This is a genomic window from Pseudoalteromonas phenolica (assembly GCF_005876835.1).
Taxonomy (GTDB): Bacteria; Pseudomonadota; Gammaproteobacteria; order Enterobacterales; family Alteromonadaceae; genus Pseudoalteromonas; species Pseudoalteromonas phenolica_B.
Genome location: NZ_PPSW01000025.1, coordinates 115343 through 165376 on the forward strand (window position 1 = coordinate 115343; position 50034 = coordinate 165376).

Annotated in this window: 51 protein-coding genes (1 of these 51 running past the window's edge); 15 read left to right on the forward strand and 36 right to left on the reverse strand. The window is 40.0% G+C overall.

Going from position 1 to position 50034, the window contains the following annotated elements; all coding sequences use genetic code 11:
• On the forward strand, window positions 1-1385 hold the end of the coding sequence (locus tag C1E24_RS15415) for a hypothetical protein (RefSeq protein ID WP_138482955.1). It extends 2914 nt beyond the left edge of the window; 1385 of the gene's 4299 nt are visible here — the last part of the coding sequence; the start codon falls outside the window, past its left edge; it ends in the stop codon at window positions 1383-1385.
• Between the two features lie 237 nt (window positions 1386-1622).
• On the forward strand, window positions 1623-4268 hold the full coding sequence (topA, locus tag C1E24_RS15420) for a type I DNA topoisomerase (protein ID WP_138482957.1): 2646 nt from the start codon (window positions 1623-1625) through the stop codon (window positions 4266-4268).
• A gap of 442 nt (window positions 4269-4710) precedes the next feature.
• On the opposite strand, the gene C1E24_RS15425 is transcribed toward topA, so the two are convergent.
• Genes C1E24_RS15425 through C1E24_RS15435 form a run of 3 tightly spaced genes read right to left on the reverse strand, consistent with a single transcriptional unit; the run spans window position 4711 to window position 7189 of the window.
• Entirely contained in the window at window positions 4711-5976 is a 1266-nt protein-coding gene (locus C1E24_RS15425; RefSeq protein WP_138482959.1) for a hypothetical protein, read from the reverse strand.
• Entirely contained in the window at window positions 5973-6812 is an 840-nt protein-coding gene (locus C1E24_RS15430; RefSeq protein ID WP_138482961.1) for an ABC transporter ATP-binding protein, read from the reverse strand. The genes C1E24_RS15425 and C1E24_RS15430 overlap by 4 nt, the downstream gene beginning before the upstream one ends.
• A 2-nt stretch (window positions 6813-6814) precedes the next feature.
• The gene (locus C1E24_RS15435) at window positions 6815-7189 is read right to left on the reverse strand and encodes a GntR family transcriptional regulator (RefSeq protein WP_138482962.1); all 375 of its coding nucleotides are present in this window, start codon (window positions 7187-7189) and stop codon (window positions 6815-6817) included.
• A gap of 92 nt (window positions 7190-7281) precedes the next feature.
• Between C1E24_RS15435 and C1E24_RS15440 the strand changes: the two genes are divergently transcribed.
• From C1E24_RS15440 to C1E24_RS15455, 4 genes are all read left to right on the forward strand, one after another.
• Entirely contained in the window at window positions 7282-8802 is a 1521-nt protein-coding gene (locus C1E24_RS15440) for an alpha/beta fold hydrolase (protein WP_431188332.1), read from the forward strand.
• A 3-nt stretch (window positions 8803-8805) separates the two neighbouring features.
• Window positions 8806-9540, forward strand: a complete 735-nt coding sequence (locus C1E24_RS15445; RefSeq protein ID WP_138482964.1) for an ABC transporter ATP-binding protein — start codon at window positions 8806-8808, stop codon at window positions 9538-9540.
• A complete protein-coding gene (locus C1E24_RS15450; RefSeq protein WP_138482965.1) occupies window positions 9537-10673 on the forward strand; it encodes an ABC transporter permease in 1137 nt (378 codons plus the stop codon). The genes C1E24_RS15445 and C1E24_RS15450 overlap by 4 nt, the downstream gene beginning before the upstream one ends.
• Before the next feature lie 156 nt (window positions 10674-10829).
• Window positions 10830-11594 (forward strand): class II glutamine amidotransferase, encoded by a 765-nt coding sequence (locus C1E24_RS15455; protein ID WP_138482967.1) that lies wholly within the window; start codon window positions 10830-10832, stop codon window positions 11592-11594.
• 69 nt (window positions 11595-11663) lie between these two features.
• On the opposite strand, the gene C1E24_RS15460 is transcribed toward C1E24_RS15455, so the two are convergent.
• From C1E24_RS15460 to cmoA, 5 genes are all read right to left on the reverse strand, one after another.
• Window positions 11664-12416, reverse strand: coding sequence for a DUF3108 domain-containing protein (locus C1E24_RS15460; protein WP_138482969.1), 753 nt, complete (start codon window positions 12414-12416; stop codon window positions 11664-11666).
• Entirely contained in the window at window positions 12361-13008 is a 648-nt protein-coding gene (purN, locus tag C1E24_RS15465) for a phosphoribosylglycinamide formyltransferase (RefSeq protein ID WP_138482970.1), read from the reverse strand. Before purN ends, C1E24_RS15460 begins: the two co-directional genes overlap by 56 nt.
• Window positions 13008-14060: a phosphoribosylformylglycinamidine cyclo-ligase gene (gene purM, locus C1E24_RS15470; RefSeq protein ID WP_138482972.1), complete on the reverse strand. Its 1053-nt coding sequence runs from the start codon at window positions 14058-14060 to the stop codon at window positions 13008-13010. The genes purN and purM overlap by 1 nt, the downstream gene beginning before the upstream one ends.
• Window positions 14061-14233: 173 nt before the next feature.
• Complete coding sequence (gene cmoB, locus C1E24_RS15475; protein WP_138482974.1) at window positions 14234-15202, reverse strand: tRNA 5-methoxyuridine(34)/uridine 5-oxyacetic acid(34) synthase CmoB; 969 nt, start codon at window positions 15200-15202, stop codon at window positions 14234-14236.
• A gap of 10 nt (window positions 15203-15212) precedes the next feature.
• A complete protein-coding gene (gene cmoA / locus C1E24_RS15480; protein ID WP_138482976.1) occupies window positions 15213-15938 on the reverse strand; it encodes a carboxy-S-adenosyl-L-methionine synthase CmoA in 726 nt (241 codons plus the stop codon).
• A 589-nt stretch (window positions 15939-16527) separates the two neighbouring features.
• Between cmoA and C1E24_RS15485 the strand changes: the two genes are divergently transcribed.
• A complete protein-coding gene (locus tag C1E24_RS15485; RefSeq protein WP_138482978.1) occupies window positions 16528-17241 on the forward strand; it encodes a DUF3334 family protein in 714 nt (237 codons plus the stop codon).
• A 49-nt stretch (window positions 17242-17290) separates the two neighbouring features.
• Here the strand turns inward: C1E24_RS15485 and C1E24_RS15490 are convergent, their stop codons facing one another.
• Window positions 17291-17800: a M48 metallopeptidase family protein gene (locus C1E24_RS15490; RefSeq protein WP_138482980.1), complete on the reverse strand. Its 510-nt coding sequence runs from the start codon at window positions 17798-17800 to the stop codon at window positions 17291-17293.
• Between the two features lie 31 nt (window positions 17801-17831).
• Window positions 17832-18680 (reverse strand): DUF72 domain-containing protein, encoded by an 849-nt coding sequence (locus C1E24_RS15495; RefSeq protein WP_138483048.1) that lies wholly within the window; start codon window positions 18678-18680, stop codon window positions 17832-17834.
• Between the two features lie 188 nt (window positions 18681-18868).
• Here C1E24_RS15495 and aspS point away from each other — a divergent pair, with 188 nt between their 5' ends.
• Window positions 18869-20650, forward strand: a complete 1782-nt coding sequence (aspS, locus tag C1E24_RS15500; protein WP_138482982.1) for an aspartate--tRNA ligase — start codon at window positions 18869-18871, stop codon at window positions 20648-20650.
• 213 nt (window positions 20651-20863) lie between these two features.
• Here aspS and ttcA read toward each other — a convergent pair whose 3' ends face one another.
• The 11 genes from ttcA to ccoN form a co-directional block, all read right to left on the reverse strand.
• Window positions 20864-21775, reverse strand: a complete 912-nt coding sequence (ttcA, locus tag C1E24_RS15505) for a tRNA 2-thiocytidine(32) synthetase TtcA (protein ID WP_138482984.1) — start codon at window positions 21773-21775, stop codon at window positions 20864-20866.
• A 92-nt stretch (window positions 21776-21867) separates the two neighbouring features.
• Window positions 21868-22791 carry a universal stress protein UspE gene (gene uspE, locus C1E24_RS15510; protein WP_138482986.1) on the reverse strand — a complete coding sequence of 308 codons (924 nt, stop codon included), beginning with the start codon at window positions 22789-22791 and terminating at the stop codon, window positions 21868-21870.
• A gap of 90 nt (window positions 22792-22881) precedes the next feature.
• The gene (locus C1E24_RS15515; RefSeq protein WP_138482988.1) at window positions 22882-23616 is read right to left on the reverse strand and encodes an FNR family transcription factor; all 735 of its coding nucleotides are present in this window, start codon (window positions 23614-23616) and stop codon (window positions 22882-22884) included.
• 34 nt (window positions 23617-23650) lie between these two features.
• A complete protein-coding gene (locus tag C1E24_RS15520) occupies window positions 23651-24322 on the reverse strand; it encodes a sulfite exporter TauE/SafE family protein (RefSeq protein ID WP_138482990.1) in 672 nt (223 codons plus the stop codon).
• The gene (ccoS, locus tag C1E24_RS15525; RefSeq protein ID WP_138482992.1) at window positions 24309-24485 is read right to left on the reverse strand and encodes a cbb3-type cytochrome oxidase assembly protein CcoS; all 177 of its coding nucleotides are present in this window, start codon (window positions 24483-24485) and stop codon (window positions 24309-24311) included. The genes C1E24_RS15520 and ccoS overlap by 14 nt, the downstream gene beginning before the upstream one ends.
• Window positions 24482-26857: a heavy metal translocating P-type ATPase gene (locus C1E24_RS15530; RefSeq protein ID WP_138482994.1), complete on the reverse strand. Its 2376-nt coding sequence runs from the start codon at window positions 26855-26857 to the stop codon at window positions 24482-24484. The genes ccoS and C1E24_RS15530 overlap by 4 nt, the downstream gene beginning before the upstream one ends.
• Window positions 26858-26863: 6 nt before the next feature.
• Window positions 26864-27367 (reverse strand): FixH family protein, encoded by a 504-nt coding sequence (locus tag C1E24_RS15535; protein ID WP_058029589.1) that lies wholly within the window; start codon window positions 27365-27367, stop codon window positions 26864-26866.
• Between the two features lie 115 nt (window positions 27368-27482).
• Window positions 27483-28448: a cytochrome-c oxidase, cbb3-type subunit III gene (gene ccoP / locus C1E24_RS15540; protein WP_138482996.1), complete on the reverse strand. Its 966-nt coding sequence runs from the start codon at window positions 28446-28448 to the stop codon at window positions 27483-27485.
• Window positions 28445-28630, reverse strand: a complete 186-nt coding sequence (locus C1E24_RS15545) for a cbb3-type cytochrome oxidase subunit 3 (protein WP_058029591.1) — start codon at window positions 28628-28630, stop codon at window positions 28445-28447. The genes ccoP and C1E24_RS15545 overlap by 4 nt, the downstream gene beginning before the upstream one ends.
• Before the next feature lie 6 nt (window positions 28631-28636).
• The gene (gene ccoO / locus C1E24_RS15550) at window positions 28637-29257 is read right to left on the reverse strand and encodes a cytochrome-c oxidase, cbb3-type subunit II (protein WP_058029592.1); all 621 of its coding nucleotides are present in this window, start codon (window positions 29255-29257) and stop codon (window positions 28637-28639) included.
• A gap of 14 nt (window positions 29258-29271) precedes the next feature.
• Window positions 29272-30705 (reverse strand): cytochrome-c oxidase, cbb3-type subunit I, encoded by a 1434-nt coding sequence (gene ccoN, locus C1E24_RS15555; protein ID WP_058029593.1) that lies wholly within the window; start codon window positions 30703-30705, stop codon window positions 29272-29274.
• A gap of 305 nt (window positions 30706-31010) precedes the next feature.
• On the opposite strand from ccoN, the gene C1E24_RS15560 reads away from it, so the two are divergent.
• The 3 genes from C1E24_RS15560 to C1E24_RS15570 all read left to right on the forward strand — a co-directional run bounded on the left by C1E24_RS15560 (window position 31011) and on the right by C1E24_RS15570 (window position 32344).
• Window positions 31011-31463 (forward strand): hypothetical protein, encoded by a 453-nt coding sequence (locus C1E24_RS15560; RefSeq protein WP_138482998.1) that lies wholly within the window; start codon window positions 31011-31013, stop codon window positions 31461-31463.
• 21 nt (window positions 31464-31484) lie between these two features.
• A complete protein-coding gene (locus C1E24_RS15565; protein WP_138483000.1) occupies window positions 31485-31961 on the forward strand; it encodes a GreA/GreB family elongation factor in 477 nt (158 codons plus the stop codon).
• 68 nt (window positions 31962-32029) lie between these two features.
• Window positions 32030-32344 carry a hypothetical protein gene (locus C1E24_RS15570; protein WP_138483002.1) on the forward strand — a complete coding sequence of 105 codons (315 nt, stop codon included), beginning with the start codon at window positions 32030-32032 and terminating at the stop codon, window positions 32342-32344.
• 2 nt (window positions 32345-32346) lie between these two features.
• Here C1E24_RS15570 and C1E24_RS15575 read toward each other — a convergent pair whose 3' ends face one another.
• The 7 genes from C1E24_RS15575 to C1E24_RS15605 form a co-directional block, all read right to left on the reverse strand.
• Window positions 32347-33027, reverse strand: coding sequence for a M15 family metallopeptidase (locus C1E24_RS15575; protein WP_138483004.1), 681 nt, complete (start codon window positions 33025-33027; stop codon window positions 32347-32349).
• On the reverse strand, window positions 33027-34181 hold the full coding sequence (dapE, locus tag C1E24_RS15580; protein WP_138483006.1) for a succinyl-diaminopimelate desuccinylase: 1155 nt from the start codon (window positions 34179-34181) through the stop codon (window positions 33027-33029). The genes C1E24_RS15575 and dapE overlap by 1 nt, the downstream gene beginning before the upstream one ends.
• A complete protein-coding gene (locus tag C1E24_RS15585; RefSeq protein ID WP_138483008.1) occupies window positions 34181-34525 on the reverse strand; it encodes an ArsC family reductase in 345 nt (114 codons plus the stop codon). The genes dapE and C1E24_RS15585 overlap by 1 nt, the downstream gene beginning before the upstream one ends.
• Window positions 34526-34534: 9 nt before the next feature.
• The gene (locus tag C1E24_RS15590; protein ID WP_138483010.1) at window positions 34535-35044 is read right to left on the reverse strand and encodes a PTS glucose transporter subunit IIA; all 510 of its coding nucleotides are present in this window, start codon (window positions 35042-35044) and stop codon (window positions 34535-34537) included.
• The gene (locus C1E24_RS15595) at window positions 35044-35424 is read right to left on the reverse strand and encodes an ACT domain-containing protein (RefSeq protein WP_138483012.1); all 381 of its coding nucleotides are present in this window, start codon (window positions 35422-35424) and stop codon (window positions 35044-35046) included. Before C1E24_RS15595 ends, C1E24_RS15590 begins: the two co-directional genes overlap by 1 nt.
• Window positions 35425-35533: 109 nt before the next feature.
• Complete coding sequence (gene pta, locus C1E24_RS15600; protein WP_138483014.1) at window positions 35534-37681, reverse strand: phosphate acetyltransferase; 2148 nt, start codon at window positions 37679-37681, stop codon at window positions 35534-35536.
• Entirely contained in the window at window positions 37681-38880 is a 1200-nt protein-coding gene (locus C1E24_RS15605; RefSeq protein ID WP_138483016.1) for an acetate kinase, read from the reverse strand. Before C1E24_RS15605 ends, pta begins: the two co-directional genes overlap by 1 nt.
• Window positions 38881-39037: 157 nt before the next feature.
• Here C1E24_RS15605 and yfbV point away from each other — a divergent pair, with 157 nt between their 5' ends.
• The gene (yfbV, locus tag C1E24_RS15610; protein ID WP_138483018.1) at window positions 39038-39490 is read left to right on the forward strand and encodes a terminus macrodomain insulation protein YfbV; all 453 of its coding nucleotides are present in this window, start codon (window positions 39038-39040) and stop codon (window positions 39488-39490) included.
• Window positions 39491-39563: 73 nt separating this feature from the next.
• Here yfbV and rlmA read toward each other — a convergent pair whose 3' ends face one another.
• Genes rlmA through xthA form a run of 3 tightly spaced genes read right to left on the reverse strand, consistent with a single transcriptional unit; the run spans window position 39564 to window position 41814 of the window.
• On the reverse strand, window positions 39564-40364 hold the full coding sequence (gene rlmA, locus C1E24_RS15615) for a 23S rRNA (guanine(745)-N(1))-methyltransferase (RefSeq protein ID WP_138483019.1): 801 nt from the start codon (window positions 40362-40364) through the stop codon (window positions 39564-39566).
• Window positions 40361-40990, reverse strand: coding sequence for an energy-coupling factor ABC transporter permease (locus C1E24_RS15620; RefSeq protein WP_138483021.1), 630 nt, complete (start codon window positions 40988-40990; stop codon window positions 40361-40363). Before C1E24_RS15620 ends, rlmA begins: the two co-directional genes overlap by 4 nt.
• A gap of 14 nt (window positions 40991-41004) precedes the next feature.
• The gene (gene xthA / locus C1E24_RS15625; protein WP_138483023.1) at window positions 41005-41814 is read right to left on the reverse strand and encodes an exodeoxyribonuclease III; all 810 of its coding nucleotides are present in this window, start codon (window positions 41812-41814) and stop codon (window positions 41005-41007) included.
• Between the two features lie 357 nt (window positions 41815-42171).
• Here xthA and C1E24_RS15630 point away from each other — a divergent pair, with 357 nt between their 5' ends.
• Window positions 42172-42837 carry a DUF1707 SHOCT-like domain-containing protein gene (locus C1E24_RS15630; RefSeq protein WP_138483025.1) on the forward strand — a complete coding sequence of 222 codons (666 nt, stop codon included), beginning with the start codon at window positions 42172-42174 and terminating at the stop codon, window positions 42835-42837.
• Window positions 42838-42877: 40 nt separating this feature from the next.
• Here the strand turns inward: C1E24_RS15630 and C1E24_RS21130 are convergent, their stop codons facing one another.
• Both C1E24_RS21130 and C1E24_RS21190 read right to left on the reverse strand, forming a co-directional pair.
• Window positions 42878-43108, reverse strand: a complete 231-nt coding sequence (locus C1E24_RS21130; protein WP_276609850.1) for a DUF417 family protein — start codon at window positions 43106-43108, stop codon at window positions 42878-42880.
• A gap of 1 nt (window position 43109) precedes the next feature.
• Window positions 43110-43706, reverse strand: a complete 597-nt coding sequence (locus C1E24_RS21190) for a DUF417 family protein (RefSeq protein WP_276609851.1) — start codon at window positions 43704-43706, stop codon at window positions 43110-43112.
• A 156-nt stretch (window positions 43707-43862) separates the two neighbouring features.
• Here C1E24_RS21190 and C1E24_RS15640 point away from each other — a divergent pair, with 156 nt between their 5' ends.
• A complete protein-coding gene (locus tag C1E24_RS15640; protein WP_138483027.1) occupies window positions 43863-45050 on the forward strand; it encodes an alkaline phosphatase family protein in 1188 nt (395 codons plus the stop codon).
• Between the two features lie 53 nt (window positions 45051-45103).
• Here C1E24_RS15640 and C1E24_RS20985 read toward each other — a convergent pair whose 3' ends face one another.
• Window positions 45104-45274 carry a hypothetical protein gene (locus C1E24_RS20985; protein WP_171037246.1) on the reverse strand — a complete coding sequence of 57 codons (171 nt, stop codon included), beginning with the start codon at window positions 45272-45274 and terminating at the stop codon, window positions 45104-45106.
• Window positions 45275-45414: 140 nt separating this feature from the next.
• A complete protein-coding gene (locus C1E24_RS15645; RefSeq protein WP_138483029.1) occupies window positions 45415-47589 on the reverse strand; it encodes a S9 family peptidase in 2175 nt (724 codons plus the stop codon).
• A 268-nt stretch (window positions 47590-47857) separates the two neighbouring features.
• On the opposite strand from C1E24_RS15645, the gene C1E24_RS15650 reads away from it, so the two are divergent.
• Window positions 47858-48283 (forward strand): exonuclease III, encoded by a 426-nt coding sequence (locus tag C1E24_RS15650; RefSeq protein ID WP_138483030.1) that lies wholly within the window; start codon window positions 47858-47860, stop codon window positions 48281-48283.
• A gap of 67 nt (window positions 48284-48350) precedes the next feature.
• Here the strand turns inward: C1E24_RS15650 and C1E24_RS15655 are convergent, their stop codons facing one another.
• On the reverse strand, window positions 48351-49769 hold the full coding sequence (locus C1E24_RS15655) for an alanine/glycine:cation symporter family protein (protein ID WP_138483032.1): 1419 nt from the start codon (window positions 49767-49769) through the stop codon (window positions 48351-48353).
• Window positions 49770-50034 lie beyond the last annotated feature (265 nt).

The following is a 50034-nucleotide window of genomic DNA, read 5'->3' on the forward strand; positions in this document are numbered from 1 at the left end:
TTTTATTAAGCTCAGGAGTGACTGATCAAGACAGCTTTGATGCTGCTTTAGTAACTAGGAATATAAACGGTCTCGATTATCTTGGTGCAACAGTTGATATAAACATTTATTTTGGCGATCAATTTAATCAACTTAGTGGAGATGGTGTTACGGCCACTGTTGTTACAAACTCAGGTGTTGTCGGCACACTCGATGGTGAAGATCTCACGCCACTGTATAACTGCTCAAGTGTTGATGCTACATGTACTTTAACATGGAGAAGACAAGGGGATATTCCTTTCTCAGAAAGCAGTTGGGGCAACCAGATCGGAGACGTTTGCGATACGTATTTTGGAGAGCCAGCTCCTTGCATTGGCTCATACCCTACGGTAGGTAGTACTGATAGTGACGGCAATGTTACTAGTCATATTGTTCAGGGGGGACGTGTTAACTTTTTAGTTGTTGCCAAAGGCCAAGAAACCTTTATAGATAGGCCTAGCGACGTGAATAATGATGGGGATGTTACACTAGAGAGACGTAATGGTCGTTTTGATGAAGGCGAATTTTATCAAAGTTATGACAGACCTGAACCATTTATCGATCTGAATGCTAATGGCACGTATGATGGTGACGTAATTTGCTCTGATGAATCAGGGGATGATGTGTGCACTCCTAAAAATTCAGACGGTGGTGTATTTGAAACTTTCCGAGATTCAAATAATGATGGCCTCTACACTCAAGGTAATGGTATCTACGATGGTTTACTTTGTGGTGAAACAGCTCAAGCGTCTGGCAAATGCAACAAAGGGCTCATTGAAGTAAGACGCAACCTAGAGCTCGTGCTTTCAGATGACGACCCATTTGTACGTTTCGCAGTAAATAAAGACGATGTTGATCTGACTATAGACAACAACCTAGATGGTCAGCCTGATGAGTTACAAGAAAATACAGCTTGTGCGAATGTTACACTTCCGGCACTTGATGCTGATGGTAACGTGATCAGAGATTCTGAAGGCGAAGTTGTTTATGCAATTATACAAGAGTTGGAACCAATTACAGGCCATGATGACTTGTGTGATATAAAACAAGTAACGCTTGGTGATAGAGGTGTTGAAGGATTAAATGTTTATATTTATTTTTCAGACAGAAATGGTAACCCTCTTCCTGCGGGTACTGAAGTAGAAATATCAAGTACCAATGGTAAATTGGATGTTAGCGGGCTAAATTCAGTCATTCCAAATACAGGTAGAACTGAATCAGATTATGCGATAGCAACACTTTCTCGAGAAGTAGAATCAAACGGTCAAGAAACAGGACAATTAACGATTCAGTTTACATTTACTAAACCGGATGGTGAAAATAAAGTGGTATCTCACTCAATCACGGTGAATGACGCCAACCCATAACTCTACTTGAAAAAATGCCAACCTAACGGTTGGCATTTTTGTATTGTTTCCATTATATTGCGCAGCTTAGTTATTGCTTGATACATTTTTGCTTAAAATTGCAACAAAAACTGTGTAATTAATCATTAATCAGCTAAAACTTTGTATTAAAAGCTTGTAACAATAGGTGTTTGTAGATATACCTATAAATATTCACGCCCGATGGGCATACACCAAGATGAGTCAGAATAGGCAGCTATGGGCAAATCGTTAGTAATTGTAGAGTCACCTGCAAAGGCGAAAACAATTAATAAATACTTAGGCAAAGACTACATTGTTAAATCAAGTGTAGGTCATGTGCGCGACCTTCCGACCTCAGGTGCAGGCAAAACAAAAGGGGTTGCGACCAAGTCTCCGGCAGAAGTAAGAAAAATGTCGCCGGAAGAAAAAGCCATATATAAAAAGAACAAAGATTACGCAAATCTAGTCGCTCGTATGGGTATCGACCCTGAAAAAGGGTGGGAGCCACATTACGAAGTACTTCCAGGCAAAGAAAAAGTCGTACAAGAACTTAAAAAACTCGCTGAAAATGCTGAACACATCTATCTCGCAACCGATTTGGATAGAGAGGGAGAGGCAATTGCTTGGCACCTTGAAGAAATCATCGGTGGTGAGCCAGAGAAGTATAAGCGCGTTGTTTTCAACGAAATCACCAAAAATGCGATTCAGCAAGCATTCGAAGCGCCAGGTCAATTAAATACTGATATGGTTTACGCGCAACAGGCGCGCCGTTTCTTGGACCGTGTTGTTGGTTTCATGGTTTCACCTTTATTATGGCAGAAAGTCGCTCGTGGTTTGTCTGCGGGCCGAGTACAGTCAGTTGCAGTAAGACTTCTGGTAGAACGTGAACGTGAAATCAAAGCGTTTATTCCAGAAGAGTATTGGGATATTCACGCTGATACAAAAACCAAAGCTGAAGATGTGCGCTTTGCAGTGACTAAGTTCCAAGGCCAAGCGTTTAAGCCAGTAAACGAAGCTCAAGCTATGGCGGCCGTTAATACCATCGAGTCTTCTTCATTAAGCGTTGTTAAAGTAGAAGAAAAGCCAAGCAAGAGTAAACCAAGCGCGCCATTCATCACATCGACGATGCAGCAGGCTGCGAGTACGCGTTTAGGTTATGGTGTTAAGAAGACCATGATGTTGGCTCAGCGTCTTTATGAAGCGGGTTACATTACGTATATGCGTACTGACTCAACCAACCTTTCGAATGATGCGGTTGCAATGTGTCGTGACTATATTACTGACAACTTTGGTAATAAGTACTTACCAGAGAACCCGATTAAATACAGTGCAAAAGGCAATGCGCAGGAAGCGCACGAAGCAATTCGCCCATCTGATGTAAATGTATTGTCAGGTCATGTAGAAGGCGTTGATGCTGATGCTAAAAAGCTATACGAGCTTATTTGGCGTCAATTCGTAGCGTGTCAAATGACGCCAGCAGAATATGACTTAACAACCATTACGGTAGGTGCGGGTGATTACACGCTAAAAGCCCGTGGTCGAGTACTACGCTTTGATGGTTGGACTAAAGTACAGCCTTCAGTTCGTAAGAAAAACGAAGAAGATCAATCACTACCAGCGGTAGCGGTGGGCGATAATGTTGACCTAGTGGCTTTAGACCCTAAGCAGCACTTTACTAAGCCACCTGCACGTTTCTCAGAAGCAAGTTTAGTAAAAGAGCTTGAAAAGCGTGGTATCGGTCGTCCTTCAACATACGCAGCAATTATTTCAACCATTCAAGATCGTGGTTATGTACGCGTTGAAAACCGTCGTTTCTTCGCTGAAAAAATGGGTGAAATCGTTACTGATAGACTAGTTGAGAACTTCGATGACTTAATGAACTTCGACTTCACTGCGAAGATGGAAGGACGTTTAGATGACATCGCTGAAGGCGAGCGTATCTGGACTCAGGTACTTGATAAATTCTACGCTGATTTCAAAGAGCAGTTAGAAGTTGCTGGTGGTGACGAAGAAAATGGCGGTATGCGTCAGAACGTCATGGTTGAGACGGATATTGATTGTCCGACCTGTAATCGCAAAATGGGTATTCGCACGGCTTCTACAGGGGTTTTCTTAGGCTGTACAGGTTATAATTTACCGCCGAAAGAGCGTTGTACGACAACGATGAACCTAGTTTCTGGTGATGAAGCGGTTGCTGCCGATGTTGAAGATGTAGAAACCGAAACATTGATGCAGATGAAACGTTGCCCGATTTGTGAAACAGCGATGGATTCATACCTAATTGATGAAACCCGTAAGCTTCACGTCTGTGGTAATAACCCAGGTTGTAGCGGTTATATCGTTGAACAAGGCACGTTTAAGATCAAAGGCTATGACGGTCCTGTTATTGACTGTGATAAATGTGGTTCAGAGATGCAGCTTAAATCTGGTCGATTTGGCAAGTATTTCGGTTGTACCAACGAAGACTGTAAAAACACGCGTAAACTTCTTAAAAGCGGTGAGCCAGCGCCACCGAAAGAAGATCCCGTTCATTTACCAGAACTACCTTGTGAAAAGTCTGAAGCGTATTTTGTATTACGTGATGGTGCCTCGGGTATCTTCTTAGCGGCACACACATTCCCTAAATCTAGGGAGACACGTGCGCCTAAAGTTGCAGAGCTAAAACAGTTCAGAGATAGAATTTCACCTAAGTTCTATTACCTTGCTGATGCACCTGAAAAAGATTCAGAAGGCAATTTAGCCGTTGTTCGCTACTCGCGTAAAACCAAGACTCAGTATGTAATGACAGAAGTGGAAGGCAAAGCGACAGGCTGGAAAGCAACGTATGAAAACGGTAAATGGGTTGAAGAAGATAAGCCAAAAAAGAAAAAGGCTGCTAAATAATATTCTTTAGCTTTTAATCGTAAAAACCCGAGCTCAGCTCGGGTTTTTTTATATTCATTGTTACGTCATCTTATAGTAATCCATTTAATTAATTGATCTATTTTGAGGAAAGGAAAACATGTCGATAATGCAGCTCTCTCATCCAGCTATCCCTGCGGCACCTAATGCCATGCAGGCAAGGAAGGTTGGTTATTCTAAATAAGAAATTTGCAACGAAACTAGCATCTGTTTAAGTCCTTCAAAGTGATTGAGTATTAATATTAAGTGGTAACAAGAAAATTTATATGTAGTGTTAGAGTCGAAGATTTGAGTAAGGAATGATAGTTTAACTTCTATATCAACACTCTAAAATTGGATGGGTTTAAATAGCTTCTAGATATGAATCTTGCTCCGAACCGTTGAGTAAGCGGTTATATAAACCGCTTACTCATAAAAATATAGACTAGAGGTTGGTATATAGCTGTTTAGATGAATTTCGATTTGCAAAACAGGCAACGATAAAATAGCAGCAAGCTAAACCAAGACTCCCTGTTGAGACCTCTTCTGTTTCAACTACAACACCAGTAATTGCCAGCACAAAACCCAATGTAAAGACCAGAGCAATACTAAAGAAAGCGGTCTTTTTACAATAGTTACCCACTGAAAAACATAAGAGTACGCCAGCTGTATTGACCAATGCATAAGCAGCAGTTAATCTGAAATTCGGTTCATCGAATCTGAGAAACTCTATGGTTCCAGCCAGTGACAAAGAGCAAGCAAGTATACAAAGCGCATATTTTTCACATGCTTTTGCATAGGCTGTTTTCGCTTCATTGACACTGCTATAAATCGGTAAAGTGATCAATGTTCCCCATGCTTGTTGCCTCTGTATTCTTGTCCATAAGATCATAAAAGCAAGAATGCACACAAGATTAGAAAATATAAACAAGCTAGGTCTGCCCGCTACATAAAAGTAATTTAAGGTAAGTAAGGCAACAAATATTATTAGCACGAGTACCGTGTATTGTATGAGCGAGCGGCCCATAAAATAGCTCAATGGGAAAAAGAATTTATTTAATCCTTGTCCATATCCCTTTAAAAAACCTTTAGGGATAGGAGACCAACCAGACTGAAGTGCGTGTTTATAATCAACGAGCGCTTGAGCTTGCCATTTGAACGCTGTACCAAAGTGTTTTCTAAACAGCACTAAACTAATGTTTAAGATCACAGCTAAAGCGGCCAGCCAAGTAGGTACTTCTTTGAAAACAATAGTAAACCCGATAATTGCAAAGAAAAAATAGGCACTTGAGTTAAACATTTTGCTAGTAACTCGGCACTTTAAATAAAACAAAGTGCCTATCAAAACTGAGACACTTAGCAATTTAAGTACGTCATATTGTTCAAAAATAATGGCACTTGTGATCAAAATCACATGTGGTGCAACAATAATGATGTTGCCTTGTTTGACTATGTGCTCAGTGTAACCTGGTACCAAACTATGCCACTCTGTGGCTTGCAGGCGAATGCTTTGCCAAGAGACTGAAGCGAAAGCACAAATACTGGTAAAACAGATTGTAAATGGCAGCGCCTCGGTTACCCCTTTCGCCATAACAAGAACACTGATAATGACAAAAATAAACATGGGTAGCAGGTAGTTTAAGCTGCCGCACTCTTTGAACCAATAGGCATAAAATCCTTTATGCCAAGTGCGGTTTAGCGTATTACTCATGCGTGTAACTCCACAAATAATTGCTCAAGAGATAATGATGAAACGTGATTTACACCAGCAATATCTTGCTGCTTGTAGCCAGAGATAATTGCTGCGTTATTCTGTGTGTTAAGAATGTCAAAGTCACTTAAATTAACCGCCGTTTCGTTGGAGAAACTGACTTTTCGCACAGAGGTTTTAAGTTCATCTAACTCGTTAAAAAGTTTGATTTCACCGTCTTTAACAAGTGCAACATGGGTCGCGACTCGTTCAATATCTGAAGTGATATGTGTTGAGAAGATCACACCAGAGCCTGACTCTAGGGATAGATCAAAAAGGTCCAGCATAAACTCTCGACGGGCGATGGGATCTAAGCTGGCCACAGGTTCATCTAAAATAAGAAGTTTTGGTCGGTATGCCATAGCCATGATTAAAGCAAGTGCTTGGCGTTGGCCAATTGATAGGTTTTCAACCATATCATCAGGATTTAATTCAAAACGTTTTAGCCAATCTAGCTCGAGTGTATTATCCCACTCGCTATAAAAACTTGAGTGTAAATCTAACGCTTCTCTAATCGAAAAACCTTCATATCCAAAAGCTTGTTGGGGCACATAACCAACTTGTGACTTTAATTCTGTATTTAATTGAGTCGGGTTTTCCCCGAGTGTAAATACTTCGCCCGTATCTACCTCAATGAGGCCAAGGGCACTGCGCAAAAGGGTTGTTTTACCGGCGCCATTTTTGCCAAGCAAACCCACAACCATACCAGGCTCTATGGTTAAATCGATGTTTTTTAACACCATGTTTTGATTAAATATCTTATGAACGTTTTTATATTCTAAAAGGGCGGTTGTCATTATTATTGCTCCCATCTTTGTGAGATTATCTCATTTAGTTCGTTCACGGTTACACCAAGCTGTTTTGCTTGCTGTATTAGTTGATCTACCCCTTCATAAAGAAGCGTTTGACCTTGTTCTGATGATTGAGGTTGCTGCTCTGCAACTCGTGTAGGTTGGCCTCTTCGCCTTTCTAACCAACCTTGATCTACAAGCATGCCAATAGCCCGTGACACTGTCATCGGGTTCACGGTGAAATATTCTGCAATTTTTCTAACGGATGGCAACTCTTCTCCAGCTTGTATTTGGCCACCAACAATTAAACGAACGATTTGCTCGTGTAACTGCTTATAAATTGGATCACCACTACTGGGGTTGACATTAATAAATTCTAGCATTAATCTGAACTCACTGTATTAATACAATAATACACCAATACACTAAGTTAAAAGTATCATAGTGTGTGTAAAAAGCAACAAGGAACTCAATGATGAGCAGAAGTAACATGACAAAAACAGGTCTTTTTAAATTAGCGGCTCTGCCGTTAATGATGGGGCTTTCATCTTCAGCTATTGCAGAGCAAGATAACAAAGTAAAACCAGAACTTACTCCATGTTATGCAAAGGGTTTAGATGACAGATTATTATGCGGCAGCATTAAGCAGCCAGTTTCAGATAATCCAGCGGATGGTGAAATAGATATTCATTTTACAATCATTCCTGCAATCAAGCCAAGTAAACCTGATGAAGCCGTACTTGGTTTTGCTGGTGGTCCAGGTCAATCAGCCACAGAGTTAGCGGCTATTTTTGATAGAAATCTTCGCTTTGCACGTGAATCTAGAGATATATTATTAGTTGATCAACGTGGCACAGGTAAATCCAATAAGCTTCAATGTGAAGGTGTAGATTTAATCTCACAATTTGAGTTAAATGATTTAACCGAAGACATGGATACCTTCGCAAAAGAAGAAACACTAAAGTGTAAAGACGATCTTAATACCGACCTAACACATTATTCTACTGTAGCAGCGGCAAAAGACTTTGATGCAGTAAGAGAAGCGTTAGGATATAAAGGCCTTCATCTATACGGCGTGTCATATGGTACGCGTATAGCGCAAGAATATACTCGTCAATTCCCGGGTTCTGTGATCACCAGCACACTCGATGGGGTTGTGCCTATGCAGCAAAGTTTAACAGCAATAGGTAAAGCGATTGATGACTCAATGAATGCTTTATTTGATAGATGTGAAGCAGATGCAAATTGCTCAAAAAATTACCCAAATCTGAAAGAGAACTTTTATAAGTTACTTGAACAATTAGATGAACAAGCGATTGAAACAACTGTTCGTCATCCAAGAACCCACAAAAAGATAAACTTAGTACTGACTAAAATGAAGGTATTTAGCACAGTCCGTATGGCCTTATACAGTCACACCACGCGTGCATTAGTACCTGTAGCAATTAGTGAAGCCTTGAATGGTGATTATTCACCGATTGTAGGTCTACTTTCTTCGACAGATATGATGGATAGTATGGCGATGGGTATGCACAGTGCAGTAGTCTGCTCTGAAGATTGGCCGAGTTTAACCGATGCATCTCGTTCAGATCATGGCGAATCTTATCTGGGACGAATGATGATTGAAGGCTTTGATATCGCATGTCCTATTTGGGATGCTAAACCGGTAGATAAATCTTTCTATGAACCAGTTAAAACAGATATTCCTACGCTTTTATTATCAGGTGGTTTAGATCCTGCTACGCCTGCAAGTTGGGCTGAAATGGCAATGGTAGAAATGAGTAACGCAAAACACTTGATTGCTGAGAGTGCAACGCATGGTGTGGTATCACAAACCTGTGCTGCGAGTATTGTAGGTAAATTTATTGATTCGAATGGGACTGAAGAATTAGACGCGACTTGTTTAGAAAAAGACAATCGCAAACAGTTTTTTATGAACTTAAATGGTGTTGCATTGCAAGCAGACAATGATTCTGAATCGAATGAAAAGGAGTAAAAAATGATTTCTGTAAATAACTTAGAAAAGAAAATCGGTTCAGTAAAAGCCATGAATAACCTGAGCTTTACTGCGAAAAATGGCAAAATCACAGGTTTGTTGGGACCAAATGGTGCAGGTAAAACCACCTGTTTACGTACTGTATTTGGTTTATTAAAAGCTGATAGTGGCAATGCAGAGATTGATGGCATTGATGTCGCAAAAGAGCCAATGGCTGCAAAACAAAAACTGGGTTTGTTTCCAGATCCATGTGGTTTATACGAGCGTTTGACACCGCGCGAGTACATTCAATTCTATGCTGAACTTAGTGGCATGGAGACGGGTGCTGCAAAAGCTGCAACCCAAGATGTTTTAAGTAAATTAAAAATGGACGACATTGCTGACAGACGTTGCCAAGGCTTTTCACAAGGTCAGCATATGAAAACGGCGCTGGCGCAAGCAATCGTGCATAAGCCGACAAACATTATACTTGATGAGCCTACTCGAGGTCTTGATGTAATGAGCACGCGTATTCTTCGCGAGTTACTATTGATGCTGAAAGAGCAGGGACACTGCGTGCTGTTCTCAAGCCATGTAATGCAAGAAGTGGCAGCACTGTGTGATCATGTTGTGGTGATGGCAAAAGGGCAAGTTGTGGCAGAAGGCTCGCCAGCTGAATTATGCGAGCGAACTGGCAAAGAAAGCCTAGAAGAAGCGTTTATTGAATTAATCGGTAGTGATGAAGGAATTGCAGCATGATGAAGTTACTGTCAGTTTTATTTAAAAAAGAAGTATTGGATGCAAGCCGTGACAAGCGTTCGGTAATGGCAGGTTTGTATTATGCCATTGGTACACCAATCCTTATGTGTTTACTATTTTCAGTGATGTTAAAGCAATTAGCCTCACCAGAAGATTTAAAAATTACCATTAAAAACGCAGAACAAGCTCCTAATCTAGTTCAATATCTTGAAAGTAAAGAAATTGTGCATGGTACTGGCGACGATGTTAAAGATATCGTGTTAGAGGTTAGCGATGATTTTGCTGTAAAGATGTCTGAAGGCCGACCTGCAACGGTTACTGTGATAGCCGATAAGTCTAATGAGAAGTTACGCAATTCAATCTCTCGTTTAGAACGCTCACTCGCACGCTATAACTCTGAGGTTGCGAGTTTACGTTTATTGGCAAGAGGTGTTGATCCAACTCTTATGAGAGCCGTTGATGTACAAGTGCATGATCAAGCAACACCTGATTCTAAAGGCGGTATGTTCTTAGGTATCGCGACGCTATCTATCGTACTGACTCTGTTTTATGCAGCAATGAACCTAGCCATTGATACCAGTGCTGGTGAGCGTGAGCGCAATTCAATTGCATTATTACTAAGCCACCCAATTAGCACATTACAAATCGTCTTGGCGAAGTCAGGTGCAATAGCAACATTCTCAATGTTAGGTTTGGCTCTTATCTTAGTGGTATCAAAGTTTGCCTATGGCATGGTGCCTTGGGAACAGCTTGGCTTTAGTGTTAACTTAAGCATTGAATTTATGTTGTTCTGTTTTGTGATTGGTTTACCAATTGCGTTGATGTCAGCAAGTTTACAAGTATTTGTGTCTTTCATGGCTAAGTCGTTCAAAGAAGCGCAAACCTATGTAACCATGGTTTTATTTGTACCTATGGGTCTTAGCATGGTAACTACCTATGATATCGCGACAGACGTTGTACAGTGGCTACCAATCGCGGCACAACAATACGCCATGATTGAATTTATCAAAGGTAATGATATTCCTGTCGCACAACTGGCTTTATCAACATTGGTCACTTTAGGGCTATTCGGTGTGTTTAGTTACCTAAGCAGCCGCATGCTGAAAAGTGAAAAAGTGGTATTCGGTTTATAGTCAATTAAAAATTCTCCCAACCAGCCCCGTGTTTTACGGGGCTTTTTTATAAGCTCGATTAATTGGTTATATAAAGCTTAATTTTCCTAGTGTTAACCCTTTTCGAATACTGTCATAATATGATTGGTTTCAATTTTGTTTTTATGGATTTTGTGAATGTGTGAACTTCTTGGCATGTCAGCCAATGTGCCTACGGACATTTGTTTTAGTTTTTCTGGCCTTTTAGAGCGCGGTGGTAATACCGGACCTCACAAAGACGGTTGGGGTATTACATTTTACGAGGGTAAAGGTTGCCGTACATTTAAAGATCCAGAGCCAAGTTGTACATCTGAAATTGCGAAACTAGTCAAAGCTTACCCAATTAAAAGTGTTTCGGTAATTAGCCATATTCGTCAGGGCAATCGTGGTCGCACGTGTTTAGAGAATACACATCCGTTCACGCGAGAGCTTTGGGGTCGCGAAATCACCTATGCACACAATGGCCAACTTTCAAATTACCAAGATTTAAAATCAGAATTTTATAAGCCTGTTGGTAATACCGATAGTGAGCTGGCGTTTTGTTGGATCTTAGACAAAATCCGTGAAAAGTATCCAAAGCGACCTTCTAATATGGCTTCTGTGTTTCGCTATGCTGCAAAGCTTGCTAACGAATTAAGAGAGAAGGGCGTCTTCAACATGCTACTGACAGATGGTGTGTTTGTTTTGGCATTCTGTACAAATAATTTGCATTGGATCACCCGAAGAGCACCATTTGGTAAAGCGACTTTAATTGATGCAGATATGGTTGTTGATTTTCAACAAGAGACGACACCAAACGATGTGGTTACTGTGATTGCAACTCGGCCACTGACTAATGATGAACAATGGCAAAAGATGGAGCCTGGCGAATTTGCGTTGTTTAAGTTAGGTGAAATAATCTAGCATTTTACAGTGCCAAAAAAGCAAAAAGCCAAGCGACTGCTTGGCTTTTTGTTATCTCTGCGAGTAATTCTATTTGTCATACTGTTTTAGCTGGACTTGGAATTGTTCGATTCCTTCTTTACCCTTATACATTTTTACAAGTAAGTAATCATATTCTGGGGCAAACCAAGCTGTTGCTTGTCTTTTGTTATTATCATATAGACGCTTAACTCTGATTGTTTCAACATTACCAATAGGCAGTGTGATGGTTTCTTTTCCATCAACTTCAAAATCATAATTACGCTGATTGCCATTTTTATCTATGATCGGATAACTAAATGAAGTTTTTCCGGCTTTTAAATCTTGTCGCAATTGAAATTGATAAGTGAGTAAATCTTTTTGATCTGCTTTCCAATCAACTTTTAGCGGATGTTTCTTTTTGCTTGAAAAGATTTGCTTCTTATTCTGATCAAATACAAGATTGTACTGCTTGTCTGGACCAGTACCTGTTCGTGACATTGCATATTCAAGAGGAATAGCTTGATTGTTGCTTATTTTGAATTTCGCGCGTTCATTTCTCTCATCAGAGAAAATCATCCACTCAATATCACTCTGATAAGTCAGTATATAAGTATTGTCAGCGCTTTTTGTTAATTCACGAAGTGCGCTGCCTTGAACTGAACCTTTACGGCTAACTTCATATTCTGCGCGATAGGGAGTAATCGTATCGGCAAAAACCGATGTTGAGAAAATAGCGCTTAGTGCAATAAACCAAGCGCTAATATTTTTATTCTGTGAAGTGCGCGCCTTGCGGTGGAAGGGGTTGATTGTCAAAAACGGCATAGTCTGCTTCCATTGTTAGTCTCTGTTCGCTGAACCATTGGACCGCCAAAGGATAGATTATATGTTCTTGTTCGTGAACCCGCTGGGCAAGTGACTCTGCCGTATCATCTGCTAAAATTGGTACTTTAGCTTGTAAAACAACAGGTCCACCGTCTAATTCTTCTGTTACAAAGTGGACACTTACGCCATGCACGTCGTCTTTTGCATCTATTGCTCTTTGGTGGGTATTCAGCCCTTGATACTTAGGCAACAAAGAAGGATGAATGTTCAACATTTTTCCTTTAAATTTTTGCACTAAGCTAGGAGTAAGAATACGCATAAATCCAGCTAATACAACTAGATCTGGGTTAAAAGAGTCAATTAATTGTGCAAGTTGTGCATCATAGTCTTCGCGTGATGCGAAATCTTTGTGGCTAAGAACACAGGTTTCAATGCCTGCGTTCTCTGCGCGTGTTAGGCCGAAAACTTCGGCCTTATTGCTGATAACAGACACAACATCACCACTGATTTGCTTACTTTGGCAAGCATCCATAATGGCTTGTAGGTTTGACCCACTGCCTGAAATCAATACAACAATACGCGATGCTGACATTACTCAGCACCACCAATGATTTCTACTTGTTCTTCACCTGCTGCTGCAGTTTGAATTTCACCAATGTGCCACGCGTCTTCACCTTGTGCTTTTAAGATCTCAAGGCTCTGCTCAAGTTTGTCTGCAGGAACCACTAAAACCATACCAACACCACAGTTGAATGTGCGGTACATTTCGTGTGTTTCAATGTTACCGTTCTCTTGTAGCCAGTTGAACACTGCAGGCCATTGCCAGCTATCACCTTTAACAACTGCTTTTGCAGATTCAGGTAATACGCGAGGAATGTTTTCCCAGAAACCACCACCAGTGATATGAGAAAGCGCATGTACATCAACGTCTTTTAATAGCTCTAGGATAGACTTAACGTAGATACGCGTAGGTTCCATTAGGTGCTCGCCTAATGTTTTGCCTTCGAATTCTGAATTAGTATCTGCGCCTGATACTTCTAGCACTTTACGAATAAGCGAGTAACCGTTTGAGTGAGGGCCGCTTGAAGCAAGTGCGATAAGTTGGTCGCCAGCTGCTACTTTAGTACCGTCGATGATTTTTGATTTCTCTACAACACCAGTACAGAAGCCTGCCATGTCATAATCATCACCTTCGTACATACCTGGCATTTCAGCAGTTTCACCACCGATAAGCGCACAGCCAGAAAGCTCACAACCTTTACCAATGCCAGTTACTACGTCAGCAGCAACGTCAACGTCTAGTTTGCCTGTTGCATAGTAGTCAAGGAAAAATAGTGGTTCAGCACCTTGAACGATAAGGTCATTTACACACATTGCAACTAGGTCGATACCTACTGTGTCGTGCTTTTTAAGATCGATAGCAAGGCGAAGTTTTGTACCAACACCATCTGTGCCAGCAACTAATACAGGCTCTTTATAACCAGTTGGAAGTTCGCATAGTGCACCAAAACCACCGATGCCACCCATTACTTCTGGGCGACGCGTTTTTTTCACTACGCCTTTAATGCGCTCAACTAGTGCGTTACCCGCATCAATATCAACGCCAGCGTCTTTGTAGCTAAGAGACTGTTTATTCTCGCTCACAGGTTTTCCTCAAATTTGCTAATAGGGGTTGCTTAGAAACGCGCGTATTTTACAACAATTGCTTAGGAGGGGCTAGTTGAATCTAAGTGGTAAGGACAGATATCCTTCATAAATGAAATACGCAGCTAATTATGCTGCGTATTTTTAAAACAATATGTACTTAATATTGAATACTAAGCTTCGGCGATAATTATTGCGCGAAGTGGGGCAGGGTAGCCTTCGATGGTTTTAGTTGGGTCGTTGGGGTCAAGGAAATCAGCCAAAGATTCTGTCTCCATCCACTCAGTACGTCTTTGCTCATCTAATGATGTTATGTCTTCATTCACAACTCGAATATTTTTAAAACCGACGCGCTCAAGCCATAAAGTTAATGCTGCTGTGCTTGGAATAAACCAAACGTTACGCATTTTCGCATAGCGATCTGTAGGTACTAGTACAGTATGCACATCGCCTTCAACTACCAGTGTTTCTAATACGAGTTCGCCGCCTTTGCGTAATTGGGCTTTCAGCTGCGCCAAAAAATCAATCGGAGAGCGTCTGTGGTATAAAACACCCATGGAAAAAACCGTATCAAAGGCCTTTAGTTCAGGTAGTTGCTCAACTCCCAGCGGTAAAAGGTGTACGTTTTCATCTTGATTGAAATGTTTGATTGCTTGGAATTGCGATAAAAATAAGTCTGATGGGTCAATGCCAACAACAAATTCAGCTCCCGCACCTTTCATTCGCCATAAATGATAACCTGAGCCACAGCCGATATCTAAGACAGTACGTCCGTGAAGTGGACTGATGTGCTCAACTAAACGTTCCCATTTCCAATCACTGCGCCACTCAGTATCAATGTGAATGCCATGGATATGAAAAGGGCCTTTGCGCCACGGCATCATGCGCTTTAGTAAGTGTGTCAGTTGTTTTGTGTGGCCTTCAGATAGCTCTGTTTCTAAACCAAACTCCACTTTATCTGTGATATTAATATGCTGCGTGTTTGATTCTGGTAGGTTCTTAAGGACCTTTTCCCACTTTGGCCAATCACCATGTTGGGCTTCTTTTTGCCAATGTGTTAATTGCGCCGGAAGTGTATCTAACCAGTGACTAAGTGGCCCTTTAGCAATGGCCGCATAAAAATCTGTAAACCAAGTATTCATTTTAATTCCGTTATTTAATCGCAACCATTGAGCAGAAGTTGAAGCATTGATACCAAACCTGAGTTTGACTGAAGCCAATATCAGATAAGCGCGTCAAATGAGTGCTCAATAAATCTGTGCGCATCACATTTTCGATAGCTGTACGTTTTTGACTTATTTCTAATTCTGAATAGCCGTTATGACGCTTAAAGTCGTGGTGCAAGTCAATGAGTAAATTATCAGCCTGTTCATTTTCTCCACGAAATTTCTCGCTGAGAAGAAGCACACCACCAGGCTTAAGGCTGTTGTATATCTTCTCTAGTAATGCTCTGCGCTGCTCAGGTGGAATAAACTGTAAGGTAAAGTTCATAGCAACAACGCTGGCATTTTCAAGGTTAACATCATTGATATCGGCTAAGTTTACTTCAACAGGCACGTCAGATTTAAAGCCTTTTAGATGAAGTTTGCAGCGCTCGACCATAGGTTCAGAGTTATCAATGGCGATAATAGTACAATTTTCTTTTTCGATATTGCGACGCATGCTCAAAGTAACGGCACCCAAAGAGCAACCTAAATCGTATAAATTAGAATTACTTTGTGCAAACTGACCTGCAAGTTTGCCCATGGTGCTGACGATTGTTGCATAACCTGGCACGGAGCGTTGGATCATGTCAGGAAAAACTTCGACGACATTGGCATCGAAAGTAAAGTCTTTCACTTCAATTTGATTGGCGTAAATGCTGTCTTTGCCAGTCACTGTGTATCTCTCTTTAAAAATAATATGGGTATTTTAGCATTTTTGAAAAATTAGTCAGGGGTTAATTGTGTTAGAGGAAACAGGTTAAAAAATTGAAATATTTTATTAAAAATTTGCTTAAAATGTCGATGTGATCAATTATTAATCCACAGTAGTGGACTATTCTCTAGTCATGTAATTCGATGCAAGGAACTCAGCATGTGGTTTTTAAAACTATGCGATTTTTTTCATAAATTTCGATCTATTTACATAGCTCTTTGGCTTTTAATTATAATTACAATTGTAGGCAGTACTTATTATTCAATCGCATTAGATAAAACTGAAAGTATTGGTGTTATGGTGGTTTGTTTGTTGATGACGTGGCCACTTGCGAAAATCTCACGACTAAACAAGACAAGATATAAATAAACGCTAACGGAATTTCAGATATGGTGGGTTCAGTCACTGTTTAATAGTTTCAGAGCCAAAGCTAGCTTAATAATTGTTCTATTAGTGTAACGAATGGCTTTATTCGCTACATTTCTGTTGTAAGTTATTAACTTGTCACATATCTTATCTGTAAGTTCGGTTAGGTAAGAAAGAGAAAAAAATGGCGAGAAACAAAGTGATTAGCACAGAAGATATTTTATCAACCCTGTGCCACTCGGTGACCGAAGTTTTATCCTCAGCAAGTGGCAATCAAATTTCATATTCAGCAATGGTACAAAAAATAACGCGTACTTGTATGCGGCCTGATATTGGTTGTTTTGTATTGTTTGACGGTGGTTTCACAGGACTGGTTGTGATGAATTTCACGCAACAATCTGCGATGGAAATTTATCAAGATTACATGCGAAATATGGGTATGCCGGAAGATGAAATAGCGCAGAGTCATTTGTCGGATGACGTATCAAACGTATTAGGTGAGTTAATGAACCAAATGGTTGGTGATTTCACTGGCAAGGTTCGTGAACAGCTGCACACATCTATAACGCAGAATCAGCCGAAGATGATGGCGATTAACAAGCAGGTGCAAATTTCTGTTGATACAACGATGGACCGCCCTCAGGCGCGTCGTGTAACATTTACGACGCAAAATCAAAATATCTTCTATCTTGAACTAGCGATGGATAAGACTGAGTTTATTAAACTGCATGATTTCGACATTGCTGAATCTGTTGACCCCGATTCAATTATTGAAAATCAAGCCAAAGCTAATAAAGCTAATAAAGCTAAGCAAGATGCTTCAAAAGCAAAAGCTGCAGCAAATAATGATGTAAGCGATGATGCTGACGATGATTTCATGGCTGAGTTAGGTTTGTAAGAAGTTAAAGTTTAAACAGAAAAGCAGGCGCGGCCTGCTTTTTTTGTGCTTAGTAAAAACTGAGTTGCTCTTGCTGCAGTACTAAAAATAACCTCAACTCTAGTTCAAGCTGATGATATTCAGGTTCCATATGGCAACAGAGGTTATAAAAACTTTTATTGTGCTCTTTTTCTTTGAAGTGCGCTAATTCATGTACAACTAAAGCTTTTAAGAGTGGTTCAGGTGCTAAACGAAGTTGCTCAGCAATGGCGATTTCATGTTTGGCTTTTAATTTACCACCATGCTGTTGTCGCTTAAAGGTATGTGTGCCCAGTGCATTTTTTACTAAATCTTTCTGCTTCTTATACTGTACCTGTTGCAACTTAGGGGCATTCTTTAAATATCGTTGCTTGAGTTCATTGGTGAATTCAAAAAGTAATTTATCGTTTTTCATAGCATGACCGACAGGATATTTGTTTTTGAAAAACGAAAGTAGCTTATTATTACTGATAAGCATATTAACTTGCGTTTGAATATTTTCTGGGTAATGACTGAAATAGTGTGTATAAGGGTGAGACACTGGTTGCTCTCTATTCTAATTTGATTCAATTCTAAAACAATGAGTTTTGCTTTGCTTCTTTTTCAGCAGGAAATGGCAAACTGACATTATGCCCTAAACCTAAATCAGCAATAAACTGTCTTGCTAAAAGTGGTGCGTCATAGTTATCGGCAGTATGGAAAAACACATAGGGGGTTTTGCCTTCTTCAAGCCATAAACGAATTTTATTTAACCAAGGTTTATAAAAAGCTCTATTGTCTTCAAGGTTTGATGTGCCGACATACCTAACTATCGGTGCATTGCTGGTGGCTATGACATGAAGAGGTACTTTAGGCTTTTTAGCTTGAGCATCAATGATGGCTTCTGTGTTTGGTATTTCACTAAAAAGAGGGCGTGTATCCATCATGATGCGGTTGTAATTATGTTTCATTAAGAATTGGTTATAATTGCGTTCATTATCGCCTTTGTCAAAAAAGCCTAAATGTCTTACTTCAACGCCAAGATTAAGCTGCTCTGGTAATAAAGCACAGAATTTTTCAATACGGTGCAAATATTCGGGGGAACATGATTTGGGAAGCTGTAGCATTACTTGCCCGATTTTAGGAAAAAGTGGGCTAAACAAATCAAGCCAAACTTTTAAGTCATCTTGGCAGTATTGTAACGCCATGTCATGGCTAAAGCGTCTCGGTATCTTAAAGGTAAATTTAAAATCCTCGGGCACTGCCTGATACCATTTATTTATGGTGTCAGGTTTGGGGTCTGCATAAAAACTGGTGTTACCTTCAACTGTGTTAAAAATTTGGGCATATTCTGAGAGCATATTACTTGGCGCACAGTTAGACGAAAAAAAACGACCTTTCCAGTGAGAGCTACTCCATTGTGGACAACCTAAATAAAGCATATTTTTAAATAAATGACTTAATATGAGCACAAGAGTGTAGCAAATAGGTGCATTAGTTGGAAAATTTACAAACTATTGCGAAAGCTCGGCACTTCAAGGATGACATTAACGGCGATTTTTATATAATTGGAGCAATTTTTTCATTAAACGAAGTTCAGCACTAAGCTTGCTGAACAAACAGGAATGCTATGCGCTCTATATACTGCGGAAATTTAAACAGCAGCCATGTTGGTCAAGAAGTAGAACTATGTGGTTGGATCAACAAACGTCGTGACTTAGGTGGTCTAATTTTCATCGACTTACGTGACCGTGAAGGGTTAGTTCAGGTGGTGTTTGATCCTGAAGTTGAAGGTCTGATGGATGTGGCGAATACGTTACGTCAAGAGTTCTGTGTAAAAGTAACGGGTACTGTACGTGCGCGTCCTGAAAGCCAAATTAACAAAGATATGGCAACAGGTGAAGTTGAAATTTTAGGCACTGGTTTAACGGTAATTAACCGCTCTGAGCCATTACCATTAGACTTTAACCAGCAAAACTCTGAAGAGCGTCGTTTAAAGTATCGCTATTTAGATCTTCGTCGCCTTGAAATGTCTGACAGAATTAAGCTTCGTGCCAAAGCAAGCAGTTTTGTGCGTCGTTTCTTAGACACAAATGACTTCTTAGACATCGAAACGCCAGTGCTTACTAAAGCAACGCCAGAAGGGGCGCGTGACTATTTAGTACCGAGTCGTGTGCATAAAGGTAGTTTTTATGCGTTACCTCAGTCTCCTCAGCTGTTCAAACAATTATTGATGATGTCTGGTTTCGACCGATACTACCAAATCGTAAAGTGTTTCCGTGATGAAGATTTACGTGCTGACCGCCAGCCTGAATTTACACAAATTGATTTAGAAACGTCATTCATGACGTCTGATCAAGTTCGAGAAGTAACAGAGCGTTTAATTCGTGAAATGTGGCTAGAGCTTCTTGAGGTAGATTTAGGTACTTTCCCAACAATGCCTTACAGCGAAGCGATGAGCCGTTTTGGTTCAGACAAGCCAGACCTACGTAACCCGTTAGAGCTTGTTGATGTGGCTGACATTGTTAAAGATGTAGAGTTCAAAGTATTAGCTGCACCTGCAAACGATGAAAAAGGTCGTGTAGCAGTATTAACTGTACCAGGCGGTGCAAAACTATCTCGTAAGCAAATTGATGAATACACAAAGTTTGTAGGTATCTACGGTGCGAAAGGTCTAGCTTGGATGAAAGTTAATGACCGTGATGCAGGTGTTGAAGGCGTTCAATCTCCAATTGCTAAATTCTTAAATGAAGAAGTCATTAATTCACTGCTTGAGCGCACAAATGCACAAACGGGTGACATCATCCTATTTGGTGCTGATAAGCGCAATGTTGTAAACGAAGCGATGGGCGCGTTACGTCTGAAAGTGGGTTTAGACCTTGAACTTACAGACCTAAATAAATGGGCACCATTATGGGTTGTAGACTTCCCGATGTTCGAAGAAGACGATGAAGGCAACCTACATGCAGTACACCACCCATTTACTGCGCCAAAAGATATCTCTGCAGCAGAACTTGAAGCTAACCCAGCGGCGGCTATCAGCGATGCATACGACATGGTACTGAATGGCTATGAAGTAGGTGGCGGTTCTGTTCGTATTCACAATAACGATATGCAACAAGCTGCATTCCGCATTCTAGGTATTGAAGAGCAAGAACAAGAAGATAAGTTTGGCTTCTTACTTGACGCACTTAAGTACGGTACACCACCACATGCAGGTCTTGCATTCGGTCTTGACCGTTTAGTTATGTTGCTTTGCGGAACAGATAACATTCGTGACGTGATTGCATTCCCGAAAACAACGCAGGCATCTTGTTTAATGACAAATGCACCAAGTGTTGCAAACCCAGATGCATTAACTGAACTTGCAATTTCAGTTGAAAAGGCACAAGAAGAACAAAACGACGCTTAATCGTTGTTTTAAGTCAAGAGAGCGGCCAATTGGTCGCTTTTTTTGTACCTGAGATTTTTGAACAGGCTTAAAACTCAATTTAGACTAATTCGTCTAACAAATTCTTTAAGTTATGAGTTTAGATGAGAAGTAATTACGTGAAGAGTTGTAGCTGTGATTTATGATTTGTGACGTATAAAGCCGCTAAGTGAATTAGCGGCTTTACTAAAAAGCTTAAACCAACTCGATTGGTTGGATTTTTACTGAGTTTTCTTCTTCTTCCTGTTCCATTGCTGGCTCTTTAAACTCAGGTTTATCAAGGGCAATATCACCGCCGTCAATCACTTCACCTGTTTGGAGGTTTTTAAAATCAAACAACTCACCATCTGCTAAATGCGAGGGGACGACGTTTTGCATTGAAGTGAAGATACTTTCAATACGACCTGGGTTTGATTTATTCCACTCATGTAACATGGCTTTAACGTGTTTGCGCTGAAGGTTTTCTTGAGAGCCACACAAGTTACAAGGAATAATCGGGAACGCTTGTGCTGTCGCGTACTGCTCAATATCAGCTTCTTTACAGTAAGCTAGAGGGCGGATCACCATATGCTGGCCGTCATCACTCATGAGCTTAGCTGGCATGCCTTTTAACTTACCGCCGTAGAACATGTTTAAAAACATGGTTTCGATCATGTCATCGCGGTGATGACCAAGAGCAATTTTAGTCGCGCCCATTTCTTTTGCTGTACGGTACAAAATACCGCGGCGAAGACGTGAGCACAGTGAGCAAGTTGTTTTACCCTCAGGGATCTTATCTTTTACTATGCTATAAGTGTCTTCTTCAACGATCTTATATTCAATGCCTAGACCATCTAAATACTCAGGCAGTATGTGTTCTGGAAAGCCGGGCTGCTTTTGATCAAGGTTGATCGCAAACACGTCAAATTTAATAGGGGCAACGCGTTGAAGGTGCTGAAGAACATCTAATAGGGTGTAGCTATCTTTACCGCCAGAAAGGCAAACCATGATACGATCGCCTTCTTCGATCATGTTGAAATCACCAATAGCTTGACCAGCTAATCGACGCAGACGCTTTTGAAGTTTATTCAGGTTATAAGCGGTTTTGGCTTCTTTTGAGTGAGACACTCGGCCCCCTATTTAAATGACGGAAAAAATAAGGGCGCATTATACCCAAACCACCTTAAAATGCACGTCTAAGCTGGTTTGGTGAAGTATAATTAATCTTCTAAGGGGCTTTTATATCCATCAGGTTTGAGTGCTAAAACATCACAATCTAAACTATCGATTACATGTTCTGCAGTATTCCCGACTAAAGCTGCACTTAGACCAGTTCTGCCAACAGTACCAATCACAACTAGTTCTGATTTAAACTCTTTCGCGACATATGGAATTACATCTTCAGGCAAACCTTCTTTGATAACGCATTGACCGCGTTCTAAAGAAAACTTTTCAGCCAAAGCATAAGTTTCATCTTCATGATGTTTTTTTACAGCCTCATTATATTGTGATGGATTAAATTCGGGGATCTCAATAGCAATATTCACAGGTGTAGCAGGGTACGTGTTTACAATACTTAGCTTCGCATCAGCAATATTACAAATGAACTTAGCATCACTAATAATTCGATCGTTAAGCGCTTGATGCTGTTCATTATCAGAAGCGGCATTCACGGCAGCCAGTACATGCCCTTGTTCTGGCCAAGCATGATCTTTAACAAGTAAAACTGGAGTGGGGCATTTACGAATAAGATGCCAGTCTGTGGGCGTAAAAATAACAGACTTTAAGGTGTCATGCTGGTGGGTACTTTTTACGACTAAGTCGAAATCACTGTTAATAACAGTTTTTATAATGGCCTCGAAAGGACGGTTATGCCAAACGACTTTTTTGCTTATATCTATATCTAAAAATGAAGCGGTTAGTTCATCTAGCCATGCTTCTCTGTCTTTGATCACAGCATCACGCATGGCATCACGCTCTTCTTTTGAAAGCATGGTAGTCATTTCATAGGAAAAGTCATAAATAGAAAGAAAAGCGGTGATCTTGGCGCCAGTTTTTTGGGCTAAACTGACAGAGCGTTGTAAACTATGTTGTTGTTCTTTGGTTGGGTCTACAACCGCTAATATATGCTTAATTTGGTCCATGGAGTTCACCTTTTTGGCTAAATTGTACACGTTTAGTGTAACGCATCTAGCCAAAGGTGAAAGTATAAACGTTGTAAATGTTGTAGTAGATCAACAACTAATTGCAGCAGTTCTAGCTAAACCTGGTATATCTAAAATGGTAATAAACTTACCTTCAACTTTAATGATCTCAGCCTTTTGGAAACGGCTTAGAAGGCGGCTGATGGTTTCAACCGTTAAGCCTAAGTAATTACCAATTTCACCACGAGTCATGGTGAATCTGAACTCTTTGCGTGAAAAACCTCGCTCACCGAAACGATTTGATAAGTTATAAATGAATGTCGCTAAGCGTTCTTCGGCAGTCTTTTTATTTAAAAGTAATAGCATTTCTTGATCATAATTGATCTCATTACTCATCAGACGCATGATTTGTTGACGCAGTTTTGGTAATTTTCCTGCTAATTCGTCAAGTGTATCGAAAGGAATTTCACAGACCATTGATGTTTCAAGTGCCTGTGCAAAGCTCTGGTGCTGCATTTTATTAATTGCATCAAAGCCTACTAAATCACCCGCTAAATGAAAGCCAGTAATTTGCTCATCACCTTGCTCAGAAAGCGTATAGGATTTAAACGAACCAGATCTTACTGCAAAAATTGAGTTTAACGCATTACCTGACTCAAAAAGAAAATCGCCTTTGTGAAGCGGTTTTTTACGCTCAATGATTTCATCTAGTTTGTCCATTTCGCTACCATTTAAAGAGAACGGTAAGCATAACTGACTGATACTGCAGTTGTTGCAACTGATAGTACAGTTACCTTTAGAACGGTTTTGATTGCTTAAATCCATAATAAATCCATTAAAATTAGACGCATGACATAGATTAATGTACTAATTTATCAGTTGCAATGATTAGTAGATAGAATCCATACCATACAAAAATACTGCCTAGCGCTAATCTTACCAGATTGTGATTTAAAAAGCGGCTAAGATGTTGGGCTGATTGCCCAATGGTTAACATAGCTGGTAAAGTACCCAAGGCGAACGCCATCATAATACTTGCGCCATGTAATGCTGACTTTGCTTGTAAAGTCCAAATTAAAGCTGAATACACCAAGCCACAGGGTAACCACCCCCATAACATGCCATAGCCAAATGCTTTTTTTAAACTATCCACGGGCAAGAAAAGTTTATTGAATTTGACGATATGTTGCCAGAGTAGGGTTTTACCCATGCTTTCAACAAATTTGAGTGTGTTAGCAAGGCGCATCACATAAAGCGCAAGCAAGATCATAAAGATCCCACTAAAAATTTTAACGCCTAGGGCGAAGTGGGTGTTTTGTTTAGCAAAACTCGCACCTAAGGTCGCGACTAGCATGCCGCCAATACAGTAACTTGTTAGACGACCAAAATTATAAGCTAAACTGACTTTGATAGCCGACAGGTTTTTACTTGCAAGCTGCAGACTTGAAGCAACTCCACCGCACATGACAATGCAGTGACCGCTACCAACTAGGCCCATAATAAATGCACTGAATAAACTAATCTCGTTCATTACTGCTTTTAGAATGCTTGTCTCTGTCGTCTTCGAATAAAATACTGTGACCTTGCTTATTAAGATCTGAAAACTGTTCGCTTCGTACAGCCCAGAAGAAAATGCCAATTGCGATGATCACAAACAGAATCGCAATTGGGATTAATATATAAATGATACTCATAGTTTTAATAACCTTAGAGAGTTACAAATCACTACAATCGAACTTGTTGTCATGCCTATTACAGCAATCCAAGGTGGAATTAATCCAAATGCAGCAAGCGGTAAGATTGAACCGTTATAACACAGTGAAATAGCGAGGTTTTGCTTAATTATACGACGAGTGGTAATTGCGACTTCTCTCAATGTGTTTATTGAGTTTAAATCACTTTTGAGTAACACGACATCAGCGGTACTTTTTGATATGTCAGCGCCTGTTTCCATAGCAACTGATAAATGCGCACTATTAAACACCGGACTGTCATTAACTCCATCGCCGATCATGGCCACTACTTCATTGTTTTTTGACCAAGACTCAACGGCTTTTTGTTTTTCTTCTGGAGAGCAGTTTGATTGGAAACTATCTAAATTCAGCAGTTTTGATAAGGTTTCACCGGCATTTGAGCTATCGCCGGTTAACATATGACAAGTTAAACTTGAGGCTTTAAGATCCTCGATAACACTAGATGCATTACTTCTGACTTTATCAGTGAGATAAAAATCAGCAATTGGTTGTTGATTGATAAATAAGGTAGCCTGAGCTTGGCTGTCTCTTACTCCAAACCAACCAGTTTTGCCGAGTGAAAGCTCGTCTGTACCAAGTTTAGCACTGATCCCTATACCAGGATGAACAGTCACGTCGTTAAGCTCGTGATATTCAGAAGCATGTTCTAAAAAGGCAGCGGCAATAGGGTGCTCAGAATATTTTTCTAAGCTAGCACTTAGGGCGAGCACTTTTTCTTCTGTGAATTCAGACGAAAACAGTGCTGTTTTTGCGATTGAAAACTTACCTTCGGTCAAAGTGCCTGTTTTATCGAATGCGACACGAGTTAATTTTGTCAGCGTTTCGAGCACATGGGCTTCTTTGATTAATATGCCTTTTTTGGTCAAGGTAGCAACAGCACAAGTTAAAGCGGTAGGAATAGCCAAACTAAGCGCGCAAGGACAAGTGGCAACAAGCACGGCGATTGTCACCCAGAAAGCTTGTTCAGGATCAATCTGATACCAGCCAATCGCAGTCATTGAAGCAAATACAAGCAAACACGCAACAAACCATTGGGCAACTTTATCAGTTACCTCAACCAATTTTGGTCTTTTGCTTAACGCATTATGCTGCAGGCGAATGATTTGGTTCAGCAGCGTATTTTGGCCAATTTTATTGATTTCGATTGTCATTAGACCATCGTGATTGACTGTACCCGCAAATACTTGGCTGTTTGCTTGTTTTTTAACAGGTAGATGCTCACCGGTCATCATAGACTCATCAACTGTACTGCTACCATCAATGACAATACCATCTGCAGCAATGGTCTCACCGGCCTTAATGAGTACTCTGTCATTTAATTTTAGATTACGAGCAGCGACAACGTCTTCAGTGCCATCGTCCAACAGTTTTCTGGCTGTTAAAGGTAATAGTTTTTGCAGGTTTGCAGTGAATTCAGAGGCTTTGAGCCTGGCTCTAAACTCAAGGTATTTGCCCAATAAGAGTAAAAAGGTAAACATACAAATGGATTCGAAGTAAACTTCTCCCACTTCCATGACTGTGGCGTAAGCACTGGCACCATAAGCACCAAATATAGCCAGTGAGACAGGTAGATCCATGTTTAACTGTTTAGCTCTTAGACCATTGACGGCATTGGTTAAAAAGGGGAGTGCAGAATAGAGGATCACAGGCGTCGCGAGAACAAGGCTGATCCATCTGAAATATTGCTCGAAATCCTCTTCCATGCCAGAAAACATGCCAAAGTACATCGCAAAAGCGAACATCATGACCTGCATTGTCATTAGGCCAGCAACACCTAGCCTTCTAATGTACGCTTTTGCAGTGGCTTGTTTTTGCGCGGCTTCATCATCAGCTTGAAAAGGGTAAGCTTTATAGCCTATTTCCATTAATGCTTTGATGATTTGACTGAGTAATATTTTGTCTTTATTCCATAAAATCATTGCTCGGTAAGTCGATGTGTTCACGTCAACGCGAGCAACGCCAGGCAGCGCTAAAAGTTGTTTTTCTATCAACCATGCACACGCTGCACAGCTGATCCCTTCAACACTTAATAACACCTCAGATAAGTCACCTTGATGCGTGACAAAGTCATCTTGAATTTCTTGATTATCATAGCTTTTTATAAAGTTGAGTTGCTCAGGGACTAAGGTTTCAACTTTTCCAGCACTATCTGTTCTAAACTTGTAATAGTCGGTCATACCTTGGTTAATAATGGTTTCAGCGACCGCTTTACAGCCTATACAACACACTGCTTCATTTTTTCCCTCAAACTCTATATGGTCGTCGAAACCGGCAGGGATTGGCTCTAAGCAATGAAAACAAGAATTAGACATAAAGATTTACTTCAGAGATTTATTGTATTCAGGTGATACTTCAAGTGTTTCAGTCGTTGGGATTAAAAGGTCTTCTTTCATTTTCCAACTGCCGTCCATAGGCTCAATAAATATGGTGTAAGCGCCTAATTGGATATCTTCAAGAATAGCGGTGAAACTACCGTTTGCATTGGCAAGGAGGTTAACTTCGAAATCATGTTTTTTGATTGTACGGTGATAAAAAGAGGCTTTCAGGGCTGTGACCTTACTGAAATCACCTTTGGTAAATTTAAATTCGACAAAATCACTTTCTACATTTAAATCACCATGAAGATATAAGGCTTTTGCTTTGTTGAATTTACTTAATTCAAGGTCAATTGCTTTACCTTTTTTATAATAATCATCTACCACCATATCTGGGCCATTACCAACCGCAAATACAACTAGACCAATACATGCAACGATGGTTGCAACAGGGAAGAACATTAAAAACCAAGGCCAAAAATGCTTATACCAAGGGGTAGGTTTCATAGTGTACTCATAGCTAAAAAACAGTGCTGATATAGTATCTTATTTACCTATAAAAACCTAAAAAAAAGCCTCCAAATGGAGGCTTTTTTGATCTCAAATAATCTTAGCGATTCGCTTATTTATTCTGAGATAAGCTATATACATATGCTGTAAGTAAGTGAACTTTGTCTTCACCAAGAATATCTTTCCAAGCAGGCATTACACCAGCACGGCCATTGATTAATGTTTCTTCAACTGCACGTTGAGAACCACCATATAGCCAGATATTGTCAGTAAGGTTTGGCGCACCGAAAGGATTGTTGTTAGCAACAGAACCTTTACCGTCCATACCGTGACACGCTGCACACATTGCAAACTTAGCTTGACCTGCTTGAGCGTCTTTTGCATTTACTTTACGACCTGAAAGGCTTAATACGTAAGCTGTCATTTCTTTAATGCCTTGCTCACCAAGTGCACTTTCCCAACCTGGCATCGCAGCTACACGACCGTGAAGAAGTGTTGCTTTGATTTGATCAGGGTTGCCACCGTATAGCCAATCATTGTCAGTTAGGTTAGGGAAGCCCATACCACCACGTGCATCAGAGCCGTGACACTGAGAACAGTTTTGCGCATATAAACGTTGACCAATCTCAAGTGCTTCTTCGTTCGTTGCAAGTGTTTCAATATCTTGCTTTGCAAACGCTTGGAAGATAGGACCAAAACGCTCATCAGCTGCAACATACTCTTGGTCTAACTGAACCCACTCACCATTGGCTTTAGCCGCAGCAGTTGCTTGCTTTGACTCTTCAATAGAAGTTACACCTTGGTTTGAGCTTGTCCATTTTAGAAAACCTTGGAAGTTACCAAGACCAGGGTACATTGCTAGGTAGTAAACTGCCCAAACAAAAGTTGCGAAGAATAGGTAAGTCCACCACTTAGGTAGTGGGTTATTTAATTCTTCAATACCGTCGAACTCATGGCCACAGCTTTCGCCTTCTTTAACACCTGTGTAGTTTTTCAGGTTCCATAGAAGTAAGCCGAAGATTAGAGCTAGACACGCTACGGTCAATACGATGACCCAAATACTCCAAAAGCTAGTCATTTTTCAGACTCCTTTTCCTCATTAGAGATTGTGTTGTTGTGCTTCTTTTCATCTTCAAAGATGGCATTAGCAGCATCGTCGAAACGATTTTTTGTACGCTTGCTATACGCCCACACAACAATCACAACAAATAGTACCAAAATTACCAGAGTCAAAATGCCTCTGTATGTGCCGTAATCCATAATAAATTACTTCAAGTGAGTGCCAAGTTGCTGCAAGTAAGCAATAAGGGCTTGCATTTCTGTTTTGCCTTTAACTGCTTCTGCTGCGCCTGCAATGTCTTCATCGGTGTATGGCACGCCAAACCCTTTGAACACTTCAAGCTTCTTAGCTGTGTCTTTACCATCTAGTACATTTTCATCTAACCAAGGATAAGCTGGCATGTTTGACTCTGGAACCACTGAACGCGGGTCCATTAAGTGTGCATAGTGCCAGTCATCAGAGTAACGCTCACCAACGCGAGCAAGGTCAGGACCTGTACGCTTAGAACCCCACTGGAACGGGTGATCCCATACAGATTCACCTGCTACAGAGTAGTGACCATAACGCTCAACTTCGTCACGGAATGGACGGATCATTTGTGAGTGACAGTTATAACAACCTTCACGCACATAAATATCACGACCTTCCATTTCTAAAGCTGTAAGAGGGCGTAGGCCATCTACAGGTTTAGTCGTATCGTCTTGGAACATCAGTGGTGTAATTTCTACAAGTGCACCAAAGCTGATTGCGAAAACAGTTAGGATAGCCATAAGGCCAACGTTCTTTTCGACAATCTCATGTTTGTTGGTAGAGTTATTATTGCTCATACATTACACCCCACTTAAGCCATTTGAGTATTAGCGTCAGCAGTTAAAGAACCGCTCTTCGCTGCAACTGTACGGTAAACGTTATATGCCATAACTAACATACCCGCTACGATGAATACACCACCAATAAATCGCATGATGTAGAAAGGCTTTGATGCTTCTAGAGATTGCACGAAGCTATACATTAAAGTACCGTCAGAGTTAACTGCACGCCACATTAGGCCTTGCATTACACCTGAGATCCACATTGCTACGATGTAAAGAACTACACCCACAGTGTGTAACCAGAAATGCGTGTTAACTAGCTTAACGCTGTACATGTTACCGTGACCAAATAGTGCAGGGATTAGGTGATAAATTGCACCGATAGAAATCATAGCAACCCAACCAAGCGCACCTGAGTGTACGTGACCAACTGTCCAGTCTGTGTAGTGTGATAATGCATTAACAGACTTGATAGCCATCATTGGGCCTTCGAACGTTGACATGCCGTAGAAAGACAGTGAAACAACTAAGAAACGAAGAACAGGATCAGTACGTAGTTTGTGCCATGCGCCAGATAGCGTCATGATACCATTGATCATACCACCCCAAGATGGAACGAATAGGATTACAGACATAACCATACCTAAAGACTGAGTCCAGTCAGGTAATGCTGTGTAATGTAAGTGGTGAGGACCAGCCCAAATATAAAGAGAAACAAGCGCCCAGAAGTGAACTACTGATAAACGGTAAGAGTAAACAGGGCGACCTGCTTGTTTTGGTACGAAGTAGTACATCATACCTAAGAAACCAGCTGTAAGTAGGAAACCTACTGCGTTGTGACCGTACCACCACTGAACCATTGCATCTACTGCACCTGCGTAAATTGAGTAAGATTTACCTAGAGACACAGGAACTGCCATGCTGTTAACGATGTGAAGAACAGCAACAGTAATGATGAAACCAGCATAGAACCAGTTAGCTACGTAGATGTGTGATACTTTACGCTTAATAAGAGTACCAAAGAATACGACTGCATAGCTTACCCAAACAACCGCGATAGCGATATCGATTGGCCACTCAAGCTCAGCGTATTCTTTACCACTTGTATAACCAAGAGGAAGCGTGATAGCTGCAGCTAAGATGATAGCTTGCCAACCCCAGAAGGTGAAAGCGGCTAGTTTGTCAGAGAAAAGACGCGTTTGACAGGTACGTTGTACAACATAATAAGATGTTGCAAATAGCGCACTAGTACCAAATGCGAAGATAACAGCGTTCGTATGTAACGGACGAAGTCGAGAGTACGTTAACCATGGAGTGTCAAAGTTCAATGCTGGCCAAGCAAGCTGTGCTGCAATAAGCACACCTACACCCATACCAACAATGCCCCAAATCACTGTCATGATAGCGAATTGGCGTACAACCGTATAGTTGTACTCAGATTGTGATGCTACTGATTGGCTCATTTTCTGGATTCCGCTGCAATTGTTGCGATTAGAAATGAATTACCTGCAAGCAGGCCCTATTATTTATTTCACAAACTCGTTATAAAAACGTTTGAATTTGATAAAAACGCTTAAAAAACAAGCTTGAGAAACCCTTTTTTTTGCATGGTAATAGTAATTTTTTTGCAAAAAAAAAGATACCTAAAAGAAGTGAAATCATGACATCAATCAATTTTTTGCAGTTATCGCAAATAGTGACGGCTTCTAGTAGCGTTCAATTTTAGAAAAGCTTAGACTTGCCTTTTAAAATCCAACCTAAAACTAGTATGACAAAGACTTTTCATCACTTCTTTATATTGGTTTCGAGCCTGTTAGCAATCGCTTGTTCAGACTCAGATACAATTATACATGAAAGTTCAGAAAAAAGTGAAAGTTATCTTCCTCCTGAAAACTGCGTCGACGTTTTAACCTGTCATTTAGCGGATGGGGTCATGCTTTGGGTTGATGATAATTTGAAGTTACAAGCAGAATCTGAGTTTTTAATTCGTCTTCAAGTAGAACAGGATGGGCCCTTTGAGATTAAAAGTGCCAAAATTGACGGTAAGTCAATGAATATGGGCTATATCCCACTATTCTTTTCACAATTAAATAAAGATACATACATAGCACAGGGTATTGTTGGCGCATGTGACACCGACGATATGGTCTGGCAAATCGTTATTGATTATTCGATTGATGACGTTGTAAAGCAAATTAGCCTAACATTACCAATGATTTGAGCATTTAAGCAGTAAAATAATATGAACAAACAGCATTTCATCGAACACTTAAAGTTTGCACTTGAAGCAAAACTTCAAGAGGCAGTACAAGCGGCAAATTCTGCGAGAGAAGATGCGACGCACGAACAAAGTGCAGCAGAAACGCAATATGATTCTCTGAGTATTGAATCAGCCTATCTAGCACAGGGTCAGAGTGAGCGTGTAGACGACGCACACAAAGCAATTAAAGCTTTTGATGAGATATATGAGTTGTTTCCATCGGAATCAATTGTCATTGGTAGTTTAGTAAGTTGTGAGAATGAAGAGGGTGACTTGTATTGGTTCTTTATTGGGCCAACAGAAGGTGGTTTAAAATTAGATATTAAGAATTCAGTCGTTTGGACAATCACACCGGCATCGCCACTTGGTAAGGTGCTCATGAATAAAAAAGTGCATGATGAATTTGAATGGACTATGCATGGAGCCACACAGGAATTCGAAATTACAAATATTCTTTAATTAATATCAAAACACCTATTTAAATCTGTGGTTTAATATTAACCAATGTAATCTTAAGCTTATTAACTATGTCATCGGAAATAACCCTAAAAGCAAACGAGCAATTAGACTTTTTATGCGAATTACTAAACTCTCATGGATTAGTACCAATTTGCTCTAAGTTAAATGATTTACAGCGAGATACGCACATAGAGGTTATGGGAGAGAGCCCGCTTAAGATACACTGCCAAGTTTATGCTCAAAACGAAGTTAGGTTTAGCTATATGAAGTCGAAGAGTCGAGTGCAGATGCGTTTAGTGTTAAGTGAAACCGAGTTTAAAATCTTTGGAAAAGAAGAATTTTTTAAGCACTTACTTACATTAATTGAGGGAAATGCGAGTTAGTTTTATAACTCGCAAACTTTACTCACGAAACGCTCATACAGACTAGGCATATTTTCAATAAGTGTATTGCGACCAAAGACATTTGATGCTTTTAGGGCTTGCTTAATATTCTCAATATTCTGATATTCAAACAAATCTTTACTGCATGATATGTGGCTTATATGCCAAGGTTCTTCAGCTACGCCGCCTTTGAATTCCTCATAAGGTCGGTAAAAACCAAACTTGGAAAGGTTCTCGTTTAGCCAAATATTAAGCGTGTAAAAAGGCCCGTCAAATTGATACTCCCATGGTTCGAGCTGTAATGTTTGACCGGGCTTTAATAGGTTAGGAGCAAATACATCGAGGTCAGTACCAAAGTGATGTCTGCTTGCTCCAGGCATCGCCGAGTAAAGCATAATAGCTTGTATAATCTCGATTTCTGAGAGGTTAGCAATTTCAACAGGTTCGCTATTCGCATTTAAAATAGGGCGTTTACCTGAAAATTTGTTATTCCAAATAAGAGATTGACGTTCGAAGCTTCGATAAGCAGATGCAATTTCTAAATCGAACCCAGCATTCTTTGCGGCTAATTCTAAAGCTAGAAAATCATCGAAGATACCTTGATGAAGTTTTTTGCCTTTGTATTCGCTCAAATGCGCTTCAGAAAGGCCGCAAGCGCAAGCGGCCATATTAGATAAAGTCATTAGCTAAGTAACTTCTCGAGTATCTTCTCGTAAACTAAAGCCAGTTTGTCTAAATCATCACAGCTAACGTGTTCATCAACCTGATGTATGGTCGCATTAATTGGCCCGAGCTCTATAACTTTACAGCCAGTTTGCGCAATAAAACGACCATCGGATGTGCCGCCCGTTGTTTCTGGTGTACTCGGCAAACCGGTTACTTCTTCGATGGCAGTCAAAGTCACATCAAGCAATTCACCAGGCTCAGTTAAAAAGGGTAGGCCATTTACAATCCAGTTTAAGTCGTACTCTAAGCCGAACTTATCTAGAATTGCGATTGCGCGTTGTTGTAGCTGTTCAACCGTTGATTCTGTTGAAAAACGAAAGTTGAACTGCACATACACACTGCCAGGGATGACGTTAGATGCGCCAGTGCCGCCTTGAATGTTTGATATTTGAAAACTGGTTGCCGGGAAAAACGCATTGCCCTTATCCCATTCAGTTTGACTCAGCTCTGCCAAAGCAGGAGACACCGCATGAATAGGGTTATGCGCTAAGTGAGGATATGCAACGTGGCCCTGTTTGCCCTTTACAGTTAAATGTCCTGTTAAAGAACCTCGACGGCCATTTTTTACTACATCACCCAGTCGGTCACGAGAAGAAGGCTCACCGACCAAACACATGTCGATTTTTTCATTTCTGGCTTCAAGTAGATCGACTACCTTTGTGGTGCCATTAATGAATGGACCTTCTTCATCCGATGTAATTAGAAACGAAATAGAGCCTTTATGCTCAGGGTGCTTTTCTACAAACCGCTCAGTTGCAACCACCATAGCCGCCAGTGACCCTTTCATGTCAGCGGCACCACGGCCATGTAATATGCCATTTTCAATGACACCGTCAAAAGGAGGATGTTGCCATTCATTCTCATCGCCTGTAGGCACAACATCAGTATGACCTGCAAAGCAAAAATGTGGGCTATCAGTGCCTTTCCTTGCCCAAGTGTTTAATGTATCGACAAAAAAATGCTCTTCAATGTTAAAACCAAGTTTAGCTAAACGCTCGTTCATTAAGGCTTGGCAGTTAGCATCTTCAGGGGTCACTGATTTCTTTTGGATCAATGCTTGGGCTAGTGAAACAACCTCAGAATGTTGAGGTGTATTATTTTGACTGCCCATTAAGCGAAAATCTCATCATACTGGGCTGCTTTAAAACCAAGATGCAGTTGGCCATTTACTTCAATAATAGGGCGTTTGATCATCGCTGGCGCTGCAACTAAATGAGTAATGGCCGATGCTTCAGATAGGTTGCTCTTTTCATCATCTGATAACGCGCGGTATGTTGTTCCGCGTTTATTTAATACTTGCTCCCAGCCTAAGTTTTTACAAAATTCAGCAACTAACTCTTCTGAAACGCCATCTTTACGGTAATCATGAAAAGTAAATTCAATATTGTTGTCACTAAGATATTTTTTTGCTTTTTTAATGGTGTCACAGTTCGGAATGCCATACATAGTGATCATAAGAGCCTCTTAAATATTCTGGTTTTGAGTAATTGTAATAAGTGGGTCTAGCCCAGCACGCACTTGCTTCAACGGGTAAAAGCAAGGACCTAATCTATCTGCGTTGACAATAAGTAAACTGCCGAGTAGTGGTTTTTCTAGGTGCGTGGTTTCGAAGTAAGCAAGTAATTCACCTTGCTTGACTTCTTTTTTGCCAAAGGCACTGGTTATTTGCAAACTTGTATTGGTTTGCTCTGAAGGTGGCTGAATATGAATGAGTAACTTCAAGCCATTTTTTGCAACCAGTATAATCTCATAGCCATGGCGTTTAACTTGTTCAATTTTACCGTCAAATGGTGCGGTAACTTTTCCTTGGGTCAACTCAACAGTCACACCTCTTCCAATCATGCCAGAAGAAAATAGGGCAAGTGGGTGCTGTTTTAAAGACAGTACTTTTCCACTAAACGGACTGGCGAGATGTAAAACCGGGTCAACAATTTCATTGATAGGTGCAAAAGGAACTGATTGAGAAAACTGCATTAAAGAACCGTGTATCCGTCTTTTTTCAGCGCATTAATTGCGTCTTGAATTTGTTGCTCTTTGACTAAAACATAGTCGGTGTCATAGGTAGAAATGGCAAAAATCGAGATTTTAGCATTAGCTAAAACACCAGATATATTGGCCATGATCCCTGTTAAAGAAAAACCAAGTGGACCTATCACTTCTAATGCTCGCCAATGTGTTTCAGTGGCAAAACTATCAATTTCAATATCTGAAGGGCAAACAATAGAGAGTTCTTCAAGTGTTTTAGAAATAAAGAAAATATCACACGCTAACACTTGGTTAGGAATTGTTTGGTCAACGTCAAGGCTATGTATTGAAAAGTCCTGTTTTAACAATTGTAATGTTTGCTTTGACATAGTCGCTTATGTTTATTGGGCTATATGCCTATAGTATAGCTAAGTGTTAAAAAGTTAAACCCTCAACACTTAGCTAAGTTTTACAATTGCATAAACAGAGTTAGTTTGTTTAATCTGCTAATTGCTTAGACTGAATAGCCGTAAGCGCAATGGTATAAACGATATCTTCTACCAGTGCACCGCGGCTTAAGTCGTTCACAGGTTTGCGCATACCTTGCAGCATAGGACCAATACTTACCAGTTCAGCACTTCTTTGTACTGCCTTATAAGTCGTATTACCAGTATTTAAGTCTGGGAATACAAACACCGTTGCTTTACCTGCAACTTTACTGTTTGGAGCCTTTTTACGTGCTACGTTTTCCATAATCGCTGCGTCGTACTGTAGTGGGCCATCAATTTCAAGATCTGGACGTTTTTGCTGAGCAATCTTAGTAGCTTCACGCACTTTATCTACATCCGCACCATGGCCAGACTCACCCGTAGAGTAGCTGATCATGGCAACTCTTGGCTCAATACCAAATGCCGCTGCAGAGTCAGCTGACTGAATGGCGATATCGGCAAGTTGCTCAGCAGTTGGGTCTGGGTTAATCGCGCAGTCGCCATAAACTAATACTTGATCAGGCAATAACATAAAGAACACAGAGCTCACTAAAGTTGAGCCCGGCGCAGTTTTAATGAGCTGAAGAGGAGGGCGAATAGTATTCGCTGTGGTATTCACCGCACCAGATACAAGGCCATCGACCTCGTCTTCAGCGAGCATCATGGTGCCTAATACTACGTTGTCTTGCAGTTGCTCTTTAGCAACCACAGGGGTAAGACCTTTGTTTTTACGCAGCTCAACCATAGGTGCAACATAATTATCTTGGATCTCACTCGGATCTTTAATAATAACGTTTTCGTTTAGCTCTACACCTTGCTGAAGCGCAGTACGCTCGATTTCTTCTCTTTCACCTAATAGCACAGTTTTGGCTATGCCACGTTCACCACAAATTGCAGCAGCTTTGATTGTGCGTGGCTCATTACCTTCAGGCAGCACAATGGTTTTCTTTGCTTGGCGTGCTAAATCGGTCAACAAAAATCTAAATGCTGGAGGAGAAAGCTTGCGCGTTTTCGCAACGTCTTTGGCTAAAGTATCAAGCCAGTCTGAATCGATATTCGCTGCGTTGTGCTCTTTTACTTTTTCAATACGTTGTTCGTCATCACTTGGTACTTCCATATTAAAGTTGTGAAGTAACAAAGATGTACGCCAAGTATCAGCTTCAGTGGCTAGAATTGGCAGACCCGTTTCCATTGCCTGTTCACATAAAGTCATGATGCGTGGTTCAGGTTTAAAACCACCCGTCAATAAAATCGCACCTAATTTGGTACCATTCATAGCTGACAAACACGCTGCCACTAACACATCAGAGCGGTCTCCCGGTGTAACCAGTAGCGCACCCGGGGTAAAGTGATTCAAGATATTTGATACCGTTCGGGCACAAAAGGTGACACGGCGTAAACGTCTATGAGCCATATCACCGGCATTGATCACTTCGGCTTTTAGGTAATCACTTAAGTCTGCTACACGTGGCGCGACTAGATCGAAATCCCAAGGAATTGCGCCAAGCAACATAAACGGGTGTTTCCTGAAAATAGGTAATGACGCCAAACGGTTCATTTCATTTTCAAGTTCTTCAGGTTCATGCTGGTCAACTAAATCAGCACGCGCACGGCCTTCTTCATCAAGCGGGGCATTCACCTTGTTGAAAATACAACCCAGTACACGACTGTGATCTATGCCGCCGTAGTTACCAGATGCTATTTCTAATCTATCTTCTAATTGTTCGTTCGTGTCATTACCTGGTGTTAATACAAATACGATGTCTGCACCAAGTGTTTGTGCGATTTCACGGTTAACACGACCAGCATAAGGCTGAAGGCGAGTCGGTACCATACCTTCGATAATCGCAACTTCATCATCACTGATAGCACTTTCGAAGCGCTCAACGATTTCTTCTAGTAGATCATTGCCTTTACCATCACCAATCATTTGTTCAGCATAACTGAGTTCAAAAGGCATGGGAGGCTGAATGGTGGAACCTTGTTGCACAATAACCGTCGATTTCTCAGGCCCTATATCATCTTTACGAGGTTGAGCAATGGGTTTGAAAAAGTTTACTTTTACCGCTTTTTGCTCAAGCGCACGTACAAGACCAACAGAGACAGATGTTAAACCAACCCCAGTAGAGATGGGGATTAACATGATCCTACGGCTCATTATTTTTGCTCCTGTGCAATGTTTGCTGCATCGTTGGCAATCATCCATTCTTCATTGGTAGGCACCACAATGGCACATGGCGCTGTTTGCTTTGTGATCACACCTTCAGAACCAAAGCGTGCTGCAAGATTCTTAGCATTGTCGATCTCTAAACCTAAGAAAGATAAATGAGCAACGACCTTAGCGCGAATTACATCTGAGTTTTCACCAATGCCACCCGTGAAAATCAGTGCGTCTAGCCCACCTAATGGCACCACAAACGCAGCAATTTGTTTTGCTAAACGATAGCAGAATATATCTAATGCAAGTGCTGCTTGCTGATGCCCGTCAGCCGCAGATTCTTCAATGGTTCTACAATCATTAGAAAGTTCACTAATGCCTAGTAAGCCACTTTCTTTGTTCAAGAGTGTATCTATTTGCTTTGCTGAGTAATTTAGTTGTTCAGTCAGGTAATTGAAAATGCCCGGGTCAATATCGCCACTGCGGGTGCCCATCACCAAGCCTTCAAGAGGCGTCATACCCATACTGGTATCTACCGATTTACTATTTTTAATAGCTGTAACTGAACAGCCATTACCTAAATGTGCACTGATGACCCTTGAGTTTGTTTCGTCAAGGTTTAAGGTCTTGATAGCTTCTGCCGATACAAAAGCATGACTGGTACCATGGAATCCATAGCGTCTGATCCCATGTTGTTTGTAAAGCGTATATGGCAGCGCATATAAGAAAGCTTCTGGCGACATGCTTTGATGGAATGCGGTATCAAACACTGCAATCTGAGGCAGATGAGAAAACGCAGATTGCGCCGCTTCGATGCCAAGCAAGTTAGCAGGGTTATGCAGTGGCGCAAGTGAAGAAGTCTTGGTGATTGCTTCTATCACATCAGGTGTGATTAATGCAGATTTTGTGAAGTGCTCGCCACCATGAACAACACGGTGTCCAACAGCAATTAGGCTTGAATCTAATTGTAATTGCTTTACTAGTTCAACTAACTTTTCAATTGCAGTTTGATGAGCATCGTTTGGTGATAGCGCGATAAGTTGCTTGTCACCATTAAACTTGTACTTGATTTGCGGATCTTGCTCGCCTAAACGTTCAGCAAGACCTGAAAGAAGCTCGTCACTCGACACTGTGTCGATGATGGCAAACTTTAAACTAGAGCTTCCGCAATTTAAAACCAGTACATGAGATGAGGGCATATGCATTTCCAATTTTGACAATAACAGTAAATGCGTATTAAGCTTAAAGCGAAGTCGCGGTTTAAGCTACGCAGTAATACAAAGGTATAATAGACAGTGTTAACTGATTATTTTACCCCAATTTTGACCGAATAGTTAGCTTCTAGTAGGAGTCCTAATGCAAAAAAGTCTCATTTCTCAAATGCAACTTGGACGACAGTACGCCAAAGAATGGCCTATGCGCAAAGAGCTTGCGCCTATATTTGCAGAATTTAGAGTCATAAAAGCCACTGAACTTGCGATCAGTGTGATGCCTTTACTTGCTGTGATCACTTTAGTATTGCAAACCAATTGGTTGGGAAATCAGTATGTACCTCAATCTTTAGCCATTGCGCTTTTCTTTTTATCTTTGCCTGCTCAAGGTTTACTATGGCTAGGGAAGCGTGCTGATACGCCGCTTAACCCATCTTTAAATACATGGTATCAAGAATTGTTTAATAAGATGGTGGCCAATGGCTATGATGCGCCCATGCAATTACAGTCGCGCAGACCCACTTATCGAACTTTGGCAAAACTGTTAAAAGACATGTTTGAGAAAATGGATAAAGCATTTACAAAAGAGCAGTTTTAAACTGCTCTTTTAGTTATACCAATGATTCAAAATAAATCATTTAATTAAGAGGGCTCGAATTTCACAGAATTGTTCACACCTTCTGATATTCGCTTAAATAAAAAGATAGGGTAATCGAATGACTCTGTTTTTCCCCTAAAGCGTCATAGTGACTTTCTTTAAATTTCCAAGCAAATGGTGTCATTTGTATTAAATGTTCAATAATTTCTGTTTTAATCTCTACTTCTTTCTTTAGCTCATGATGTTTAACTAATTCAAATCCTGCAGGGGTATCTGGATGTGTATGTAAATTCACTTCAGGGTAAATTAATGACTTAAGCTCAAATAAATGCCTAGGGCCCGGGTTTACTAAAATTACTTTACCTGTGCACTTCACCAGCCTTAGTAATTCTTGTTCAAAAACGGGGGCGAATACGGTAACAATACAATCCATACTTTCATTTGCAAATGGCGCTTGTTTAGCAGAAGCGACACTAAAATTGGCCTCTTTATATCGCTTAGCCGCATATTTAACGGCTGATTTTGAAATATCGAGCCCATATACATCACATTCGGGCAGTTCATTGGCAAATAAGTGCGTATAAAATCCTTCACCACAGCCTAAATCAAGCAATGTTTGAGGAGAAGATAGTGAAATTAGATTGGCAATCTCTTGTCTCAAAAAGTGATAGTGGTCAGTTGCAAAAAAGGCACGACGCGCTTGCACCATATCTAAATTATCACCGGGTTGTTTTGATTTTTTATTCTGAACAGGCAGTAAGTTGACATAGCCTTCTTTGGCAAAATCAAATTGATGTCTGTTTTCGCAAGACATGCTATTGCCTGTTTTATTTAACGGAGCCTGACAAAGCGGACAGTGATAAACTAGCGTCATTTATCTAAGTATTCCTTATCATAAAAGGTTTTAACCCAGTGGGGTTTATAAGTAATAAGTAAAGTGATTGCCATACCATTCAACATGGCTTCAGGGAACCATATCAGCGTTGCATAAAACAAATAGTTATCTAACAACTGTTGGAACGTGTAAGCATCAATTAGCCAATAATAAGCACCTGACAACAAAATTTTGAAAGCGCCAATACAGCCTGCGCATAAAAATGCGCATACAAAAATATATACAAAGAAATGTCTTGGTAGCTTGCTGTAGCAAAATACAAACAAGCCGTAACTGACAAGTATAGGCAGGAGTGCAGTAAAAAGATAAAACTCGGCAAACTCAGAAGATTGAATAGTGCCAAAAGCAAGTAATAAGAGACTGGTAAGTAGAGCACTTAAACTTGCTAACCGCCAGCCAAGCACCAAAGTAATTGCGGTTATTCCCAAAATATGGATATTTAGATTGGGCAATATCCCCGCCTTAATTTGCCAAAACAGCGCCAGTACAACTGAACAAGCAAGTACACCAGTTTGTCGTATCGGCTTTTGCCAAAGCGTTAAATATTCGCGCTTATCGATTGTAAACGCGAATATGATTAAGGTAACAAGCGGGGTCAATAACATAAATTGAGTTCTAATTAAAATTTAAACTCTGCCCAAATTGGCGCGTGATCAGAAGGCTTCTCGATGCCTCTTAATTCGTAATCGATTTCACTTTCTACACATTTGACCATCAATGATTCAGTAGCTAACACTACATCAATGCGAAGGCCTCGGTTATCATCAAAACCTTTTGAGCGATAGTCGAACCACGAGTAACGTTCTGTCTTTTCTGGTGTTAATTCGCGGAAAGTATCTTTAAATCCCCAATCCATTAACGTAGCGAGCCACTCGCGTTCTTCTGGCTGGAATGAACATTTGCCCGTTTTCAGCCAACGTTTCTTATTTGGCTCACCAATGCCGATATCTAAATCAACCGGAGAGATATTGATATCACCCATCACGATGACATTTTCTTCAGGCGTGTGATTTTCATTTAAGTGTGTCATTAAGTCTTTATAGAACTGACGCTTGTATGGGAATTTGGTTTCATGATTTATGTTATCACCTTGAGGGAAGTAGCCATTATGAATGATCACATCTTCACCTTTGTCATTCTCGAATACACCTGAAATCATACGTTTTTGGGATTCAACTGTATCAGTCGAAAACCCTTTTTTGATTGATTTAGCTGGTTTCTTCGACATCAGTGCGACACCATAATGTGCCTTTTGACCATGGAAATAAACGTGGTAGCCCATAGCTTCTACATCTTCAACCGGAAATGCTTCATCGTGAACTTTGATTTCCTGTAAACCAATTACATCCGGTTGATGTTTGTCGATTAATGCTTGCAATTGATGAAGACGAGCACGAAGGCCATTAATGTTAAATGAGATAACTTTCATAATTTGCGCTTATAGTTCTATGTAATTTATGTACCATTTTAACATTGAAAGGGAGTTGCGAAAGCCTGAGATAGCAATTTAAATTATCTATCACTTTTTTCGGTTTTGGAGATATGTTATTTATTGGTCAATACACTCAAGTTTTGGTGAGAAAGTTACCTAGTTAGAAATGCCAACTGAATTAGTGTGTTGAATTATAAGGACTTTATTTTTGGTTCGGTTGTTTTGCTTTAAATTTAATAAATACAATTTTAATGGTACCACTTATTGAATACTTAAGTTGAACCATTCACTCACTATACCAATCAGCTTAATTAAGTGTTATTGCAGATTGGTATTACATAGTAGGGAAATAATATGAGCGTCGTATTAGAAGATAGACCTATTGAACAAGTCAGAGAAGAAGTAATAGACAACCTAATTTACAACTATAGCCATGGCGTTATTTCCGCAGAGGCATTTGAAAGACGTTTAGACAAAGCGATGAGTACACAGGTTCATGCTGAAATCGTTGCTTTAACGGCCGATCTTACTATGCAAGCTGACGAGAAGTATACGGCACAAAAAGATGCGAGCTTAAATATTAATTACGGACAAAAATCTGCAGGCGACAAGCTAGATATTAAAACGGTTTTAGGAAACAGCTCTCGAACAGGTAAATGGGCGGTACCGAAAGAAATTAACTTATTGAATGTACTGGGTTCTACAACCTTAGATTTTTCCGATGCTGTATTTGAGCATCAAGAAGTTACTGTAAATGTAAATTGCATACTGGGTTCAGAGAAAATTTTAATCCCCGAAGGCGTAAACGTGATCTGTGAGGCTTTTTGCATTCTAGGTAATGTAGAAAATAAAGCGCCATCTATTGCGCCAAAACAAGCACCGACTATAAAGATTAAAGGCAAACTGTGGTTAGGCTCAGTTGACGTTGAAATTAAGCGCACGATTAAAGAAAAATTTGTGAGTTTTGCCAATGAACTCAAATCATTATTTGATGATGGCAGTTATGGTAAATATAAATAAACAGGATATAAGAGGGCACGCTTAAACGTGCACTTTTTTATCATACTTTTTGTTCAGTAAACTTTAAAAAGAAAATCAAATTCGCAATAAACCATAAATCTTTAATTAAAAAGTGGCCAGTCGTAGATAAGATAGTTGATGACGTAACTGCGCCAGGGGTTGTAGCTAAAAATGTTTGTGTCATGACAAAAACAGCAAGTGACATTAACACGCCAATCCAAAGTGCTTTTCTGTTATAAATGGCTGCAATCAACAGTGCGACAGCTAACAAATCATAAACGCCAATTTAAATTCGAGGCAGTTTGTAAATCCCAAACACTATACATCCAAGACATGAATGGTGAAGTTTGCAGTAAGTCTTCGATCCCTTGTGCTTCTATCAAGGTAAACTTCATACCCCCGATCCAAACGAGTACCACCAAAACTGGAAATATCGCTATCCACTGCATTACATGATTAGAAAGGTTTGGGTTAAGTAGACAGATGCCAATTGAAAGTAACGCAAAATACTTAATGACGCCTTGGCCTGCTCCGATGACAGGAAATCCGCCCATGCTTTCAATCCACATACCCGTTGAAAAAAGGCTTAGTAAAGGCACTACAGAGACAACAATAAGTAGGGATGCTAAGGCTGGTTTAGCTTTTTCAAAGTACATAGAAAGTATCGAAAATACAGCAAGTAAAGAAAAGCATAAAGCAGCCAGCATGTTAGCAAGTTCATAACTTAGGAGTGAGTTGAAGCCAAAAAAATTGACTGTTTTTTCGATATGTCTATGACTACCCATTAGTAACATACTCGTACTCATCAATAAACTTGATAATCCAACGAGTAAAAGCGCCACCTTGGTATTGCAATAAAACTTTTTCATTTAACAACCTTCTTAATTGGGAATATGCAGTAAGACCGAGAAAGCGAAAATTTATTTCAACTTGTTTTAATTTGAGAGTTTCCGTTTGTCGTGAATTGTTTATTTTGAAATTTAAAGCCATCAGAATAGCACCGCACTTAAACACGGGAATTTTAAATGATTAAAACACTTATTTATTGTGTCTTATTGCTGATAGCTATACCCAGTATCGCTAATCAACAAACTGTTGTTCTTATCTCACTTGATGGTTTTCGGTGGGATTATATTGAAAAGCATAACGCTAAAAATATTAAACGCATCGCTGATAGCGGTGTTCGAGCCACTAAAATGTGGCCTGTTTATCCAAGTAAAACCTTTCCAAACCATATATCCATAATTACAGGCTTATTACCGGTCAATCACGGTATTATCGACAATAAGTTCTGTGATAAACAAAGAGGTGATTGTTATAAAATGGGCAAAGGGCAGGGAGATAGTACTTGGCTTAATGGCATACCTTTATGGAATCTGGCAAAAATGCAAGGGCTCAAATCAGCTGCCTATTTCTGGCCAGAATCCGATGCGCGCTTTAATGGTATGACCCCTGACTATTACTACCATTACTCAAAGCATAGTGATTACCAAACTCGTATTGACCAAATGGTTGAGTGGTTAAAATTACCAAAAGAACAAAGACCAAGTTTTGTTGCAGGGTATTTTTCATTAGTCGATAGTATGGGCCATGACTTTGGTCCTGATAGCAAAGAAGTATATGATGCTGTTCAAAAAATGGATAAGCTAATCGGGCAGTTTAATGAGCGCTTAAAAAAGCTGCCTCATGATGTAAACTTAGTGCTGGTGGCTGATCATGGTATGTCCTCATTAAAAGAAGACAAAACAATCACGATTAGCAGCCTGAATATTCCAAAGTCTTGGACGGTGAAAAACACAGGACCAAGAGTACTTATTTATGCGAATGACGCTTCAATTGAAAACATTAATACAGAAAAGCAACAGCTGCGTCTTATCTCAAACAACAGGTATGCAGTGCTAGATGAGACGATTTTAAAGCAGCGTCATTACCATGGCACCCCAAGGATCCCAGATATTATCTTAGAAACCAAAGCTCCGAGTGTTTTTAGCCTTGATGGTAAGTTAGATTATAAAGGTACTCACGGATTTGCAAATACAGATGATATGGCTGCTATGTTTGTTGCAACTGGGCCTGCTTTCAAAAAGGGCCATAAAATTAAAGAAATGAGTAATTTAGAAATATACCCAACAGTAGCTAAAATACTGGGCTTAGAGCTGATAAGAAATGTAGATTCTGATGGTGGAACACTTCTAAAAGCGCTAACCGAATAATTAAAATAAAATTCGGAAACTAAACGTTTTAAATAAAAAGAGTAACCATAAGGTTACTCTTTTTTGGTTGGAAACTTTTTATCATCATTGTTTTGTTTGAAGCTTGTCGATTGTGTGTGACTTTTATCTAGTTTATTCAAATGAGAGACAGGCTCTGCTAACGCCGAGGTTGAGCCAAAACATAAAACCAAACTAAAAATCTTTTTATACGCTGATGCAAACATAACAATTCCCTGAGCCTAAGCTACTTTTGATATGTTTTAATTTTAGCAATGAAGAACCGAAATGTGTGTGTCGAAGTGTAGCGAAATGTAAGAGAATGTAAGACCAGTTAATCTGGCCTTACATTTACTGAATAACTATTTTATAAGTTATTTTTTCCCGCTAAATCTAGGAAGAATGCATACTCTAGAGCAGTATCATGTAATCGTTTGAAACGACCAGATGCACCACCGTGACCCGCTTCCATATCTACTTTAAACAATAACTTATTGTCGTTTGTCTTATAGTCGCGCAGTTTTGCAACCCATTTTGCAGGCTCAAAGTACTGAACTTGAGAATCATGTAGGCCAGTTGTTACAAGAATATGAGGATAATCTTGCTTCTTAACCTGATCATAAGGCGAATAGCTTAGCATGTAATCGTAATAAGCTTTGTTGTTTGGGTTACCCCATTCGTCATATTCACCTGTAGTAAGAGGAATGCTTTCGTCGAGCATTGTTGTAACTACGTCGACAAAAGGAACATGTGCAGCAATGCCTTTATATAAATCAGGTGCTTGGTTGATCACCGCACCCATTAACAAACCGCCAGCACTGCCACCTACAGCGTAAACTTGATCTTTATGGCCATAACCTTGCTCAACTAGCTGTTTTGTTACGTCTACAAAATCATTAAAGGTATTTTGTTTGGTCAGCTTTTTACCATCTTCATACCATGGACGGCCTAGCATTTGTGAACCACGGATATGTGCAATTGCAAAAACAAATCCTCGGTCTAGCAAACTAAGTCGATTGCTAGAGAAGCTTGGATCCATCGTTGCCCCATAAGAGCCATAACCGTATTGATATAATGGGTTTGTGCCATCTTTCTTGAACTTGTCTTTACGGTAAACTAAAGAAACAGGTACCTTCACACCGTCTCTAGCCTTAACAAAAATACGCTCTGAGGCGTAGTTTTCTACTTTGAAATCACCCAGTACTTTATTTTGTTTGAGAATATTTGGTTCACCTGACTCAAGGTTGAAATCGAAGTGAGTTCCTGGCGTAGTCATACTGGTGTAGTAAATACGGATTGAGTCATTGTCTAATTCGTTATTGCCATATAAATATGCAGCAAATGCGTCATCATTAAATTTAAGTGCTTTTTCACTGCCATCTTTAAGAGAACGAACGATGACTTTTACCTGGCCCATTTCACGTTCTTGATAAACAAGATGGTTATCGAAAAGTTCGATACCTTCTAGTTTAACTGCAGGGCGGTGTGCAATGACTTCTTGCCATTTAGATTTATCACCTAAGTCTTTTTCGTTAACTTGCATTAGTTTGAAGTTAACCGCATTTAGATTGGTTAAAATATAGTAGGTGTCTTTATGTTTTGATACGCTGTATTCAAGGCCTTTTTCTCTAGGGATAAAACGAACAGCTTTAGCTTTGCTATCATTTGCGTCGATAAAAGACATGCCAGAAGATTCGGTACTTGAATGATAAATGACAACATTTGAACCATCTTTCGTTTTACCTATGTAGGTATAGTAAGTATTGTCTGCTTCTTCGTAGATCAGTTCATCTGCTGATTGCGGTGTGCCTAACTTATGGCGGTAAACTTGATAGCCTAATAAAGTTTGCGGATCTTTCTTAACATAGTAGAAATGTTCATTATCGTTAGCCCACACAACACTTGCCTGAGCACCTTCAATTTTATCGTCTAAAAGTTTGCCTGTTTTTAGGTCTTTAACTTGAATTGTGTAAATTCGGCGGCTGACTGTGTCTTCACCATAAGCGAGTAGTTGATCATTTGGACTCGCAGATAATCCTGATGCACTATAGTATTCATGGTCTTTTGCAAGTTCATTAACGTCAAGAAGGATCTCTTTATCAGAACCTTTGAACTCAGTGCTTCGAACAAAAATAGGGTATTCGTTATCACCACGCATTTCTGAAGAGTAGAAATAGTTACCGCGTTTGGTTGGTACAGAATTGTCGTCTTTTTGGATCCGAGATTTAAGCTCTTCAAATAGTGTCTCTTGAAGTTTATTGGTGTTACTAAGTTGCGCGGCAGTATAAGCATTTTCTGCTTCTAAGTGAGCAATGATTTCAGGATCGTTTCGCTCGTCATCACGCATCCAATAGTAATTATCAACACGTTTATGGCCGTGTATTTCCATTTCATGTGGTACTTTTTTGGCTATCGGTGCTGCAACAGTTTGTTCTTGTACCTGTGCAGTAGATTGCTGAGTTTGAGTGTTATTGTCATTATTACAACCAGCTAATACTGCCAAAGAAATGATGCTTAAAGCATGAGGTAGAAATCGTTTCATAGTAATCCTTGTTATAAATTATTCCTTTTGATGCTAACTTAGATTTTACAGTCTCACCAGCCAAGATTGTAAAGACATGTAAAGTAGTCAAAGCGTGCGTTAAGTTTTAAACAAATTGTACAAATTAGATAAACTTTTAAATGCTTTGAACACGACATTTAATTAAATGTAAACTGATTATTAAATGTACAAAATAAATCATTTATTGCATTTACAAGAATAAAGTTGGCTATATAATGCGCGCAAACTCGTTCTTATTAGGTGTATTATGCTTAAATCTATCTCACTTTTGGCTTTTGGTTTAACTGTTTCTTTGAATGCTCAAGCGTCAGCATTCGTGTCAGCTGATAACTCAGCAGAAACGAAAGTATGTGTTATTGCTTCAACAGAAGGCTTTTCAGCAGCTCGTAAAGAAGCAAGCAAACATGGCTTGAACGTGTCTCGTTTCTCACCTAGCTTATTATGTAATGGCGAAGATATTCGTAAAGTTGCAGAACGTGCTGAGCGTGAAGCGAATACATCTTCAGAGAAGAAAGTAACATTAGTTGCTAAAAACCAAACTTTAGAAACGTCTCTATGTATGACAGCGGCGAGAAAAGGAATTAAAGAAATCGGTTACAAAGCGCGTAGCTTACGTTGTAACGATATTCCAGTACGTGAATTTGTAAAAGAGTTTGCGAAAACCGCAATCTAATATTGCTTTAGAAAAGATTTCAAAAAAGCCGTTGGAATATTTCAACGGCTTTTTTAATGTTTATGAATTATTTAGTCCATATGCCTTTAGGTAATGTTTCTTTTATTTTCTCATTACTATTTGGGTCAAACACAGGTACCTTTCCTTGTTTAAGCTGAGAGATGTAATCTTTATATAGCCAGATTACAGCACCTGATAACATGAATAAAGCTGCTACGTTTACAATCGCCATCATGCCCATAAACACATCAGCCATAGTCCAAATCAAACCCAGTTCACTAACAGAACCAAACATCACCATACCAAGCACGCATAATCTAAAGATCAACATGCCATGTTTATGATTGTGCTCTAAGAACATTAAGTTTGTTTCAGCATATGAGTAATTAGCTACGATAGACGTAAATGCAAAGAATAAAATGGCAATTGCAATGAAAATAGCACCCCATTCGCCAACATGTTGAACTAGAGCGGCTTGTGTTAAAGCAATACCAGTAACACCAGACTCAGGGACTAGTTGATTAGATAAAAGAATAAGTGCGGCAGTTGCTGAACAGATAATAATAGTGTCTACAAACACCCCAAGCATTTGAACATAACCTTGTGAAGCAGGGTGGTTTGGATTAGGTGTAGCTGCAGCTGCTGCATTCGCTGCACTACCCATACCAGCTTCGTTAGAGAAGAGTCCTCGTTTAATCCCTTGGATCATTGCCTGCATGACTGCATAACCAATTGCTCCAGCTCCTGCTTGTTCAATGCCAAAAGCACTATAGATAATTTGCGTAAACACAGCTGGTAAAAGCTCAAAATTGATAGCACATACATATAATGCAACAGCTAAATAAGCCAAAGCCATGAAAGGTACAACTAATTCAGCAAAACGAGAGATGGTTTTTAAACCACCAAAAATGATAAAACCAGAGCCGATAACGAGCAAAACACCCATAATGTGTTTTGGAATATCAAATGCAACTTCGAACGCGGCTGTGATTGAGTTTGCTTGAACTGCATTGAATACAAGACCAAATGCTAATATAAGGCATAAAGAGAAAAGCACCCCCATCCAACGCTTGCCTAAACCATACTCCATATAATAAGCAGGGCCACCACGGAAGTTGCCATCTTCATCTTTTGTTTTATATAGCTGTGCAAGAGCGCTTTCGGCAAAACTGGTTGCCATACCGATAAGTGCAATTAACCACATCCAAAAAATTGCTCCAGCACCACCTAAATAGAGTGCAACAGCAACACCAGCCATATTACCTGTTCCAACACGTGCAGCTAATGAAGTACAAAAAGCCTGAAATGAAGAAATGCCCGAATCAGAACCTTGTCTACTATTAGCCATAACCTTAACCATATAAGGAAATTGTCTAAATTGAATGAAGCCTAAACGGAAGGTAAAAAATAAACCTGCTGCTATTAATAGATATATAAGGACATGGCCCCATAACAATCCACTAATAAAGTTTAAAATATCAGCCATAATTGAATGCCTAGTAAATTGAACGAATAAATGAGGTGCGTAATCTAGCATAAATAAGGAAGGCAATCTAAAGAACAGCGGCAAAAACATGGCTTATCCACAGAGTTTTGTGGGTAAGTTGTAATTAAGTGGTTTTTAAGTTTGTATATTTAAATATATAAAAAATAATGCATTTTTCTTTAAAAAAGGGGTTGCGCACTTTTAATTTCTCCCTATAATGCGACCCCACTGACACGGAGCGAGGCGCTGAAAAGCAAATCAAAAC

Coding starts and splice junctions, on each gene's coding strand:
- topA (WP_138482957.1), top strand. CDS start 1,623: ATGGGCAAATCGTTAGTAATTGTAGAGTCACCTGCAAAGGCGAAAACA.
- C1E24_RS15425 (WP_138482959.1), bottom strand. CDS start 5,976: ATGAGTAATACGCTAAACCGCACTTGGCATAAAGGATTTTATGCCTAT.
- C1E24_RS15430 (WP_138482961.1), bottom strand. CDS start 6,812: ATGACAACCGCCCTTTTAGAATATAAAAACGTTCATAAGATATTTAAT.
- C1E24_RS15435 (WP_138482962.1), bottom strand. CDS start 7,189: ATGCTAGAATTTATTAATGTCAACCCCAGTAGTGGTGATCCAATTTAT.
- C1E24_RS15440 (WP_431188332.1), top strand. CDS start 7,282: ATGAGCAGAAGTAACATGACAAAAACAGGTCTTTTTAAATTAGCGGCT.
- C1E24_RS15445 (WP_138482964.1), top strand. CDS start 8,806: ATGATTTCTGTAAATAACTTAGAAAAGAAAATCGGTTCAGTAAAAGCC.
- C1E24_RS15450 (WP_138482965.1), top strand. CDS start 9,537: ATGATGAAGTTACTGTCAGTTTTATTTAAAAAAGAAGTATTGGATGCA.
- C1E24_RS15455 (WP_138482967.1), top strand. CDS start 10,830: ATGTGTGAACTTCTTGGCATGTCAGCCAATGTGCCTACGGACATTTGT.
- C1E24_RS15460 (WP_138482969.1), bottom strand. CDS start 12,416: ATGCCGTTTTTGACAATCAACCCCTTCCACCGCAAGGCGCGCACTTCA.
- purN (WP_138482970.1), bottom strand. CDS start 13,008: ATGTCAGCATCGCGTATTGTTGTATTGATTTCAGGCAGTGGGTCAAAC.
- cmoB (WP_138482974.1), bottom strand. CDS start 15,202: ATGAATACTTGGTTTACAGATTTTTATGCGGCCATTGCTAAAGGGCCA.
- C1E24_RS15485 (WP_138482978.1), top strand. CDS start 16,528: ATGGCGAGAAACAAAGTGATTAGCACAGAAGATATTTTATCAACCCTG.
- C1E24_RS15495 (WP_138483048.1), bottom strand. CDS start 18,680: ATGCTTTATTTAGGTTGTCCACAATGGAGTAGCTCTCACTGGAAAGGT.
- aspS (WP_138482982.1), top strand. CDS start 18,869: ATGCGCTCTATATACTGCGGAAATTTAAACAGCAGCCATGTTGGTCAA.
- uspE (WP_138482986.1), bottom strand. CDS start 22,791: ATGGACCAAATTAAGCATATATTAGCGGTTGTAGACCCAACCAAAGAA.
- C1E24_RS15515 (WP_138482988.1), bottom strand. CDS start 23,616: ATGGATTTAAGCAATCAAAACCGTTCTAAAGGTAACTGTACTATCAGT.
- C1E24_RS15520 (WP_138482990.1), bottom strand. CDS start 24,322: ATGAACGAGATTAGTTTATTCAGTGCATTTATTATGGGCCTAGTTGGT.
- ccoS (WP_138482992.1), bottom strand. CDS start 24,485: ATGAGTATCATTTATATATTAATCCCAATTGCGATTCTGTTTGTGATC.
- C1E24_RS15530 (WP_138482994.1), bottom strand. CDS start 26,857: ATGTCTAATTCTTGTTTTCATTGCTTAGAGCCAATCCCTGCCGGTTTC.
- C1E24_RS15535 (WP_058029589.1), bottom strand. CDS start 27,367: ATGAAACCTACCCCTTGGTATAAGCATTTTTGGCCTTGGTTTTTAATG.
- ccoP (WP_138482996.1), bottom strand. CDS start 28,448: ATGACTAGCTTTTGGAGTATTTGGGTCATCGTATTGACCGTAGCGTGT.
- C1E24_RS15545 (WP_058029591.1), bottom strand. CDS start 28,630: ATGGATTACGGCACATACAGAGGCATTTTGACTCTGGTAATTTTGGTA.
- ccoO (WP_058029592.1), bottom strand. CDS start 29,257: ATGAGCAATAATAACTCTACCAACAAACATGAGATTGTCGAAAAGAAC.
- ccoN (WP_058029593.1), bottom strand. CDS start 30,705: ATGAGCCAATCAGTAGCATCACAATCTGAGTACAACTATACGGTTGTA.
- C1E24_RS15560 (WP_138482998.1), top strand. CDS start 31,011: ATGACAAAGACTTTTCATCACTTCTTTATATTGGTTTCGAGCCTGTTA.
- C1E24_RS15565 (WP_138483000.1), top strand. CDS start 31,485: ATGAACAAACAGCATTTCATCGAACACTTAAAGTTTGCACTTGAAGCA.
- C1E24_RS15570 (WP_138483002.1), top strand. CDS start 32,030: ATGTCATCGGAAATAACCCTAAAAGCAAACGAGCAATTAGACTTTTTA.
- C1E24_RS15575 (WP_138483004.1), bottom strand. CDS start 33,027: ATGACTTTATCTAATATGGCCGCTTGCGCTTGCGGCCTTTCTGAAGCG.
- dapE (WP_138483006.1), bottom strand. CDS start 34,181: ATGGGCAGTCAAAATAATACACCTCAACATTCTGAGGTTGTTTCACTA.
- C1E24_RS15585 (WP_138483008.1), bottom strand. CDS start 34,525: ATGATCACTATGTATGGCATTCCGAACTGTGACACCATTAAAAAAGCA.
- C1E24_RS15590 (WP_138483010.1), bottom strand. CDS start 35,044: ATGCAGTTTTCTCAATCAGTTCCTTTTGCACCTATCAATGAAATTGTT.
- C1E24_RS15595 (WP_138483012.1), bottom strand. CDS start 35,424: ATGTCAAAGCAAACATTACAATTGTTAAAACAGGACTTTTCAATACAT.
- pta (WP_138483014.1), bottom strand. CDS start 37,681: ATGAGCCGTAGGATCATGTTAATCCCCATCTCTACTGGGGTTGGTTTA.
- C1E24_RS15605 (WP_138483016.1), bottom strand. CDS start 38,880: ATGCCCTCATCTCATGTACTGGTTTTAAATTGCGGAAGCTCTAGTTTA.
- yfbV (WP_138483018.1), top strand. CDS start 39,038: ATGCAAAAAAGTCTCATTTCTCAAATGCAACTTGGACGACAGTACGCC.
- rlmA (WP_138483019.1), bottom strand. CDS start 40,364: ATGACGCTAGTTTATCACTGTCCGCTTTGTCAGGCTCCGTTAAATAAA.
- C1E24_RS15620 (WP_138483021.1), bottom strand. CDS start 40,990: ATGTTATTGACCCCGCTTGTTACCTTAATCATATTCGCGTTTACAATC.
- xthA (WP_138483023.1), bottom strand. CDS start 41,814: ATGAAAGTTATCTCATTTAACATTAATGGCCTTCGTGCTCGTCTTCAT.
- C1E24_RS15630 (WP_138483025.1), top strand. CDS start 42,172: ATGAGCGTCGTATTAGAAGATAGACCTATTGAACAAGTCAGAGAAGAA.
- C1E24_RS21190 (WP_276609851.1), bottom strand. CDS start 43,706: ATGAAAAAGTTTTATTGCAATACCAAGGTGGCGCTTTTACTCGTTGGA.
- C1E24_RS15640 (WP_138483027.1), top strand. CDS start 43,863: ATGATTAAAACACTTATTTATTGTGTCTTATTGCTGATAGCTATACCC.
- C1E24_RS20985 (WP_171037246.1), bottom strand. CDS start 45,274: ATGTTTGCATCAGCGTATAAAAAGATTTTTAGTTTGGTTTTATGTTTT.
- C1E24_RS15645 (WP_138483029.1), bottom strand. CDS start 47,589: ATGAAACGATTTCTACCTCATGCTTTAAGCATCATTTCTTTGGCAGTA.
- C1E24_RS15650 (WP_138483030.1), top strand. CDS start 47,858: ATGCTTAAATCTATCTCACTTTTGGCTTTTGGTTTAACTGTTTCTTTG.
- C1E24_RS15655 (WP_138483032.1), bottom strand. CDS start 49,769: ATGGCTGATATTTTAAACTTTATTAGTGGATTGTTATGGGGCCATGTC.